The sequence below is a fragment of the Shimazuella kribbensis DSM 45090 genome, assembly GCF_000428065.1.
GTDB classification, from domain to species: domain Bacteria; phylum Bacillota; class Bacilli; order Thermoactinomycetales; family Thermoactinomycetaceae; genus Shimazuella; species Shimazuella kribbensis.
In genome coordinates this window covers 57672-115342 of sequence record NZ_ATZF01000002.1, presented here as the reverse complement: position 1 = coordinate 115342, position 57671 = coordinate 57672, and the positions used below count along the sequence as shown (strand labels likewise).

The 57671-nt window shown below is 36.5% G+C and carries 61 protein-coding genes and 2 riboswitches (2 of these 63 cut by a window edge); of the genes, 34 read left to right on the top strand and 27 right to left on the bottom strand.

Translation table 11 applies throughout. From position 1 onward, the window contains the following. The 3 genes from A3GQ_RS23340 to A3GQ_RS0104000 form a co-directional block, all read right to left on the bottom strand. Nucleotides 1–1547: the 5' portion of an IucA/IucC family protein gene (locus tag A3GQ_RS23340; RefSeq protein ID WP_211227705.1), read on the bottom strand. Its footprint begins 301 nt before the window's first position; the window shows 1547 of its 1848 coding nt (coding positions 1–1547); its start codon is at nt 1545–1547; its stop codon lies off the left edge, out of view. After that, entirely contained in the window at nt 1540–2988 is a 1449-nt protein-coding gene (locus A3GQ_RS0104005) for a pyridoxal phosphate-dependent decarboxylase family protein (protein WP_051271187.1), read from the bottom strand. Before A3GQ_RS0104005 ends, A3GQ_RS23340 begins: the two co-directional genes overlap by 8 nt. A 113-nt stretch (nt 2989–3101) precedes the next feature. Then, a complete protein-coding gene (locus A3GQ_RS0104000; protein ID WP_028775957.1) occupies nt 3102–4454 on the bottom strand; it encodes an aspartate aminotransferase family protein in 1353 nt (450 codons plus the stop codon). Nucleotides 4455–4725: 271 nt separating this feature from the next. Between A3GQ_RS0104000 and A3GQ_RS0103990 the strand changes: the two genes are divergently transcribed. Further along, nucleotides 4726–5385 (top strand): hypothetical protein, encoded by a 660-nt coding sequence (locus A3GQ_RS0103990; RefSeq protein ID WP_028775956.1) that lies wholly within the window; start codon nt 4726–4728, stop codon nt 5383–5385. 892 nt (nt 5386–6277) lie between these two features. Here A3GQ_RS0103990 and A3GQ_RS23335 read toward each other — a convergent pair. Then, nucleotides 6278–6499 (bottom strand): helix-turn-helix domain-containing protein, encoded by a 222-nt coding sequence (locus A3GQ_RS23335; protein WP_037463946.1) that lies wholly within the window; start codon nt 6497–6499, stop codon nt 6278–6280. A gap of 571 nt (nt 6500–7070) precedes the next feature. On the opposite strand from A3GQ_RS23335, the gene A3GQ_RS0103965 reads away from it, so the two are divergent. Both A3GQ_RS0103965 and A3GQ_RS0103960 read left to right on the top strand, forming a co-directional pair. Further along, a complete protein-coding gene (locus A3GQ_RS0103965) occupies nt 7071–7709 on the top strand; it encodes a hypothetical protein (protein ID WP_028775954.1) in 639 nt (212 codons plus the stop codon). Nucleotides 7710–7733: 24 nt separating this feature from the next. After that, nucleotides 7734–8252, top strand: coding sequence for an HAD-IIIA family hydrolase (locus A3GQ_RS0103960; protein WP_028775953.1), 519 nt, complete (start codon nt 7734–7736; stop codon nt 8250–8252). A gap of 3 nt (nt 8253–8255) precedes the next feature. Here the strand turns inward: A3GQ_RS0103960 and A3GQ_RS28345 are convergent, their stop codons facing one another. Beyond that, on the bottom strand, nt 8256–8693 hold the full coding sequence (locus tag A3GQ_RS28345; RefSeq protein ID WP_342664987.1) for a DUF4269 domain-containing protein: 438 nt from the start codon (nt 8691–8693) through the stop codon (nt 8256–8258). A gap of 4 nt (nt 8694–8697) precedes the next feature. Here A3GQ_RS28345 and A3GQ_RS23330 point away from each other — a divergent pair, with 4 nt between their 5' ends. After that, complete coding sequence (locus tag A3GQ_RS23330) at nt 8698–9459, top strand: MBL fold metallo-hydrolase (RefSeq protein WP_051271185.1); 762 nt, start codon at nt 8698–8700, stop codon at nt 9457–9459. On the opposite strand, the gene A3GQ_RS0103945 is transcribed toward A3GQ_RS23330, so the two are convergent. Together A3GQ_RS0103945 and A3GQ_RS0103940 are read right to left on the bottom strand one after the other, a co-directional pair. After that, nucleotides 9449–10012, bottom strand: a complete 564-nt coding sequence (locus A3GQ_RS0103945; RefSeq protein WP_028775951.1) for a class I SAM-dependent methyltransferase — start codon at nt 10010–10012, stop codon at nt 9449–9451. The genes A3GQ_RS23330 and A3GQ_RS0103945 overlap by 11 nt on opposite strands. Before the next feature lie 12 nt (nt 10013–10024). Next, the gene (locus A3GQ_RS0103940) at nt 10025–10564 is read right to left on the bottom strand and encodes a ribonuclease FAU-1 family protein (protein ID WP_037463944.1); all 540 of its coding nucleotides are present in this window, start codon (nt 10562–10564) and stop codon (nt 10025–10027) included. 62 nt (nt 10565–10626) lie between these two features. Here A3GQ_RS0103940 and A3GQ_RS0103935 point away from each other — a divergent pair, with 62 nt between their 5' ends. Continuing rightward, on the top strand, nt 10627–11355 hold the full coding sequence (locus A3GQ_RS0103935; protein ID WP_051271183.1) for a hypothetical protein: 729 nt from the start codon (nt 10627–10629) through the stop codon (nt 11353–11355). 163 nt (nt 11356–11518) lie between these two features. Here the strand turns inward: A3GQ_RS0103935 and A3GQ_RS0103930 are convergent, their stop codons facing one another. From A3GQ_RS0103930 to A3GQ_RS26625, 5 genes are all read right to left on the bottom strand, one after another. Continuing rightward, nucleotides 11519–12064, bottom strand: a complete 546-nt coding sequence (locus A3GQ_RS0103930) for a DUF2812 domain-containing protein (protein WP_028775948.1) — start codon at nt 12062–12064, stop codon at nt 11519–11521. Next, nucleotides 12065–12403: a PadR family transcriptional regulator gene (locus A3GQ_RS0103925; RefSeq protein WP_028775947.1), complete on the bottom strand. Its 339-nt coding sequence runs from the start codon at nt 12401–12403 to the stop codon at nt 12065–12067. Between the two features lie 133 nt (nt 12404–12536). Further along, nucleotides 12537–13064 carry a hypothetical protein gene (locus A3GQ_RS25535; protein ID WP_156877533.1) on the bottom strand — a complete coding sequence of 176 codons (528 nt, stop codon included), beginning with the start codon at nt 13062–13064 and terminating at the stop codon, nt 12537–12539. Nucleotides 13065–13096: 32 nt separating this feature from the next. Then, complete coding sequence (locus A3GQ_RS25530; RefSeq protein WP_169818239.1) at nt 13097–13465, bottom strand: hypothetical protein; 369 nt, start codon at nt 13463–13465, stop codon at nt 13097–13099. Between the two features lie 330 nt (nt 13466–13795). After that, nucleotides 13796–13966: a hypothetical protein gene (locus tag A3GQ_RS26625; RefSeq protein WP_245596731.1), complete on the bottom strand. Its 171-nt coding sequence runs from the start codon at nt 13964–13966 to the stop codon at nt 13796–13798. Between the two features lie 286 nt (nt 13967–14252). On the opposite strand from A3GQ_RS26625, the gene fabV reads away from it, so the two are divergent. After that, nucleotides 14253–15443: an enoyl-ACP reductase FabV gene (gene fabV, locus A3GQ_RS0103910; RefSeq protein ID WP_028775946.1), complete on the top strand. Its 1191-nt coding sequence runs from the start codon at nt 14253–14255 to the stop codon at nt 15441–15443. Nucleotides 15444–15573: 130 nt separating this feature from the next. Here fabV and A3GQ_RS0103905 read toward each other — a convergent pair whose 3' ends face one another. Further along, nucleotides 15574–15960, bottom strand: coding sequence for a VOC family protein (locus tag A3GQ_RS0103905; RefSeq protein WP_028775945.1), 387 nt, complete (start codon nt 15958–15960; stop codon nt 15574–15576). A gap of 145 nt (nt 15961–16105) precedes the next feature. Between A3GQ_RS0103905 and A3GQ_RS0103900 the strand changes: the two genes are divergently transcribed. After that, nucleotides 16106–17176, top strand: a complete 1071-nt coding sequence (locus A3GQ_RS0103900) for a winged helix DNA-binding domain-containing protein (RefSeq protein ID WP_028775944.1) — start codon at nt 16106–16108, stop codon at nt 17174–17176. Nucleotides 17177–17631: 455 nt separating this feature from the next. On the opposite strand, the gene A3GQ_RS0103895 is transcribed toward A3GQ_RS0103900, so the two are convergent. Next, nucleotides 17632–18192, bottom strand: coding sequence for an AAA family ATPase (locus tag A3GQ_RS0103895; protein ID WP_028775943.1), 561 nt, complete (start codon nt 18190–18192; stop codon nt 17632–17634). A 335-nt stretch (nt 18193–18527) separates the two neighbouring features. Between A3GQ_RS0103895 and A3GQ_RS0103890 the strand changes: the two genes are divergently transcribed. The 7 genes from A3GQ_RS0103890 (at nt 18528) to A3GQ_RS0103860 (ending at nt 26033) form a co-directional block, all read left to right on the top strand. Further along, nucleotides 18528–20483: a toprim domain-containing protein gene (locus A3GQ_RS0103890; RefSeq protein WP_028775942.1), complete on the top strand. Its 1956-nt coding sequence runs from the start codon at nt 18528–18530 to the stop codon at nt 20481–20483. A 23-nt stretch (nt 20484–20506) separates the two neighbouring features. Next, nucleotides 20507–22669, top strand: coding sequence for a DNA gyrase subunit A (locus tag A3GQ_RS0103885; protein ID WP_028775941.1), 2163 nt, complete (start codon nt 20507–20509; stop codon nt 22667–22669). 251 nt (nt 22670–22920) lie between these two features. After that, the gene (locus A3GQ_RS0103880; RefSeq protein ID WP_028775940.1) at nt 22921–23322 is read left to right on the top strand and encodes a GNAT family N-acetyltransferase; all 402 of its coding nucleotides are present in this window, start codon (nt 22921–22923) and stop codon (nt 23320–23322) included. Nucleotides 23323–23411: 89 nt separating this feature from the next. Then, a complete protein-coding gene (locus A3GQ_RS0103875) occupies nt 23412–23966 on the top strand; it encodes a GNAT family N-acetyltransferase (protein WP_037463939.1) in 555 nt (184 codons plus the stop codon). Nucleotides 23967–23990: 24 nt separating this feature from the next. Continuing rightward, on the top strand, nt 23991–24212 hold the full coding sequence (locus tag A3GQ_RS0103870; RefSeq protein ID WP_028775938.1) for a YdbC family protein: 222 nt from the start codon (nt 23991–23993) through the stop codon (nt 24210–24212). A gap of 50 nt (nt 24213–24262) precedes the next feature. Continuing rightward, nucleotides 24263–24637 carry an MmcQ/YjbR family DNA-binding protein gene (locus A3GQ_RS0103865; RefSeq protein WP_028775937.1) on the top strand — a complete coding sequence of 125 codons (375 nt, stop codon included), beginning with the start codon at nt 24263–24265 and terminating at the stop codon, nt 24635–24637. A 637-nt stretch (nt 24638–25274) separates the two neighbouring features. After that, nucleotides 25275–26033: a MerR family transcriptional regulator gene (locus A3GQ_RS0103860; protein ID WP_028775936.1), complete on the top strand. Its 759-nt coding sequence runs from the start codon at nt 25275–25277 to the stop codon at nt 26031–26033. A 40-nt stretch (nt 26034–26073) separates the two neighbouring features. Here the strand turns inward: A3GQ_RS0103860 and A3GQ_RS0103855 are convergent, their stop codons facing one another. Beyond that, a complete protein-coding gene (locus A3GQ_RS0103855) occupies nt 26074–26568 on the bottom strand; it encodes a DinB family protein (RefSeq protein ID WP_028775935.1) in 495 nt (164 codons plus the stop codon). Nucleotides 26569–26718: 150 nt separating this feature from the next. Here A3GQ_RS0103855 and A3GQ_RS0103850 point away from each other — a divergent pair, with 150 nt between their 5' ends. After that, on the top strand, nt 26719–27348 hold the full coding sequence (locus tag A3GQ_RS0103850; RefSeq protein ID WP_028775934.1) for a YIP1 family protein: 630 nt from the start codon (nt 26719–26721) through the stop codon (nt 27346–27348). Between the two features lie 74 nt (nt 27349–27422). On the opposite strand, the gene A3GQ_RS0103845 is transcribed toward A3GQ_RS0103850, so the two are convergent. Continuing rightward, nucleotides 27423–28088, bottom strand: coding sequence for an SOS response-associated peptidase (locus tag A3GQ_RS0103845; RefSeq protein ID WP_028775933.1), 666 nt, complete (start codon nt 28086–28088; stop codon nt 27423–27425). Between the two features lie 108 nt (nt 28089–28196). Between A3GQ_RS0103845 and A3GQ_RS26620 the strand changes: the two genes are divergently transcribed. Beyond that, nucleotides 28197–28343, top strand: a complete 147-nt coding sequence (locus A3GQ_RS26620) for a hypothetical protein (protein WP_156877532.1) — start codon at nt 28197–28199, stop codon at nt 28341–28343. Nucleotides 28344–28602: 259 nt separating this feature from the next. Here the strand turns inward: A3GQ_RS26620 and A3GQ_RS0103830 are convergent, their stop codons facing one another. Next, on the bottom strand, nt 28603–29040 hold the full coding sequence (locus A3GQ_RS0103830; protein WP_028775931.1) for a hypothetical protein: 438 nt from the start codon (nt 29038–29040) through the stop codon (nt 28603–28605). 86 nt (nt 29041–29126) lie between these two features. On the opposite strand from A3GQ_RS0103830, the gene A3GQ_RS0103825 reads away from it, so the two are divergent. Together A3GQ_RS0103825 and A3GQ_RS0103820 are read left to right on the top strand one after the other, a co-directional pair. Further along, complete coding sequence (locus A3GQ_RS0103825) at nt 29127–29780, top strand: YdcF family protein (protein WP_028775930.1); 654 nt, start codon at nt 29127–29129, stop codon at nt 29778–29780. Nucleotides 29781–30104: 324 nt separating this feature from the next. Next, nucleotides 30105–30614 (top strand): hypothetical protein, encoded by a 510-nt coding sequence (locus A3GQ_RS0103820; RefSeq protein ID WP_028775929.1) that lies wholly within the window; start codon nt 30105–30107, stop codon nt 30612–30614. A 43-nt stretch (nt 30615–30657) separates the two neighbouring features. Here A3GQ_RS0103820 and A3GQ_RS0103815 read toward each other — a convergent pair whose 3' ends face one another. Further along, nucleotides 30658–32193 carry a DUF4153 domain-containing protein gene (locus A3GQ_RS0103815; RefSeq protein ID WP_028775928.1) on the bottom strand — a complete coding sequence of 512 codons (1536 nt, stop codon included), beginning with the start codon at nt 32191–32193 and terminating at the stop codon, nt 30658–30660. A gap of 94 nt (nt 32194–32287) precedes the next feature. Further along, nucleotides 32288–33178: a LysR family transcriptional regulator gene (locus A3GQ_RS0103810; protein ID WP_028775927.1), complete on the bottom strand. Its 891-nt coding sequence runs from the start codon at nt 33176–33178 to the stop codon at nt 32288–32290. Between the two features lie 155 nt (nt 33179–33333). On the opposite strand from A3GQ_RS0103810, the gene blaOXA reads away from it, so the two are divergent. From blaOXA to A3GQ_RS0103795, 3 genes are all read left to right on the top strand, one after another. Next, nucleotides 33334–34188, top strand: coding sequence for a class D beta-lactamase (blaOXA, locus tag A3GQ_RS23320; protein ID WP_051271178.1), 855 nt, complete (start codon nt 33334–33336; stop codon nt 34186–34188). A gap of 145 nt (nt 34189–34333) precedes the next feature. Then, a complete protein-coding gene (locus tag A3GQ_RS28450; RefSeq protein WP_051271176.1) occupies nt 34334–35209 on the top strand; it encodes a peptidoglycan-binding protein in 876 nt (291 codons plus the stop codon). A 216-nt stretch (nt 35210–35425) separates the two neighbouring features. After that, a complete protein-coding gene (locus tag A3GQ_RS0103795; RefSeq protein WP_028775926.1) occupies nt 35426–35653 on the top strand; it encodes a nuclear transport factor 2-like protein in 228 nt (75 codons plus the stop codon). Between the two features lie 100 nt (nt 35654–35753). Here the strand turns inward: A3GQ_RS0103795 and A3GQ_RS0103790 are convergent, their stop codons facing one another. Beyond that, on the bottom strand, nt 35754–37616 hold the full coding sequence (locus tag A3GQ_RS0103790; protein WP_028775925.1) for a bifunctional homocysteine S-methyltransferase/methylenetetrahydrofolate reductase: 1863 nt from the start codon (nt 37614–37616) through the stop codon (nt 35754–35756). 12 nt (nt 37617–37628) lie between these two features. Further along, nucleotides 37629–41081: a methionine synthase gene (gene metH / locus A3GQ_RS0103785; protein WP_028775924.1), complete on the bottom strand. Its 3453-nt coding sequence runs from the start codon at nt 41079–41081 to the stop codon at nt 37629–37631. Between the two features lie 78 nt (nt 41082–41159). Continuing rightward, nucleotides 41160–41264: riboswitch (SAM riboswitch) on the bottom strand. A gap of 650 nt (nt 41265–41914) precedes the next feature. After that, nucleotides 41915–42026, top strand: a riboswitch (SAM riboswitch). A 115-nt stretch (nt 42027–42141) separates the two neighbouring features. Here metH and A3GQ_RS0103770 point away from each other — a divergent pair. After that, on the top strand, nt 42142–43302 hold the full coding sequence (locus tag A3GQ_RS0103770) for an aminotransferase class I/II-fold pyridoxal phosphate-dependent enzyme (protein WP_028775922.1): 1161 nt from the start codon (nt 42142–42144) through the stop codon (nt 43300–43302). Between the two features lie 69 nt (nt 43303–43371). On the opposite strand, the gene A3GQ_RS0103765 is transcribed toward A3GQ_RS0103770, so the two are convergent. Further along, complete coding sequence (locus tag A3GQ_RS0103765; RefSeq protein ID WP_028775921.1) at nt 43372–44199, bottom strand: squalene/phytoene synthase family protein; 828 nt, start codon at nt 44197–44199, stop codon at nt 43372–43374. Nucleotides 44200–44521: 322 nt separating this feature from the next. Here A3GQ_RS0103765 and A3GQ_RS0103760 point away from each other — a divergent pair, with 322 nt between their 5' ends. Both A3GQ_RS0103760 and A3GQ_RS0103755 read left to right on the top strand, forming a co-directional pair. Then, nucleotides 44522–45733, top strand: a complete 1212-nt coding sequence (locus tag A3GQ_RS0103760; protein ID WP_028775920.1) for an MFS transporter — start codon at nt 44522–44524, stop codon at nt 45731–45733. A gap of 157 nt (nt 45734–45890) precedes the next feature. Beyond that, nucleotides 45891–47342, top strand: coding sequence for a flavin monoamine oxidase family protein (locus A3GQ_RS0103755; RefSeq protein WP_037463935.1), 1452 nt, complete (start codon nt 45891–45893; stop codon nt 47340–47342). A 122-nt stretch (nt 47343–47464) separates the two neighbouring features. On the opposite strand, the gene A3GQ_RS0103750 is transcribed toward A3GQ_RS0103755, so the two are convergent. Next, the gene (locus A3GQ_RS0103750) at nt 47465–47944 is read right to left on the bottom strand and encodes a hypothetical protein (RefSeq protein WP_028775918.1); all 480 of its coding nucleotides are present in this window, start codon (nt 47942–47944) and stop codon (nt 47465–47467) included. Between the two features lie 230 nt (nt 47945–48174). Between A3GQ_RS0103750 and tnpB the strand changes: the two genes are divergently transcribed. The 5 genes from tnpB (at nt 48175) to A3GQ_RS0103725 (ending at nt 51308) form a co-directional block, all read left to right on the top strand. Continuing rightward, nucleotides 48175–49302 (top strand): IS200/IS605 family element RNA-guided endonuclease TnpB, encoded by a 1128-nt coding sequence (gene tnpB / locus A3GQ_RS0103745; protein WP_028775917.1) that lies wholly within the window; start codon nt 48175–48177, stop codon nt 49300–49302. A gap of 71 nt (nt 49303–49373) precedes the next feature. Continuing rightward, complete coding sequence (locus A3GQ_RS0103740; RefSeq protein ID WP_028775916.1) at nt 49374–49754, top strand: DNRLRE domain-containing protein; 381 nt, start codon at nt 49374–49376, stop codon at nt 49752–49754. A 32-nt stretch (nt 49755–49786) separates the two neighbouring features. After that, nucleotides 49787–50152 carry a pentapeptide repeat-containing protein gene (locus A3GQ_RS23310; protein WP_051271174.1) on the top strand — a complete coding sequence of 122 codons (366 nt, stop codon included), beginning with the start codon at nt 49787–49789 and terminating at the stop codon, nt 50150–50152. Between the two features lie 63 nt (nt 50153–50215). Next, a complete protein-coding gene (locus A3GQ_RS0103730) occupies nt 50216–50707 on the top strand; it encodes a contact-dependent growth inhibition system immunity protein (protein ID WP_028775915.1) in 492 nt (163 codons plus the stop codon). 19 nt (nt 50708–50726) lie between these two features. Further along, a complete protein-coding gene (locus A3GQ_RS0103725; protein ID WP_156877529.1) occupies nt 50727–51308 on the top strand; it encodes a hypothetical protein in 582 nt (193 codons plus the stop codon). A 94-nt stretch (nt 51309–51402) separates the two neighbouring features. Here the strand turns inward: A3GQ_RS0103725 and panB are convergent, their stop codons facing one another. Further along, the gene (panB, locus tag A3GQ_RS0103720; protein ID WP_028775913.1) at nt 51403–52236 is read right to left on the bottom strand and encodes a 3-methyl-2-oxobutanoate hydroxymethyltransferase; all 834 of its coding nucleotides are present in this window, start codon (nt 52234–52236) and stop codon (nt 51403–51405) included. Between the two features lie 464 nt (nt 52237–52700). Here panB and A3GQ_RS0103715 point away from each other — a divergent pair, with 464 nt between their 5' ends. From A3GQ_RS0103715 to A3GQ_RS0103700, 4 genes are all read left to right on the top strand, one after another. After that, nucleotides 52701–53480 (top strand): alpha/beta fold hydrolase, encoded by a 780-nt coding sequence (locus tag A3GQ_RS0103715; protein WP_028775912.1) that lies wholly within the window; start codon nt 52701–52703, stop codon nt 53478–53480. A gap of 151 nt (nt 53481–53631) precedes the next feature. Then, nucleotides 53632–53994, top strand: coding sequence for a GntR family transcriptional regulator (locus A3GQ_RS0103710; protein ID WP_028775911.1), 363 nt, complete (start codon nt 53632–53634; stop codon nt 53992–53994). A 4-nt stretch (nt 53995–53998) separates the two neighbouring features. Next, nucleotides 53999–54889 (top strand): ABC transporter ATP-binding protein, encoded by an 891-nt coding sequence (locus tag A3GQ_RS0103705; protein ID WP_028775910.1) that lies wholly within the window; start codon nt 53999–54001, stop codon nt 54887–54889. Continuing rightward, nucleotides 54889–55581, top strand: coding sequence for a hypothetical protein (locus tag A3GQ_RS0103700; protein ID WP_028775909.1), 693 nt, complete (start codon nt 54889–54891; stop codon nt 55579–55581). Before A3GQ_RS0103705 ends, A3GQ_RS0103700 begins: the two co-directional genes overlap by 1 nt. 26 nt (nt 55582–55607) lie before the next feature. Here the strand turns inward: A3GQ_RS0103700 and A3GQ_RS0103695 are convergent, their stop codons facing one another. Further along, nucleotides 55608–55997, bottom strand: a complete 390-nt coding sequence (locus A3GQ_RS0103695) for a VOC family protein (RefSeq protein ID WP_028775908.1) — start codon at nt 55995–55997, stop codon at nt 55608–55610. A gap of 55 nt (nt 55998–56052) precedes the next feature. After that, a complete protein-coding gene (locus A3GQ_RS0103690) occupies nt 56053–56436 on the bottom strand; it encodes a VOC family protein (protein WP_028775907.1) in 384 nt (127 codons plus the stop codon). Nucleotides 56437–56687: 251 nt separating this feature from the next. On the opposite strand from A3GQ_RS0103690, the gene A3GQ_RS0103685 reads away from it, so the two are divergent. After that, complete coding sequence (locus A3GQ_RS0103685) at nt 56688–57305, top strand: FMN-binding negative transcriptional regulator (protein ID WP_028775906.1); 618 nt, start codon at nt 56688–56690, stop codon at nt 57303–57305. 187 nt (nt 57306–57492) lie between these two features. Here A3GQ_RS0103685 and A3GQ_RS0103680 read toward each other — a convergent pair whose 3' ends face one another. Continuing rightward, nucleotides 57493–57671, bottom strand: partial view of a class I SAM-dependent methyltransferase gene (locus tag A3GQ_RS0103680; RefSeq protein ID WP_028775905.1) — the 3' end only. 826 nt of this gene lie beyond the right edge of the window; only the last 179 of its 1005 coding nucleotides appear in the window; its start codon lies off the right edge, out of view — the gene reads right to left on this strand; the stop codon is at nt 57493–57495.

Here is a 57671-nt window from a genome sequence, read left to right as displayed (position 1 = left end):
AAACCAAAAAGATGATTAATAAAGAGGTAGTAGAGCAGTCGTTCATCAGCAACATGATCAGGGCACATGGTTTGGCTTTTTTCATTAATAGAAGGTAATATTTTTTGTAAATGTGAGATGGTAGACTCACAATAGTAATATCCCTGATTGTCACGATAATAAAAGCGGTGTGGATAGCCATTTTCCAATGCTACTAAACTATTTTGTTGATGAGCTTCCAAGGCGATTCCGTGTTGATGGTATAACCACATAATAGGTTCAAAGGAAATAGAAAGGTATTTCTTAAACCACTCCAGACTTATATCAGCCGTGCTACGTTGTTCTCTTTGAGCAATCTCATGGATAATCGTAGACAATCTGTTTTTGCCACCATTTATCGAGTCTTGACCCAATCCAGCAATCAGCGAAATATTAGCATCTTTTGATTCGGGAAATGGATTTTCTCGTAAAATTAATTCGAATCCTGATTCTTCTTTGGTATTTGGTGATTGAATTGTAATAAAAGCAGGGTCTTTGATGATTTGAAATGTTGGATATTTACGGTTTAGTTCTTCGCCTAATTTTGTTTGTAGTAGCTTCGAAATTTCTACTCCTCGTTCGAGTTCTTTTAATTTGTTCACTCTTACAGAGTTAGTAATTTTAATGGGCAACGAACCTTTAAGCATAAAACGAGCTTGAGGATGGTACATGGTTCGGATAGAAGAGGTCGGATAATATGCTCGTCCATGCGTTCCAAGGTTCTCTAGTAACTTTTGATCTATCCACTCATTCACTGTAGGAGAGGAGAGTAATAGATTTGCTTGCAAAGGATGGATGGGCAGGATAGCGTACCCATCATCTTTCAAATATAAATTTTTGAATTCTTCCCCTAACTCCTCATCATGAAGGAATTCTTCTTTTAATAACTGAGTCGTTGTCATCTCCAATGAAGATGTCTCTTTTATGATGGATAAATGAACTCGAAAGAAGTGCAAAGGAAACTTTCCTTTTTCTTCAGGGGAGTAAATATGTTTTTCGATAGCGGATAACCCTTCTCTACTTTTTGGAGTAGGGTGCATAGGGTGGCCAAAAATCAACGATTGTTCTGCTTCAATAAATCGGAACGCAGAACTATATAGTTCGTTAAAATCTGATTTTCGTTTGGAGATATAATAAGCTGTATGTTGAGAACTTTGAATGACTCCTGAAACAATATTTTCTAGGGAGCCATTCCTATTATTTGTGATGGATAATTCTTTTGTAATAACTGTTATCAATGTTACCAAATCCAAAGGGAGTAATTCTGTTGTGGGAGTGAAGTAGTGCCATGGATATTGGAATAAATGCCGTCCAGTTGGAGACCAATAAGAAACTGGTACGATGATATCTATACCTTGATGGAGTTGAGGACAAACTACCAAAATATCCGTCTGGCAAACGGAGAATAGCCAATATAAAGGATGATTTTGAGATTTATCTTTTTCGAGTTTTGCGTAGTTCTTTATTTCTCTTAGGTAACAGTTCATGAAATTTGCCATAGTTGTTTGCTCAGCTATTATTTTAGACATGGTAGTCATCCTTTCTTTTTTGAGATTCTATATCGTTACCCATTTTTTTTATTTGGTCTAAGATCATGTGAACATCTTTCATTGTCATATTGGGATTGAGCATGGTAAATTTTAAATAGGTAGAACTATCCACTTTTGTTTGTGCTAATACCACTTTTCCGCTTTCCCATAAATTTTTTCGTATCAACGTTTGCAAGTGATTTAATTCAACAGAGGATGTTGGAACAGATGACCCAATATACCGGAAAACGATCGCATTTAATGTGGGATTCTTATTTACTAACTCCAACAATGGCTCGTTTGAAATAAGTTGTGCTGTTTTTTGAGCCAATGATAGAGTGTATTCAATTAATTCTGCAAATGCAGTACGTCCAATTGCCTGTAGAGAAACCCATAGTTTTAGCGCGTCAAATCTTCGTGTCGTCTGAATCGATTTGGTGACAAGATCGGGAATGCCCTCTAGCTCATTTTCTTCTGGATTTAGATAAGCAGTGTTGGATTTAATCAATTGAAAATGGTCTTGATTTTTAATTAAGAAAGCCCCGCAACTGATAGGTTGATAAAAAAGCTTATGAAAATCCACTGTAATGGAATCAGCCAACTGAATATGGTCAAGTAAATGTTTATAATGCTCACTTAACATGACAGCTCCTCCGTAAGCAGCATCCACATGAAACCACATGTCATGTTTTATTGCTCGAGTTGCACAACCTAAAATTGGATCTATGGCTCCAAAATCAGTAGAACCAGCAGTAGCTACAAGCGCAAAAGGGAATAGTCCTTGTTTGGTGATTTCAGATATTTTTTTGTCTAGATCAGAAAGACTTAATTGCATATCCTTATCTGTTTCGATGAGCACAACTGCTTCTTCACCCAAACCAAGCAAAGCGGCTGATTGTTTTACCGTAAAATGTGCTTTGCTAGAACATAATATGCGTAACTTATTAGCTTCAGGTGGAAGCCCTTGTTTTTGTACATCCCAACCCCATTTCTCCTTACAATACCGTTCTCTTGCCAAAAGTAGGCCCATAAAGTTGGATTGTGTTCCTCCACTTGTAAAAATACCATCAGCAACTGATTGGTTATAACCAATCAAATCACACAGCCAAGCAACCAGTTTTTTTTCAATGATCGTGGCGGCTGGACTTTGATCCCATGAATCCATGGATTGATTACTCGCATTGATTATTACTTCAGCAGCTAATGCAGGAATCATAGGAGGACAGTGTAGATGTGCAATGCAAGCAGGATGATGTACTGCTACAGAATGCTTTAAAACATTTTGTCCTACTAGTGTTAAAACTTCCGAAAGCGCTGAACCATCATCTGGACAAACGCTATATTGATCTATCTTTTGTTCTAACTCAGAAACCGTAATACCGCTAAACGGTTGCGTGAGTTTGGCGAATTGTTCGAAAAGGATAGCATGAGTTTGAGTCATTGCATCCTGATAATGGGACCATGTTTCGAAAGAAGGATGAAAAAAGAGTTGTTCTTTGAATATTTTGTTTTTTTCTTTTATTTGTATTGTAAAAACCTCCTACTGGCCCTGTGTTAGAGTTTGATTTCTATATCTTGGATAGATTTAGCAAAAATCTCACAGATTGCGTCGACTTGTTCTTCCGTGATAACCAAAGGAGGTAAGAAGCGAACGACACTTCCAAACCTACCACCCAATTCTACTATCAATCCTTTTTTCAAACATTCCTGTTGGATTTGGCGTGCTAGTTCTGAATGTGGCGGATAACTATTTAAGGCATTAGGTTGGAGTTGTTTATTCACGATCTCGATCCCAATCATTAATCCCTTTCCACGAATCTCCCCAATACAGGAACTACTGTGTTGAATCTCTTTCAAATGGGACATGAATCTATCTCCCATGTTTTCTGCGTGTTTTTCCAAATTGTTTGCTCGAATATATTTTATGGTTGCTGTTCCTGTTGCCATAGCCATTTGATTTCCACGAAATGTTCCTGCATGTGCACCTGGATTCCATTGATCCAAATCTTTGTCATATACAACAACAGATAAAGGAAGGGAACCTCCAATTGCTTTGGATAATATCAATACATCAGGGATTATTTCCGCATGTTCAAAGGCAAATAGTTTTCCTGTACGTCCAAATCCAGTCTGTACTTCATCCACGATTAGTGGAATTTTTCGTTTCTTTGTAATGGAACGAATTTTCCGAATCCAATTATCTGGTGCTGGGATTACTCCTCCTTCACCTTGTATGATCTCCATGATGAGTCCGGCTGGTTTAGTTATGCCACTTTCAGGATCGTCCAAAAGATGTTCAATGTAATGTTGGCTAATTTGTTCGCTTAGTTCACTACCTTGACCAAATGGACAACGATAGGGATAAGGATAAGGAAGAAAATGGACGTCAGGCATGAGATTGGACACGGATTGTTTTGGTCCTAAGTTACCAGTCAAGCTCAGCGCACCATGTGTCATCCCGTGATAAGCACCATGAAAGGAAAATATACTGCGACTTCCCGTTGCTGTTTTTACCAGTTTGATCGCCGCTTCCACTGCATCAGCACCAGTTGGTCCGCAAAATTGGATTTTGGCACGAGAAGCAAATTCTGTGGGCAAACTCGAAAACAATTCTTCTATAAACTCATTTTTGATTGGTGTCATAATATCGAGTGCGTGTAATGGAAGATCATTCTCCAATACATTTCGGATAGCTTCTTTGATGATGGGATGATTATGCCCTAGCGCGAGCGTCCCAGCTCCAGATAGGCAGTCATAATAATTTGTCCCCTCTACATCTGTCACAAAAATCCCTTTTGCTTTTTTGATTGCAATGGGGATACGTCTTGGATAGGAGCGTGCATTTGATTCCCTAATTTCTTGTGTAGATATAAAATCAGCATTAAACATCCCATGGGGATAAGTCATTGGGTGGTATCACTCCTATAAATGATATTGATAATCATTATCAATTGATTTTTACTATATCATTCTCAGAAATCGAAGTAAATAGTTTTTTCTATCTTTTCATGAAAAGGAGTAAGAAAGTAAGTTATTTAAAAGATCAAGATTTAGAATGTTAAGTTTGTATAATCTATTTATACACTCGATTGATTTTCTGTAAAGAGGAAAGTATTGTTTTATTAATAATTCATAAACTGAATTTCTTGCTCTTATTTAAAAGGTGGTGAATCAGTAAATGAGTATTCTTTCAAGTGTGATTGGCTTTTTAATAGAGTACCGATTTATTTTATTTTTTGTTTTTTTGTTCGCTGGTTTGGCGTGCTGTTCATTCATAATCAATTTTATAGGTGATAAGTGGGGTATAGGCGTTTCTATCACTATCATCCTAGCTTGCATAGGATTTCTTGTTTTTGGAACCGAAATGAATAACGCTTTTCTTAAGGCGAATGGTACAAAAGCAGATGCTTTGATTACAGAAATCGAATTGACTAATAGCACTTATAATGATGTGCCCATCTCTCGTTATCATGTTCTGATTCGCATAGCAGAAAATAAAACGATCAAAACGACTTTTGAAGATACAAACTTCAATATTTATCCAGATCCCGAAGACGGATATCAGTATCCTAATCAAGGGGAAAAGTTCACTATTCAGTATATTCCTGGTGCAGAGGGTAACTTTCTAATATTAGCAAATGATCACTCTCCATACAGCAAACGTTTATCATGTTCGGCTTATTATAATAAAATGATGACTGCTAAAGAAGAATATGGTTTTTCTCCAACTAATACGTTATTTATAAAAAAATACAAAAATGCTCTTCAGACATATATTTCCCAGGTTTGTGATTCTTCAGATACTTACCAGAAGGAATTAGATAAACTCCAAAAATGAAAAATCAGCTTACTCAAAATAAAAAACAAACTGCATTAGAAAGTTGTGCAGTTTGTTTTTTGCATCATGAACAAATACGTGAGAAAAACGCTGTACCTCTTATTTGATTTTGTAGAATGTATTATAATAAAGAAGAAATATTCTTTTTGATCTTATATATAACATCATTTAGGTGATAAACATGAATAAAAAACAATTTGAAAAACAAGATAAGATGTTGTTCTGGACTTGCGTTGTAATTGCTTTGATTATGGGTTTATCTTTTTTGGGGAAATTTTTTAGATGAATGATGGAAGATCGATTGTTTGCTTCCGAAGAAGAGACACTGTTATAGATGGAAAAAATAGATAGTAAGAAAGGGATAGTAAGGGTATATCAAAAGGATAAATCTAATATTTATATCAAGGACCTATATCTAAAACAAAAGATCATCCAAAGAAATTCGGATGAGATTACAAATGTAGACACCTTGCATATGTTATATTTTCTTTCATATTGTGAGGGTGAACTGAAAAATGAGTAAGCATTTCTTTTCTTCATGATCCATTATTTCTTACTTTCCAATACAATCGGCAGTTACCAAAATCCTATTTTACTGAGTTGGCTAAAATGATGATTTCTGTAGTAGGCTATATGAATCCGCAGGAATACGATGTAAATGAGAAGAAATTTACAATTGGTTCGTACTGCATGTGAAAGAAGGGAAAAAAGCTTTAGATTTGTCACGTTTAAAGTAAACATAAAAGCGGGATAGTGATGAGATGAGAATAAAATTTACTATTATCAAAATATTAGGTATAATAGGGGAGTATGGTTAGAAATGTGGGATTGTAGTTTCCACGTAGTTAGAAACTCAATTTTTGTATACCATTTTGGTTTACATATTCACTTTTTATGTAGAACTTTTTTGTTTTTTATTTGGAATGCGAATAACAACTTTTTCAATCGGTAGGTTGTAACATTCACAAATACGGTCGATGGTTTCCGTAGTTACATTTCCATCTTTCCAGATGCGTTGGTATGTACGAGCATTTAGACCTAAATCTTTGGCTAGGTCTGTTTTTTCTTTTCCTTGACCTGCCATCCAAATACGAAGAGGTTTAAATGAAATCATGTATGCAGTCTCCTTTTGTGTTAGAGAACAAATTTATGATAGGTAAGCGCAAAATTTTGTGCTGTTGCATTGATTATGGCATAACTTATAGTATAATCTGAAATCAGAATCAATGAAAGGATGAGAATGTTTTGAAAGATATTGAGCCGTGGGGAACATAATCAGAACACAGATGAAATTATACTGACGGACCTAGCTACTACGAATTACTTTGTTATTCCACTATATTCAACTTCCTCAAGAAATTTGCTTTCGCCCACGATTGTTTGCATGGATACTGTAGTTTTCTCATTTATACATGCGCATGTTCTCATAAGTCAAATACAACTCCGTTCTCATCAATGATTGTTAATTTGAATTCCCATTTTTTCTAGCATGACATCATATTGGAGGAAGAAAGTGTGTAGCAGTTGTTATGGTTCAGTCTGTAAACTTAATGAAATGATTCATCGATCAATAGAGAACTACTCAAATTCCGGAGTAGTTCTCTATTGAATTAAATCAAATTAACAACTCTGAAATGATATATTGGTTTTTTGTTTTTGCAACAGAGTGATTGAGGTGTCGAAATATGGGTAAGGTCAAAAAAACAGGTAGAAAATCAATAGAAAAGGTAAAAAAGAAGGAAGGGAAATATGTTGGATGTTTTTCAAGTGTTGTTGGTTTTTCCGTTTTTCTAATCTCTCTATGGATACTGACCGATTATATCCCATTAACATCACTACTTGGTCCAGATGAATGGTTTATTTATATTGGTGACACTTATACGTTTCTATCTATGCTCTCTTGTTCCTGTTTCGCATTGGCGATCTATAAACTGATTAAAGAAAAATGGAACACATCTTCTTTCTTTTTCAGTTGCTCCATCGTTTTTTTTGCAGTTTCTGTTATTGGATGGATCAGTCCAGACAAAGTAGGTGAAAAATCTTTGGAACGCGGAGGTCGAGTGTATAAATGGGAAGATGTGCATTATGTAAATGTTCATTGGGATGGTGAAATTTATTATGTTATTCATTTTAGAAATGGAAAAGATATCAATGTATTTATGAATGATAATCAAATTCCTTTATTAGAGAAATTAGATAATAACGTAAAATCCAAACATATACCCGTTGTTATTGGAAATCGCCCAACCATAAATGAACTGCAACAAAAAAACATGGGAGTTCAAAAAATGAGGATCATACGTCAAATTTTTTATCGATATTAGTGCTCAGAAAAAGGGGGGATTGATATGGACAGAATCGTTTTTTTGGATAGAGATGGGACGATTGGCGGAGGTCGAACTGTACAATATCCAAATGAATTTACCTTGTATCCTTTTACTTTAGACTGTATTCGATTGCTTAAAGAAACAGGGTATTATGTATTTGCATTTACAAACCAACCAGGGATATCTAGAGGAGAAGTAAAAGCGGAGTCGTTCAAACAGGAACTAGTATCCTTTGGTTTTGATGCCACTTACTTATGTCCACACACAGCAGAAGAAGGGTGTAGTTGTAGAAAGCCATCAACGGGTTTATTAGAGAGAGCAGCAAAAGAACATCAAATTGATCTGAAAAATAGTGTAGTAATCGGTGATCGTTGGTCTGATATGGTAGCAGCACGTCAGGCTGGATGTCTTTGCATTTTGGTCCAAACAGGTGCAGGCAGAGAAGCGATGAGGAAATATCGCCATAAATGGGTCCATATGCAAGCGGACTATACCGCAAAGAATTTGAAACATGCCGTGAATTGGTTATTAGACAAATAGTTTTTATTTTCCTTTTGCAAATGATAATCCTTTTTTCGCTAGAGCATTGCCCAGTTGTTGAAGTGCTTTTGGTCCTATGCCATGCAACTTACTAAGTTCTGTTTCAGTTGTTTTTGTTAGTTGATCTAAGTGCGTATAACCAGCATGGTGAAGAGCACGTTGTGCTGGCCGTGCTAATTTAACTTCCTCTGAGATCATGATGAACCTTACTTTCATGTATAAATAGATGTAAACATAACAGTAATTTTTCATCTGTTTGTCGATACAGTTTGAATAATTCCTCAAATGGATTTCCAGCCAAATAGAAAATGCCGCTCCTGTTTTCAATCCAGCTAGCTGTTGTTCTAAGGCTCTCTGATTCAGGCAAGGTCTCAATAGTTGTAACAATCGATATTCGATGATCATATGATGATATCCATTTTGAACAGGATAGGAGAAGATTACTTTGGAAACAGGAATTGAGTTTTTGGGGACAAGTGATTCTCAAGGGGTTCCACGTATGTTGTGTGCATGTTCAGTTTGTAAAAGTCTAGAAAATAGAAGGAGCCGTCCAAGCATTTTCATTCATGCTTCCAAACGAATTTTGGTTGATTCTTCACCTGATTTTCGACAACAATTTATGGATAGGAATCTTCCGATTCCAGATTATCTTTGTATTACCCATGCACACAATGATCATATCGCTGGATTAGGCGATCTTGCGGACTTGTGTTTCTGGCATAAGTCAAAGTTAACCATTATTAGCCCGTCTGATGTAATAAAAATTCTCCAAGATCGGTATCCTTATCTTACTCCCAAAAGATATATCTATTTTACTCCTACAGAGAAGATGGTTATAGATGATTTTCATATCTCGTTTCACTATGTGAATCATGGTAACAATGGATATTCGTATGGAATTGTATTTACCAATGAAGCTGGAAAATGGGCTTATGTTCCAGATGCTATCCGAATGACAATGGAACAAACAAAACCATTTCATCATCTTAAGCTACTAATATTAGGTGCTTCTTATCTAAATGCATCAGATTATCCAAATCAAGAGAAACGATCTATTTATGATGTGAGAGAAGCACTTCAACTAAAAGATCGATTGTGTCCTGATAAACTTATTCTTACCCATATGTCTCATGACATTGATATCACAAAAAATAATTTGCCAACAGGCGTTAGGTTTACAGAAGATGGATTGGTAATTAAGATGTAAAAGGTTTTTTTGCATCCAATATTAAAGATACAAAACCTAGTTTTCCATTTTTATTTCGACGATCAAATAAATAGGATCGATATATCATGCCTTCTTCTGGTTTCCAAGGATGATGATAGAATTGACCATTATCATCACAATACTCCAATAAAGAAGTTTTAAAACCAGCTGTATGAAACATAGTTGTAAGAGTTTGATACGTATATACAATTTTGTGGCTATTAGCGGGATGATTTTTGGAGCCTGGTCCACCTATTTGAATCATATTTTGATACTCCAAATCTGGGAAGTTTCCATCGGGTACTGCACATCTTATATATCCACCAGGTATTAAAAACGCATAACAGTTTTTTGCAGCCTGTATTCCTTCCTCATAGGTTAGATGTTCCCATACATGTTCAGCTAAAATAGCAGAAATACTCTCTTTTTTAAATTTCCTTAACCAATCGTCTGTTTTTAGCAGATGGAGTTCATTTTTCTGGGTGTGAGTCCACTCGGGGTTGTTATTGTATTTACCTGCTCCAATAACAATACGTAATTTTGAATGAATCATTTTGTTTACACCTCACAAAAAATGGCTAATTATGGTGGGTTTTATTTTTACGTATAGTGCTTGATAAAATTCAATGGTTTTTTCTATTGATGAAATCAATGCATTCATGGTTTGAATTGCTAAGTGGTAATCTTTATCGCTAATCAAATGGTTCAAGTTGGCTATTTTCAAGTCTTCTAAATCTAAGATCTCTATGTGGCCAGTTGGTAAGATTACAATATCCAAATAAAGATCATCAAACCAAGGTATTCCTGTTTCCCCTATTCCCTGAGTTTTGCAAATATCAATATACCACTGAATGATTTGTTTCTCCTCATTGACCATGAGAGTGATAGTATAATTTTTTTGAGATGGAAAGAACTGAATCCACCAATAATGATTATCTAAAATTTTCAACTTTGTTTGTGTATATTGTTTCCACAGTGGTTTTTCAATACTTTTAAAACCCAAACAAGTAATCTTTCCTACAAAATCAGGATCATCTCGAATGAAAAATATTTTATCTTTTACACGTTTCCAGTTTGGTCGATCTGCATATTTCCGTTTTGTCAATGCGCATTCAACCTCCTTAAGTATTTTTTCGATTCGTGTTATGATAAAGTTAGAATATCTTAATGCAATTGTGTGAATGGTTCGCCATTCATTTCAAATCGAAGGGGAGAAGGAAAATTAGTATTGAATCTGACCCGTTACAAGGATCTGCAATTTACAAAGAACTACAAGAAATCAAATTAGAAAAGAAGGTCGATTCACTAGAAGTAAACATCAAATACATCCCCGACTCATTTCAAGTAATTGGTGTAGGAACAGATGCCGTTGTAGTACAGCATAATACTGAATCGGATGTCGTCTACAAAATTTACGTAAAACAAGCAGAGTGGAAATGCGAAGTAGAATATTCTATCTATCAACAATTAAAAGATTGCAAAACGTATGCTACGTGTCATGCAAAAGGATCTCGTTTTTTAAAGCTTTCTTACGAAAAAGGCCCTACCCTTTATCAATGTCTGGAACAAGGAGTCGTTATTAATCCAGAGGTAATAGTAGAAGTGGAGTCGGCGCGTGAATTTGCGCGAAAACAAGGTTTAAATCCAAGAGATATTCATCTAGGGAATGTCATTTTTCAAGATGGCCATGCAAAGATCATTGATGTATCAGAATATCGTAAATCTGGAAATGATTTTCGATGGGAACATTTAGTAGAAGGTTACTATAAGTTTTATTCTTTTATGGAGGGCCGTAAAATCCCCACTTTCCTTCTAGAAACGGTTAAGAAATTGTACAAACAAGAGGAAGACCTTGCGAGATTCTTTACAAAGTTAAAAGATCTTATACCATTATAAAGTGGAGAAGAATGGTGGGAAAAGTTACCTGAAAAGAAGGTAGCTTTTTTATTTCTCTTTGGAGGATTATGAAGATAGTGTCAGAGTAGAATGAGATATTACCATTTAAGCCTATTATATCTTAAAAATAAAATAGCCCAAAGATATCTTTTGGGCTATTCGATTACTTTTTGTTGATTCGTTTTAATCTTAATACATATCCGATAAAAGGGAGTCCTGTGAAAATGAGAGGAATGAGAGAAATCATACCAAATATAAATAGTGTTTTATCTAACCACAAAGGCAATAGAGTGCCAAAACCTAACATAGGAGCCAGAAAGAAAACCAAAGTCGCAATTAAAAAAGGTAAGGCATAGGTTCCCATTTTTGATTTTTCCTGCTCGTATTTTTCTACTAAGGAGGATGAGTCACTGTATATTGGTTTTGTCCCGACAGGTGCTGCAAAAATATAGATTTGATTTCCAAAAGAGCAGACTAGTTTCCAGCCAGCTTCTTGAAAATAGGAAAAATACTCATCGTCTGCATCCATTCTGTAATCAAGGTTATATACCAAATCCGTGGGATTACCTTTTCGAAGTTTATAGACAAATCCCATGAATGCAGAAGATTCCAATATCCAACCTTCTTTTGCATACTTGCTTAATCGTTGCATATCTTTTTCTTCGGAAAAGGCTAATCCACCATTATAGATATATTTCACTGTGTTCATTTATATCTCCCCTTTAGCTTTAAAAATCTCTTCCGCATGTCTCACCATTTCACGTCTTCGTTGAACCTCTTTTTTCAATAATTGAATCCCATTTTTGGTTGTAACATATGTCTTTTTGTTTTGTATATCTGGTTGTTCTAGTTCTTCGATTAATTTTGCTTTGACCAATTTTTTTATAGTTGTATATAGAGAAGCAGGACCAATGGAAAATGTATTATTTGTCATTTGTTCAATGGTCTTCATAACGAGATAACCATGTTTTGCATCTAGTAGGGAAAGCAAAATATAGTAGGATGTATCGGTTAGTTCACCCATTTCTAAAGAATCTGTACGTGGCATATTTAACCTCCTCCACTTATATCAATTAATGATATATCTTTAAATGTAATATATCATTAATTGATATAAGTAGCAAATGAAAAATAAAAAAAGTTCCTTAGATTTATTCTAAGAAACAATGCTGTTTTTGTTTTCATTTTGTAGAAAATCGACGTACAAAGAGTAAATAGAAAATTAGGTAGTAGATACAAAGATGTGCAAGGAAACCAAAACCGTTAAATATACTAGTAGAGCAGAAGTACCCAAAACCTAATCCCATGACCATGATTGCAATATTTTCTCCTAGAGATTGAAAAGAATCAATCGTAGCTCTCATCGAAGACTCTATATGGTGATGAAGATAACCAGAAACAATTGGCATAGTAATACTAGAAGCAAAGAATAAGAGAAAAAAAACAATCAAGCTAGAAAAATGATGAATCAAGGAAATGTAAGTGAAACCGAATGCAAAAATGAATTGGATGATAATGAATATGGAAGAAGGCTGAAACTTTTTCAAAAGCCAAGGAGTGAGAAGGTTCCCAGGTATTTGCAAAAGCATACAAATAGCAGAGAAGATGCCAAAGTAAAGGATTGGAATGCCGATTTTACTCATATATAGTTGCCAAAATTCTTCGATAAAATTAAAACTTGCTCCCAATACCATTCCAGTTGAAATCATCCATATTAACTTGGGTTGTTTCCCAAAGAAAATCAGTGCGTCTTTGGTAAGACCAATAAAGAAGGTGTTGTAGTATGCGTTTTAGTGATTGATGGTTCCACAAAGTAGAGAGAAAATCCAAAAGCGAATATCGTACTAATAAAAGAAAGCCAATAATTTATCTCCATAGGATAATAGGTTGCCAATAAGCTTCCGCTAAATGCCGCTAAAATTGCAGCAGTCAGTTGCCACACTTCAAGTAATCCTAGTTCCCTTTCAAATTGTTGTGTCTTTTGATTTTCTTCTAATGTTTCATATAGAAGAGCATTTATGGATCCACTTTGAAAGGAGTAACTAACTCCAGCCAACCATACCACGATCGCGAAATGCCAAAATTCAGTGGCATATTTGACACTCCACATGGCTGAAGCCATGTGATTCTTGGGACGGTAGTCTAATGACTACTTCCTTACCAAGCTAGCCCCGTGAGCCCCACGGTTGAAAAAAGTTTTTGTTGCTACGTCATAGAATAGACTTACTGCTTGGTTTTCGCATTTCAGTCTAGCCCATTTTTTGGTACGCATAGCATTTTACGTGCAAAACGATTGGTTTGCACACCCCTATATCCTATCCAGTTTTGAAAGAGCAACTAACTGATAGTTTAACAGGGGAATGTATGTTTGTAAAGGCGTTTTCTGAAAAATTTGTCAGACTTGTGGGAGGAAAAAACCTCCCTCGTCTAACGCTCGCTATCATCCCACGATTAAAACCGTGGGTTTTCCCACTCGCAAGACTATAATTTCTGTATATACCACTTGTATAACAGTCATTCCCCTATGTTCCCAAAATAATCGTTCGATTACATAAGCAGGAATCAACCCTTGAAAAAAACAAAAGAAACGAAGCTTCCATATATTTTGCATGTTTTTATTTCTCCTTCCGTATTTAACCTGCTAAAGATTGTGCAGTACGGAGGAGAACGTGGAAGATGGGCGAAATGTTTTTAGTTGGGAGGTCGGATGATAAGCAATTGAATCTCTCCTTTTCTTTTTTCTCATAGCATGACAGTGCAGCTTGAATCATTATCCAAATAACGATACGATGATTTTGCTGTAAACTTACTGATATTTTAGGTATACTGTAATAGAATTAGTACTAGGTCTTAATTTTTTCTACATATCTTACACAAGCGAGAGAGGATAAATAATGATGATCGTAAAACCAAAAATGCGTGGATTCATCTGCACCACTGCTCATCCTGAAGGTTGTGCGAAAAACGTACAAGAACAAATTAACTATGTCAAAACACAAAATAAAATAGAAGGTCCACAGAAAGTACTAGTCATAGGAGCATCTACAGGGTATGGATTGGCATCACGTATTACATCTGCTTTTGGAGCTGGTGCTAGTACTATCGGGGTGTTTTTTGAGCGTCCTGCATCAGGTAAACGTACAGCGACAGCAGGTTGGTACAATACAGTAGCATTTGAAGAAGCAGCTACCCAAGCAGGTATTTATGCCAAAAGTATCAACGGAGATGCATTTTCAGATGAGATCAAACAGCAAACCATCGATTTGATAAAAAAAGATTTAGGCCAAGTTGATTTGGTAGTATATAGCCTCGCTTCACCTGTTCGTGTACATCCAAAAACGGGTGAGAAGTTTAATTCTGTGATTAAGCCTATTGGCGACTCCTTCTCAAACAAAACGGTCGATTTTCATAATGGAGAAGTTTCACAGGTTACGATTGACCCTGCGACAACCGAAGAAATTCAACATACGATTGCAGTAATGGGTGGAGAAGATTGGTACTTTTGGATGCAAGCATTACAAGAGGCAGGCGTATTAGCAGAAGGTGCTAAAACGGTAGCATATTCATACATCGGACCAAAAGTAACACAAGCCATTTATCGAGAAGGTACGATTGGACAAGCGAAGAATGATTTGGAGCAAACTGCGAAAACAATACAAAAAGAGCTTGACGGCCTTGGTGGAAGTGCGTATGTATCTATCAACAAAGCCCTTGTAACTCAATCTAGCTCGGCAATTCCTATTGTACCTTTATATATATCTCTGCTCTATCGTATCATGAAAGAACAGAACATACATGAAGGTTGTATTGAACAAATGTACCGTCTTTTTGATGATCGTCTTTACGCAGAGCAGACACCGCTAGACGAAGAGGGACGTATTCGCTTAGATGATTGGGAAATGAAGGAAGAAGTACAACAACAAATTTTAGAGCTATGGGGTCAACTCACCACGGAGAACTTGAGTGAACTCTCTGATATTGAGGGTTATCGTAAAGAGTTCTTCCAGTTATTTGGTTTTGATCAGTCCAAGATTGATTATGATGCAGAAGTTGATGTGATGAAAAGCATTCCTAGTATATCTGAGTAAGAGGTAGAATAAAAAACTCCCTGATATGGTATTATCCCCTCCAAGTAGAGTGTAACACCCACGCCTAACGGCGTGGGCTTTTTTACACTGTCTACTTGACAGGGGTAAGTTCAATAAGGGAGTTTTTTATTTATATATGCTTATGGACTTGCGTAAACACTTGAAAGCAAATACCAAATTTATCGATAACAATTCCATACGCGGGACTAAAAGGCATCTCGCACATGGGTAAGATGGTTTTTCCTTCGACTAGTAAATGTTCATAGATTTTTTCTGCTTGCTGACTGTCGGTTGTTGTAATACATATATTTACTTGATTTCCTCTTTGGAAAGGTATTTCCTCGATAAAATCCGAAATCATCACTTGGCTCTCACCTATTCTTAATACAGCATGATCTACTTTATCACCATTCATGTGGATAAAGACCACTTTTGCATCCAGTATCGTTTCATAGAATGTGATCGCTTCTTTCGCCTTTCCATTCATTATAAAGTAAGGAATCATTTCTAAACTCAATTTAAATCAGCTCCCTATGTATTTGTATAAATGGAGTATACAATTTGATAGTGACAGTTTCTGTCATAGTCTTAGGTTTTTTTACCTGACAACGTTTGTCAGGAAGAATGGTGTATGATTTTTTAAAAGATGAGGAGTTAAATATATGAATAAATCGAATGTTTTACGTTATCGGTTGCGTAATCAACGATTGATGAACAATAAATTTTCCACTCCACTAGAAGTCGTGAAGTGGTTTGGAGCAGTACAAGCTCAAGATTATAAACCTTCTCTATGGGGTATTGGCCTTCGATTCAAACAATCAAGTATGAAAAAAATAGAAATGGCAATTGAAGAAAAACATATTTTACGTACTTGGCCAATGCGAAATACGATTCATTTTGTGCCTGCCAAAGATGCCGCATGGATGTTAAAACTATTGACACCACGTGCTAGTGCTAGAGCTGCCAATGTGTATCGAAAAGCAGGATTGGATGAGAGTATTTTTTTAAAAAGTATAGATATTGTTATAAAAGCGTTACAAGGAGGAAAATATCTTACCCGTAAAGAGCTTTATCGTGCATTGGAAGTGGCTGGTATTCAAACGAGTAACGCAAGAGGTGTACATATTATTGGTCAATTAGCATATCGCGGATTGATTTGCTTTGGCCCTCGTTCAGGCAAACAACCTACTTTTGTTTTGTTAGATGAGTGGGTAACCGATTCAGTACAATTAGAAGGCGCACAAGCACTGGCGGAAATCACGAGACGGTATTTCAATAGTCATGGTCCAGCGACAATACAAGATTTTGCATGGTGGTCAGGATTATCTTTGGGGGAAGCAAAAAGAGGATTGCAGTATATTCAAAACGAGTTGAGGAGTGAAACGATAGACGGAATGACACATTGGTTTGCTCCGATAACTACAGATATCGATGGAGAAGATAATGTAGTCCACGTACTTCCGATGTATGATGAATTTACTGTTGCTTACAAACATAGAAGTCTGTTTTTACCAATAAAGAATCAGAAAGATACCAATAACGGCATTTCAAGAGTTATTGTAAGGAACGGTCACATAGTCGGAAAATGGGATCAAGTGCAAAAAAAGGATCAGATCAAGGTATTTTTATCTTTATTCGTAGATTTAGATTCCCGATTAAAAAAGGATATCAACCAAGCTATTGAACAATATGGAGGTTTTCTATCTTTACCAATAGAGATAGTGTATAGATAAGAGAAGATTAATCGGCTCTAGCATTCATAGGACTTCTAATTTCTTGATAAAGGCTTGTTTTTTGACATTCCACATGACTGAAGCCATGGGATTCTTGGGGCGGTAGTCTGATGACTACTTCCTTACCAAGCTAGCTCCGTGAGCCCCACGGTTAAACAGAGTTTTGTTGCTGCGTTATAGCATAGACTCATTGCTTGGTTTTCGCATTTTAGTCTAGTCATTTTTTCGGTACGTATAGCATTTTACGTGCAAAACGATTGGTTTGCACAATCCTATATCCTATCCACTTTTCAAAGAGCAACTGTGGATAGCTTTACAACGGAACTTCGACATGAGTCAGCTTTAGCGGAGAAAACAACCAACTGGATCATTTTTGAGTTAAAGATTCAGTTGGTTGTCCAAACTAAGTTAGTGTTTAGATTTTGCAATAAATACATTTCCGTTTTCTTGGTGAATCAACTACGAATTAGTCCTTCGAACCTAACTTTTGTAACTATATCTTCAACAGTTTCTTGTGGAGATAGTGCCGATGTGTCCAGCCACATACCGATTTTTGGTGTATCTTCAAGTAGCATTCGCTTCAATTCTGCTACTGTCCATAAACCATAACCTGTTTTTTCTCGTGATGCTTCTCTGTTTTTTATTGTTTTCTCGTTAGGAGAGAGTACTACAAGATAGACTGGACTACTTTTGATGGAGTCAATAAATGTCTTTAGCAAGGGTCCGACAATTATATCTTGAATGACGACATGGAATCCTGCTGAAACATACATATCTGCAACAGAAGCGCTGATTTGATACCGGAGTTGTAACTGACGAATTGCTTCTTGGGATGGGTTAGGTAAAAATTCTTCACGCCCCGTAACAATCATTTTGCGAAAAGTATCACCACGTAGATGAACCCCTTTTTTCAATCGCTCAGCTAAAAGTTGTGCAATGGTAGATTTACCAGAGGCCATTACACCTGTGATAATAAAAATGGCTGGCTTTTCATGGCTGTTTATTTTTTCTTCCATTTCATACATCCTCCATACGATAAATTTCTTTCCCAAATATATTTTGTTTTTAGTAAACATTTACTTTATACCAAAAAAAACAGACGATAGTATAGAATGTTTTGATTATTATTCAATATTTTTTGAAATAAAGATTCCATAAGGACAAAAAAGAGTAATTTTGATAAAAGTTACTAATATGTTCACGTAATCAATGAAATAGAAAGAAAAGCGAATAAACGGCCCTTTTCTTTTATAAAAATAGGCGTAAGTTTGTTCGTGTCGACTTGACAAAAAGTCTGATATATAATTATCTATTTTTAGATAATTAATAATCAACTGAAGGAGGTTCACCTTTGAGTATAGATACATATAATTCCGATTCGATTCAATCCTTGGGGATTCTTGGGGGGGTAAGAGCTAAACCCGCTTCGATCGGTCTAGAAAATCATAATCATACCTTTATTGAGATATTAGCGAATGCCATTGATGAACACCGTGAAGGATATGGTAAGGAAATTATCATAACCAAACGATTAGATAAATCCATCACCATTCAAGATTTTGGGCGTTCTGTCCCAATGGACAAAAACAAAGATGGAGAATACGCTTACAAGAAAGTTTTTGACGAACTATGGTCGGGTGGAAAGTATAACAACAATGAAACAACTGGTAACTACCAGTTTTCTTTGGGGACCAATGGAGTTGGTGCGACAGGAACCAACTATACAAGTGATTATTTTGAGTGTACAGCAGTTAGTCCAAATGGCTACAAATATTTTATACGATATGAAAAAGGCGTTCAGGTTGGAGAGTTGCAGAAAGAGAAACACAAATTAGACTATAGAGGTACGATTATTCGCTGGTTACCATCTGCGGAAGTTTTTCGCGGTGAAAATGAAGTGGATAGCGTTTTTATAAGCGAAACACTGAAAAATCAAGCAATTGTAAATAGAGGTTTGAAATTCATTTTTACGAATGAAATAAATGATGAAACAGAAGTGTTTTTCTATGAAAATGGAGTAAAAGACTATATTGATGAATTGAGTGGCGGCAAAAATTTTACTGATATTGTTCAATTTCATACGGAGACACAAGGCAAGGAAAGAAATGATGACTCTGAGTTCAAGTTTAAAGCTGAGATCTCGTTTGCTTTTCATAATGAAGTAAAGCATATGCAATACTTTCATAATTCATCTTTGTTGGAACATGGTGGAACACCTGAAATCTATATTAAAAATGCATTCACGAAAGCAATTGATCATCTATTGAAAGATAAATACACCAAAGGTGAGAAAAAAATTAGTTTTGATGATGTAAGAGATAGTTTAATTGTTATTAGTAACTCTTATTCCACGATCTCCTTATATACTGATCAAACGAAGAAAAAAATGGAATCCAAATTTGTACAAGAATACATGACTTCGTATCTTCGTGAAAAATTAGAAGTCTATTTTATTGAAAATCCATTAGAAGCACAGAAAATAGCGGATCAGATTCTTATTAATAAACGGAGCAGAGAAAAGGCAGAGAAAACTAGGTTAGATGTTAAAAAGAAACTCCAATCTTCTGTAAATAATATCACCAATCGAATCGATGGGTTTATCAACTGTAAATCAAAAGATAATAGTCAAACAGAATTGTATATTGTGGAAGGAAAATCAGCCTTAGGTTCAACTAAACAGGGAAGAGATGCAGAGTTTCAAGCTATTTATGCGCTTAGAGGGAAAATATTAAATTGTTTAAAAGCTGATTATGACAAAATTTTCAAGAATGACATCATAGTAGATTTGGTTAAATTGTTAGGTTGTGGGATTGAAGTCAAATCAAAATATAACAAAGACTTACATACTTTTGATCTAAATAATTTACGGTGGTCCAAGATCATTATTACAACCGATGCGGATATTGATGGCTTTCATATTCGAACGTTGTTGTTGACTGTGTTATATCGATTAATGCCAACACTAATTGAAGCAGGAAAAGTATATATTGCGGAATCTCCTCTTTATGAAATCACCCATAAAGATAAGTCTTATTTTGCTTATAGTGATAAAGAAAAAGATGCTATTGTGAAGAAATGTAAAGGAAAAGTACTCATTCAACGTTCCAAAGGTTTGGGCGAAAATACTGCAGACATGATGTGGGAAACAACAATGAATCCAGTATCTCGAAAGCTAATTCAAATTGTAAGAGAAGATGTGATGACTACTCAGCAATATTTCGAACTATTTTTAGGAGATGACTTACAGGGTCGAAAACAATACATTGAAGAAAATCTACATCAATATATCGAAGAGGCAATGGATTAAAAGGAAAGAGGAGGTTACAAGAAATGATTTTACAAAATATTACACAAAGCTTAAAAGACAACTACATGCCCTACACCGCACATGTTATTATGCACCGTGCTCTACCAGAGATAGATGGCCTTAAACCAAGCCAACGTCGTATTCTTTACACCATGTTTCAAATGGGTTTGGTCAAAAGCGGAAGGAAAAAATCTCAGGGTGTAGTAGGACAAACCATGTTCTTGCATCCACATGGTGATATGGCGATCTACGAAACGTTAGTAAGACTTACGAAAGATAATGAATCGTTACTTCTGCCTTATATTGATTCCAAAGGGAACTTTGGCAAACAGTATTCTCGTGATATGAAATATGCTTCTGCTCGTTATACAGAAGTTAAATTAGGTGCAATTGCTACTGAACTTTTTCAAGATATTGAAAAAAATACAGTGGATATGATTGAAAACTATGATGGTACCTTACAAGAACCACGGCTTTTGCCTGTTACTTTTCCCTCTATTTTGGTAAATACATCAAGTGGCACAGCTGTAGGGATGGCAAGTAGCATTGCCCCTTTTAATTTAAATGAAGTCATTGACTATACGATAGCGAGTATTAAAAAACCAGAAGCAGATGTGAACGAATACATTCAGGCCCCTGATTTTCCTACAGGTGGAAATATCATCTACTCTGAAAAAGAAATGCTTCAAATTTTTCATTCAGGGAAGGGCTCATTTAAGATTCGTTCGACTTACCGGATCGAAGGGAATTCGATTATCTTTGAAGAGATACCTTACACGACTACGTTTGAAGCAATCATTGAGAAAATTAGTGCATTGGTGAAAGAAGGAAAATTAAAAGATATTGTTGATATCGATGATATTTATGGAATCAATACAAAAGGTATTGAAATTACGGTGAAAAATAGTACAAATAAAGCCTTATTAGTCGAGAAATTATTTAAGATGACACCCTTGCAGGATACTTTTTCATGTAATTTCAATTTGATTGTAAATGGCAGACCTCAAACATTAGGCATCAAACAAATTGTACAAGAATGGATTGCTTTTCGTGGAAATGCGATTAAACGAGGAGCTCAATTTGAAAAGGATAAAAAAGAGCAAAAACGACACTTGCTACTAGCACTAAAACAAGTTTTGCTCGATATCGATAAAGCAGTTGCGATTATTCGTGAGACGACCAAAAACAACCAAGTGGTAGCAAATTTGATGGATGCTTTTCAAATTGATGAGGTTCAAGCAGAGTATGTAGCAGAAATTAAATTGAGGCACTTGAATAAAGAATATTTGTTGAATCGCATTGAAGAGATTGAGACACTAGAAAAAGAGATTGAAATCCTTCATGGCATCATTCACAATCCAACCAAACTACATAAGAAAATGATTCAACAACTCAAAAATGTAAAGAAAGTACATGGTCAACCTCGAAAATCAGAAATCATTTTTGCCAATGATCTGCCTGCTGTTACTCCTGAAGAAATAACGATTGATAATTACAATGTTCGGATTATCATCACCAAAGAAGGTTATTTGAAAAAAGTACCTCTTACATCCCTACGGGGAGGAAATGCCATGAAAGTGAAAGATGGCGATGAGATTATTAATCAATACAGTACCACAAATAACTCAGATATTTTAGTTTTTACAAATAAGTACAACTGTTATAAATATAAGACATATGAGATTGAAGATCACAAACTATCTGGGCTTGGTGAATATCTCCCAACGTTGTTAAATTTACAAGATGAATCTATTTTGTTTGTAACAGCTACCAATGACTATAAAGGAAACCTCTTAATTGGATTTGAAGATGGTAAGGTTGCTAAAATAACATTGTCTGCCTATGAAACCAAACAAAATCGTTCTATGTTGAAAAATGCCTATGCCAATAAAAAAGCAATTTATTGGGATCATATTCATGAGGACAAAGAGATTTTAGGTGTATCCTCTATTAAAAAAGCAATTGTTTTTCATACTTCTATGATTAATCCTAAGACAAGTAAATCTACCATAGGTGTGCAAGCGATGAAATCTAAAAAAAATAGTGTGGTAGTTGGCTATTATGATTTGACAGGCTTAGAATTCGAAGAAAAAGAGTATTATGTCACCAAAGGTGCAGGAATAGGCAAATATTTAAGAGGAAATGATTTTGCTTCTATCCTTGACCAAGGCACTTTGTTTGGATAAAAATAACAAAAGAACTCACTTTCATCTGTGAGTTCTTTTGTTTTGATATAAAAAGAAAGGGCTACACTGTACTAGAAACAATTAAACAATGCAGTACTGCACCTTCTATCATTAAAGAGGTTTTGGTTATTTCATGCATGCTTTTATGGTCTCATACCAGCTATGGTTTGTATTGGGAATAAATTGAAAATATCATTTTTTTTGGTATACTGGCAAAGTGCGCATTTTTTGGAAAAAGGGAAGGAAATACGATGAATATTGTTTATAAAGAAAATATTCCATGCGCCAGTGGATTGTATCAATTATATAATACAGAACAATGGAATGATTTTCTCAAACTACCGAAGGAAACATTACATCAAACCATGGTAAATAGTTGGTATGTTTTGAATGCATATGATAAAGACGAGTTGATTGCTACAGGTAGAGTGATTTCTGATGGTTTTACTATTGCATTAATAACTGGCTTGCTTGTTCATCCACAGCATCGTAACAAGGGAATTGGCAGTGAAATCATGCAAAGGTTAATTCAAAAATGTCAGCAATCCCGATTAACCATTCAGTTGTTTGCAACAGATGATCTTGTTTCTTACTACCATCGCATAGGTTTTCAACCATTTGCCAATGGGCTGATGTATACTTTTAGAAGATAAAAGTAAAGGTAATGCAATTTTTTTAGTGTGCTTTTTTGGAGAACAACTTAGGGGATTCTTATGTTTTTATTTGGAAAGGTGAGGATAAAATGAAATTTTTAGAAGGGGAAAAAGTATACTTACGCCCTATTTCTGTAGAGGATACAGAAACATATCTTCAGTTGCTTAATCATTCTAAAACCAGAAAACTAACAGGGACACAAAAAAGCTTTAATAAAGAACAGATTCGTGATTACATAGCATCTAAGAATCAAGATCCATCAAATGTTCTTTTATTAATTAGTTTACAGGCAAATAATAACGTGATAGGCGATATTCAATTACTAGAAATAGATACGATTAATCAAAGTTGTTATATCCGCATTTCCATCGAAAGCGAAAAGAATCAAGGAAAGGGGTTTGGGACAGAAGCAATGAAGCTTATGCTGGAGTATGGATTTGGCATTTTGAATCTGCATCGGATTGAGCTGAATGTATTTTCTTTTAATAAGCGTGCTCTTCATGTTTACGAGAACTTAGGGTTTAAAATAGAAGGTATTCAGCGAGAAGCGTTATTTTATGATCATCAGTATCATGATTCTATCATTATGAGTATGCTAGAGTCTGAATACAGAGAAAAACATAAACCTAATATGAAATCATAAGAAAACAAGATGGGGTTGAATCCGTTGGCTGAAATGAAATATGAAATTAAACATACTTATGGTGTTTTATCTGAATCAACAAAAGGATGGAAGAAAGAATTAAATCTAATCAGTTGGAATGGAAGAAAAGATAAGTTTGACCTTCGTGAATGGTCTGCCGATCATGACAAAATGGGGAAAGGTGTTACGTTTACATCAGAAGAGCTAAAAAAGTTAAGAGATATGTTAAATGAACTTGAACTATGATGACAACATAGGGAGAACATCATTTTCGAAACAAGAGAAGAGGGCTAGAGGTGGACTTACAAGAGATAGAGGAAATTTTACAAAACATACGTAAAATTTGCCTTGAGCTACCAGAGACAGAAGAACAATTAGATGGCTTTGGATATACAACGTTTCAAGTTCATGGTAAATCTTTTGTCAAAATAACCGAGCGATCCGGTGTATGTTTTAAGTCGAATAAAGAAAACCAAGCACTTCTTATAGAGAATGATAAATATTTTATCACACCTTATATCGGCAGACATGGATGGGTATCGATTCGAGATCCCAAAGAGGGAGATTGGATGGAGCTGACAGATCTGATCCAAGAGGCCTATTTGCGCGCTGCACCAAAAAGGCTTGTAGAAGATTGGATGAAATTGCACAGAAAAGAAAGCATATTGTAAAAAATAATAGCTATTGTATTAAATATAGGGAATGATGAAAGGATTGTTAGGTTGACACTCTAAATGGCTTCAGCCATGGGATTCTTGGGACGGTAGTCTAATGCCTACTTCATTACCAAGCTAGCCCCGTGAGCCCCACGGTTGAAAAAAGTTTTTGTTTGCTACGTCATAGAATAGACTTACTGCTTGATTTTCGCATTTCAGTCTAGCCGTTTTTCTGTACGCATAGCATTTTACGTGCAAAACGATTGGTTTGCACAATCCTGTATCCTATCCAGTTTTGAAAGAGCAACTAGTGATAGTTTAACAGGGGAATATATGTTTGTGAAGGTGTTTTCTGAAAAATTTGTCAGACTTATGGGAGGAAAAAACCTCCCTCGTCTGCAAAGTGAGACTTGCCACTTTAGTGGCTTAGCGAAACTTGTGCTCCCGTTGTAGTGACGCTCACTATCAGCCCACGATTAAAACCGTGGGTTTTTTCACTCGCAAGACTATAAAAATGCCTACAATCCTTTTTCAATATGCTTGAAGAAATAGTCCTTATGGTTAGGAAAAAGACTTTAAATTCAAAAAGCAAATAGCTATTGACCTTTCCGTTACGGTAAGGTGTAGCATAGTATTGTCAGGAGGTGGGAGGATGGAGTACACCGTTCAAAAGCTAGCACAACTAGCAGGAGTTAGTGGAAGAACACTCCGGTTTTACGATGAGATTGGACTATTAAAACCAGCACGAACGAATTCTTCTGGATACCGAATTTACGGGCAAGCTGAAGTAGATCAACTCCAGCAGATCCTATTTTATCGAGAGCTTGGATTTCCCTTAGATAAAATACAAGATATCATACACTCTCCATTGTTTGATACAACCAAAGCCTTAAAAGAACATCATCTCTTACTCCTAGACAAAAAAAGTCGATTGGATGTATTGATTCGAAATGTAGAAAAATCAATCGCATCGCAAGAAGGGAGATTGGACATGTCAGATAAAGAAAAATTTGAAGGATTTAAGCAGAAACTAATGGATGATAACGAAGCAAAGTATGGCAAGGAAGTCCGTGAAAAATATGGGGATGAGGTTGTAAATCAGTCCAATCAAAAAGTGAAAAATATGTCTCAAGCTGATTATGAAGAAGTCACTCGTCTGGAAAAAGAAGTTATTTCCACATTGCTGGAAGCCTATAAAATCGGTGATTCATCTAGTACAATCGCCCAGCATTCCGTAGATCTCCATAAAATGTGGCTATCCTATTATTGGCATGAGTATAGCAAAGAAGCACACATGGGTTTAGCACAGATGTATGTGGAAGATGAAAGGTTTAAAGCTTACTATGATAAACACCAACTAGGGTTAGCTGAGTTTTTAAGAGATGCTGTAAAAGTGTATACCCTCAAATAAACATAAACCCAGCTATGGTTTGAAGTCATAGCTGGGTTTACTAATCAACATCAGATATATCTGTGCCAGGAATTTCATCGTATCCCATTTGTCGAGCCATGGTGACGATTTGACCTTTATGATGAAACTCATGTGTGATTGTGTGGAGGAGAAGTTTATTTGGTGTTGTTGTAATGAAATCTTCTGTATTTCTCCATAATATTTCACGTTCCATTGGAATGTTTCTTTGATCAGGTGTCAATGTTTTGAAAAATTGCTCTACATATTTATCAGATAGTGCAAATCGATCACGGACAGCTTGTATATCCATTTGCTTTAAATATTCCTTTGGCGTTAGTGGTTTTTTTGTATGAAGGAGTACAAATGAACCCAACCAAGCAATGTAGCAGTCTGCAATGTGGACAAGTAAATCACGTATGGAAGGAAAACCAAAGCCAGTCACTTTCCTAGTAAAATCATTTGGTTCTATTTCTTCACAAAAATCTAATAGTATCGCTCTTGTTTGTTTCACCCAATCATATTGGTTTGGATCCATTTCTTACACCTCGAATACATATTACGCATATATTTTTATGTTATTATTATTTCATAAAATATAGAAACCGACAAAATGTAAAATATACCTTGGTTAATAGGCATGATTTTGCATTTTTCGCTTCGTGTTTTATGAGAGGAGAGTTAAATTGTGAACAAACCAATTATATTAGGAATGATTTGGAGACCTCGAATGGAATTTGAACGAATACGGATGCAGCCTGTTATTTGGTTGCCTCTCATCATTCTTTCCTTATTTCATATGTTAGGAATGCTTTTTGTTAGTCGTGTGAAAACCGAGGAATGGCCGCTTGATTCTGTGCAAACTCCTCCAACTATTTCGTATACCTATTTACCTGTAAATGCTCTAATAATTGATCTTTTGTCGTTTTGGGTGTCTATTTTTATTATCGGTTTTATCGTTTATGCAATAGCGAAAGTTTTTCGTAAACAGGTTAGTTTGAAACAAATATTTTCTTTGTCGATTTTCTTGCAAGTTATCCCTATCTTAGCTCTTATTATCCAGGCTTTGGCGCATGTTTTGGAATGGGGAGAAGGATTTTTTAGTTATAATTTACAAGACTTGTTGCATTTATCTACTGGTCACTTTTCGTTTGTATTTGGATATATTACTATTTTCACCATTTGGAACTGGATAATTGCCGCAATGGGATTTCAAAAGGTGATTTCTCTACCTACTATCGTAACGTTTGTAATTGCAATCGTACTGTGGTATCTGCCCTTATCTATTAGTTTTTTGTTTGTTACACCAGTGGGATAGATGGAGCATTTAAGTCTGCTGAGTTGGTAGATAAGATTCTCAAAAAAAGCATTCGATTGAATGCTTTTTTGTTTTCAGGAGGACAAAGCGATGATATTGTCAGCATGGTCATTTCTTGGATTATTTACATCGATAGATACTGGATATGCATGCATTTTTTCACTGGCAAAAGGGGTCATCAATGATTGCAAATAATCAGTATCCGTGAGTGACTCATCCAACCAAGCTTTTTCTCCATCTTTATCAAGAATGACAGGCATTCGATGATGTAATTCTTTCATGAGTGTATTTGGAGTAGTAGTAATGATCGTACAAGTGGTTATTTGTTCTCTATCATTGGACCATGTATCCCAAAGGCCAGCAAAAGAAAAAGGTTTCCCATTGTCGACTTGGATGTAATAAGGTTGTTTTTTATTTCCTTCTTTTTTCCATTCGAAAAAACCATTAGAAAGAATAATACATCGATTCCTCTTGATCAAGTGGCGAAAGCTTGGTTTTTCGTGTAATGTTTCGGATCTTGCATTAATCATCTTGCTACCTATTTTTAGGTCTTTTGCCCAGAAAGGAACCAAACCCCAGCGAAATAAATGTGCTTTTCTTTCGTTTTGTCCTTGGGTTAGTGCAAGCACGGATTGGGTAGGAGAGATGTTGTATCTTTTGGCAATAGGAATGTCGAGAGTGAATTGAAATTTATCTTCTAATTCTTTTTCCTCTGTAGAAAGGGTAAATCTACCACACATTTGACAAACCACCCTACTTTTTTACCGTCGTTTTAACATAAGACAAGTGATGCAGATAAGTTTATAATATAACAAAGATCAGTAGATTCATAGATGAGAGGAGATACCTTGTTAGACAAGGGCAACCGACCAGAAATCACGACTGGGATCGAGATTTCTGAGACGGATATGCATCACATCGTCGTGGTCAAATCGATCTTTGAAGTCCATATTTCGGAGACTCGTCACACGTTCGCAAAGGTAGGAGATGGGTAGGGTATGTGTTGATTCCCCTCCAGCCGCGAGCTTCGATGACTTCACAGTTCATCAAGATTCGTAATGTCAAGTTCTACGAAGCGGATGGCAAAGTGATGATGAAGTCCACTAATCCCACCAAGAAAAACCTATACTCGGAACTCGAGGAGTTCATGCGGTATAGGTACTGGGCTGCGGGCGAAGAAGGGATTCTCCTGTAGGATGGATGATGCTTGCTTCCAACGTACAGCAAGGGCATACAATATCTTTTATCATATAATTAAGAATAGAAGGTATCGAGGATAATCACATTTGTATCTCTCAATTTTATTTCCAAATATTCTAGTAATGATTCTTTCCGATCTACTGCTTTTCTTTGTACATTTTCCAGATGGAGGAGAATGTTATTAATGTCGGTTTTGCATTCTATCAAAATTTCTTTATCACTTTGTATCATTTGTCCGATATCTGAATACACTTTGGATTCTTCCAATACTGATACAGGGATAGTTGCGATCAATTTATCTAAAACGGGTATAACATCATTTAAGCAAGTATCATCAAGTAAATTTTTCACCATCCGTAATTCCGCTTGAAGATCATCATTTGGAACGACGATGTCCTCTTTTTTCTCTTCCATATCATATAAGATTGATCCAAGTATACTGTTTAAATCATCTAATTGGTCATAGAATGAATTGTTGTAATGTTCAGGCATATAGGTAGACATCCTTTCTATTCTGATGTTTTTATTTTGCGTTACTTTCTGGGTTCTGTCTTTTATTTGAAAGAGGAGTTGATAAAATGATTCCAAAATGTCCAGATGTTCCTCGGCTCACACCAGATCAAATTAAAGCTTTGACTGAAGTCGTCTTTTTAAAGACTGATCAACTAGGAAAAGAACACGAAACATGTGATCTGTTGTTTGTTTTTGGAGGAACACATCCTGGTAGTTGGGAAACCACTTTTCAACTATACCAGAATGGATTAGCTAGTCATATCCTATTAACAGGAGGAATAAAGCCGGGAGCAATTCTTCATCCTACATGGAAAGATAAAAACAGAAGAGAGTCTCATGTGATGAAAGAGAAACTTTTAGATTTAGGAGTTCCAGAAAAAGCGATAACGTTAGAAGATCGTTCTACTGATTCATTGGAAAATATATTGTTTGCCAAAGATGTCTATGATTTTTCGAAGGTAAATAAATTAGCATTTATTTGCAAAAGTTACGCGGCAGGCAGACAACTACGAACGTTGCAAAAGCAGTTACCTTCCTCGATTTCTTTTCTTTCATACCCATTCGATACGTCAATTTGGGAAAATCAAGTCATTTCTCGGTCCAATTGGATGAATGAACAAGATAGTCGTTCTTATGTTTATGGCGAATATTTACGTATTCTTCACTATGGAACAAAAGGTGATATCGTGCCCCTTGACAAAAATATTTCGGGACTATGATAAATAAAAAAGGGAAAAATCTATCTGTGTTGGTTGAGATAGATTTTTTGCTGCTAGATCACTGTCACACAAAGAGAATATAGCATTTCTAACAACGTAAATCACATAATTCAAATGGGATATTGGGTTTGGATATTTGGAAATCTCCTGAAAGTGTGGTTGGAGAATAAGCAGAAGAATCAACATTTGTTTTGGTCGTTATCATAGCATTGATATCAGCCCTATGATTTATAGACATATGGGCTTTTTATATTGATGATCATAGGGAGTAAATGGTAAGATGTTAAAATGCGAGAAATAAAGAAATAGTAGGAGTTTTAACTCATGGAAATTTATCAAAATAGAGAGAAAAGAAAGAGGTTATTGATTGCAAATATTATTTTGATGCTTCTTTTTTATGGAATAGGACTTTTTATCTTTTTTATACTAATTGGTACACTTATTACCCAATATGCTCATAATCAGTCAATAGAGATAAGAAATTTTATTTTGATCATTCCATTTCTCTTTTTTGGATTAACAGGTCAAATTTCGTTTTTTAGCTTCAATGCAAATCGGAAATTTCTAAAGATACAGGAACCCATATTATCTTTTGATAAAAATGGTTTATCTGTATATCATTCTCCAAAGGAAAAATTAAGCAGAACGTGGGATCAGTTAGGTGAAATAGAGTTTCGCAATAATCGATTCCAAGGACGTCGAATGAATCAGTTAGTGATAACAGATGTAGAAGGCTCTACAATCGCGATTGTACTTGTGGGTTTTTTAGAGGTAAATCTTGATGAGGTAATCGATGAATTAAAAAAATACAAAAGCGTTACATGTTCTCCGTAGTCGAAACAAAACCCACAGCCATATGAAAAGGCTGCGGGTTTTGTTATTTCGCATTCTTGATTAATTGTTCTGCTTGGTATTTGGAGAAGTTAAAGGACTGCCAGTCGGATTCTTGGTTTAACCTCTTTTCTATGATTTGTAGTTCTTTATCGATGATTGATTTTAATTTTGGATCTTTTCTTAGCTTTATTAGTTGCGGAACTGCATCATAGGAAAGTGAGTTTAAGTAAAATAAATCAATATATTCGTTATAACCATCGCGATCATAACTCGCGCCGATAGTCAGTGGTTTTTTTTCTATTTGTTCGGTGGCAAAATATCGTTCTACATTTTGTTTCGCGATAATATGGTCGATGTTGATGTAATTTAATCCTACATACCACACTAAAAAGACAATAACGTAAACTTGCATCAAAGAGATTGTATTTTTCCAAGTTTTGATCATGGCAACCACAAATAACAACAAAAGTAAGATCATAAAAGCATGTACAAGTATTCGTGTATACGTGTAACCGTAAACTTCTTCATAAAGTGATAACTTTTGAAAAGCCGATACCAAAATAAAAGCAGTACATGTCGTAAGCAGGCTTAATAAGATTTGGACTATTCGATAAATAGCCGGTTGCGTTTTTTGGACTAAATAAATGACAAGTATCACAATGAAAATATTAAGTGTAGTGACGGTTACTAGCTCATAGAAACCTTTTGTGGCGTATTCTGCATAAGTTACGCCTTTTGGTAGCAAACGTTTTGCTGCACCAAATAGATAAGATACTTGGATAGCAGTGAACAAAATGTAAACTACATTGATGAGAAATAAGATCGTTAAAGTAATGATCCCATCAATGTGAAATGGCTTTTTTTCTGTTTTCAATGAAAGAAGCTCTGGTTCTTCAAATGGATGTTTTAAAGACCAAAAATAGGAAAATATAGCAAAAGAGATGACCGAAATAAGAAAAATCTGAAAAGGAATATCTCCTAAATCTATCTCCCCTAAAACATTTGGGATTTCATTCATCCAATGACTAAAAATGCTATCCGCAGATGTAAGCAACATGAGGATAATACCGATTAGCGGAAGAGAGAAAAGGACACCAATAATAACCTTTCCCACCACTCCGTATGCTGTTTTATTGCTTTTTGTTCTTACCCATTCTCCTATAATCTTAAATGGAACGAGGATATTACTCATCGATTCCATTGATTTTCTGAAGGATTCCCATAAGAATGATAGTTTGTACCATGGGTTTTTGTTATTTTTGGTAAGGAGTATGCTTTGAACAATAAAAAGAATGATAACCAGCATAGCATTAAGTATCCAGAAATCTTCACTTGAGAAGATCAAGAAAGTAAAGATAAGTAGTAAGTTGGGTATGGTTAAAAACCATCCAAATGTCTTTTCAAATTTCAATTTATCTTGAAAAATGAAATAGAAAAATACATAAAGGACAATCCAAAATATTGGGAAAGAGATACCGACGGTTTTATCATAAAACAAATAGTTAAAAAGGATCCCTATTAACAAGCTTCCGAGTAACAGGGCAAAATTGAGTTTGGTAAGCTTTGAAGGTTCTGTCATGCAGCTTCTCCTTATTTGTATGTAGACGAAATATTATTCATTATATTACAAAAAGAAATTAGTTGAAAGATAAGTGGCATCGTAGAAACAAGTGTTAGAAGTGCATAAATTGCTTCATTGGTATCGTATCAAACATATTTGGTTCCGAAAATATTTCGTAGATCATATGTTTTTTATCTGTTTTCGCTATGACTTGAATTTTACGATTAAAGGAGCGTGGTTTGATCGTTTTGATCGCCAGATCGGATATATTCATATGTCTACTTACGGTTTCTGGTATAAAAGATACTCCTTGGTATTCTAAGACATGAGTCAATAACGATTCATTCCAAGGGACATCTATAAATTTTGCTTCGATACCATAGTAATTACAAAGGTTTCGAAGCGATTGTCTCATGTCGCTTGGATCATGCCACATATGGATTGGATAATTCGTAAAATCAGTTAAAGTAATCGAATCTAATTGTGCAAGAGGATGATCGATAGGAAAGACCCCGACATATGGTTCTGTAAAAAGATGAAAAACATGTAAAGGAAGATGTACATTAGCATCCTGTACAATGGCCAGATCTAATTTTCCTTCCTCTACCGAATGGATGAGCATCTGAGTGATATCAAAAGTGGATATCTGTGGTGTATAACCAATTTTTTTTTGTTCGAAAAAAGATGGAAGAAAGAAGTTGGCGATACTCGGTAAAGCCCCAATACGAACGATATTTTTTGGTCGGAAATATTGTAAGTGATTTTCGGTTTCTTCTAATTTGTCCAATATAAAATTTGCCTTGTCATATAAATATCTTCCTGCATCTGTAACGATTATTCCTCTATGAGTACGATCCAATAGTTTACACTTGACCTGTTCTTCCAAGCGAGTGAGTTGTTTGGTTAAGGCTGGTTGTGATATATATAGTATTTTTGCTGCTTTGTTGATACTTCCATGTCGAACAGTAGTGATAAAGTACTGTAGTTGCTGGAAAGTAAGCATGTATCGATTCCTCCTATGCAAGTACGTATAAGATATAACCTATAGTTATAAGCCCCATAAATATCTGATATTACTTATAGAAAACAACTTTCTGTTATTATAAATCTTGCCAATAGAAAAAGAAAAGTTTGGCCATGTATGGGAGGAGAACCACCATGTTTTTTAGAAAAGTAGTAAGTGCCTTTGTTGTAGGAAGTGTAGCAATGACTAGTTGGCTCGGAGTAGTAGATCAAACAGATGCAAAAGAAGTAGAAAAGAAGGATAGGATCAAATCTAATTTTCAATATGAAAACTTAGAAAACTACTTTACTGGATTTGATGGTTCATTTGTTTTGTACGATACCAAACAAAGTCAATACACGATCTATAATAAAGAGAAAAGTGTGAAGCGGGTTTCACCAAATTCTACTTTTAAAGTACCTCATGCTTTAATCGGTTTGCAGACAGGGGTATTAAAAGATGAAAATACTACTTTTAAATGGGATGGAACCGTATATCCTTTTGCAGGCTGGAATCAAGATCAAACATTGAAAATGGCAATCCAAAACTCTACCATCTGGTATTTTCAAAGTGTAGCAGAACGTATTGGTGCAGCAAGAGAACAATTTTATTTAAATGCTATGTCATACGGGAATAGGGACATTTCAGGAGGATTGACGAATTTTTGGTTACAATCTTCGCTTAAAATTTCTCCATTGGAACAAGTTGAATTTTTGAAAAGATTTGTTAATTACCAATTGCCTTTTTCGAAACAAAACATCGATATTGTCAAACAAATCCTTGTGATGGAACAAAAAAATGGTGCTGTTTTATCTGGAAAAACCGGAACGGGATGGAAAGATGCAGTGATTAATGGAGTTCCTATTAATGGTTGGTTTGTTGGTTATGTAGAAAAAGAAGGAAATACGTATATATTTGCGACGAACATCGAGGCAGAAAATAATGCTACTAGCGGAAAAGCAAAGGAAATCACATTTAATATTTTAAGAGATAAACATATTTATGAATAATGGCACAAAATCCTGATCATCTATCAGGATTTTCTTTTATTATAGAGTGTGAATTAGTATAAATGTCACTAAATTATTTCTTTTCTGTAGGTTCGTTTTTCGTTATGCTAAATATGTTTATAGTAACTGTAAAAGAGGAGAAAAAATGAAACAATTAAAGGGATATTTTTGTTTTTCCATCGCTTTCGTAATGGCAATGTTAGTTGGGTTAATGCTACCAGCCCAAACCAATGCTGCACCAGTCTCTTATAAAATAGAGATTAACAAAACAGTCAATAAACTTTATTTGTATCAGAATGGAAAGGTGATAAAAGTATATCCAGTTGCAACGGGTGCAAATAAAGAAAAGATACCAGCTGGTTCCAAAAAAATCCCGTCCTCCGCAACACCTGAAGGAACTTTTCCTATTGTGATGAAAACCGTTAATCCACAATGGAAAAATGTGCCGGGAACTGTAGATGGTAAACCAAATCCTGCAAATCCACTTGGTGTACGTTGGCATGGATTGAATGTTAATGGAGACGGTGGGAAATATTATGGAATTCACGGAACCAATAATCCTAGCTCCATTGGCAAGCACATCTCTAAAGGTTGCATTCGTATGCAAAACAAAGATGTCGTTGCATTGTTCAATACTATTCCCTTAGGAACTCCTGTATGGATTCATGCTGGTAAGAGCAACAATGTGTGGAAAGGAGATCCAAAAGTTGGATTTAACTCTATCGCTAACTATGGAGCATCTTACCCAGGCAAACAGTACTTTACCAAAGGTGCAAACAACAAATATGTTTATCAGTTAGGGGTTATGTTGCAAAAAGTCGGATTTGGTAAACATTATCGTGTAGGGCCATCCAATCAGTTTACAGAAGCAGATCGCTTAAATGTACAAGAGTTTCAATTAGCACAGGGTTGGAAAGGTACCAAATATGGTCAAGATGCAGATGGATATCCTGGACCTGAAACATGGAATCGTCTTGTAAAACAGAGTGGAATATTAAAAGTGAATACCTCTAACAATTAGTTCGCAAAAAACAATTACCATGACGGTAATTGTTTTTTGTTCTTAAATAAGATAGCAAATTATCGCAGTATTCAATAAGTATCATAAACTCTAATTCGATAAATGGAGGAATTACAATAGGATAGGGTCTGCCTTTCATACTGATATTGGTGGTACATGAGCCTAAATCCCTTCCCTACGCAGGTGATTGGAGTGGTATGAAGAGTTAATAAAACTTTGGGTATGATGAATGAATGTTTGGAAACGATGAAAGTGGAGGGTATGCAAGCGACGATCGATGGGGATACACTTTTTTTAACATGTATCGTAATTGCGAAATCGAGAAAATCTGGTATGGTAATCAGACAATCTTTTTCAGAATACTTGGAGTTAAAGGATGATTTGGTTATGAAAGCTGTTCTTTTTTATTTCGATACAGATAAGGACTTTCATGTTTCACTTTGATTCAAATTAGGAATAGAGATAAGAAATGTGTTATCAGTTCAGATGATCGATAAAATAAAAAAGCCTATCTTTCAAAAGATCGGCTTTTTTATTCGGCTAGTTAAATAGAGCCTGCTTTCTTTTCTTGTAGTTGGTCCTTTTGGCGAATGTAATGAGTCAGTTCCACACTCATTTGCCAAAAAGAGAAAGGTGTTATCAAGTAGATCCCAGGGAATCTATCCATTGCATTATCTAGCAAATCTTTGGTGATATCGATACCTAGTTGTCTAGCGACATTCGGTTCTGTTGTTTTTTCCATGAGAGAGAGAACACGCTCTGTGATTTTGATTCCAGGAATTTCATTGTGTAGAAATAAGGCATTTCGATAGCTAGTGATTGGCATGATGCCAATAAAAATAGGAATGGGAATATGTTTGGTTGCTTCGTACAGGAGCTCGATGCTGTCATAGTCGTAAAGAGGTTGTGTCATAACAAAATCTGCCCCGGCATCTACTTTCTTTTCCAATCTTTCTACTGCTTTTTCAATTTTACGGACATGAGGATTAAATGCTGTTCCTACTACAAAATTTGCAGATTGATTCAATCTTTTTCCTGAAAAAGAGATACCTTCATTGAGTTGTTTAACCATACGAATTAACTCAAAAGAAGTTAGATCATAGATAGAGCTTGCTCCTGGTAAGTCACCAATGCGTGACGGATCTCCCGTTATCACCAAAATTTGATCGATTCCAAGTGCGTGAAGTCCCATCAAATGAGATTGTTGTCCGATTAGGTTTCGATCGCGGCATGCTACATGTAGCAACGGGTTTAAACCTAGTTGAGATTTTAAAATAGCACCTAATGCGAGATTGCTCATACGCGTGGTGGCCAAGGCATTGTCAGCCATGGTGATGGAGTCCACTCCTGCTTCGTGTAACTTCCTTGACCCCAATAAGAACTCACTTGTATCTAAATCTTTTGGTGTATCAAACTCACAAATAATGGTGCGTTTTCGTTTGACTTTTGACACAATGGAATCATTGTTCTGAGGTCGAATGGAAATTTTTTTTAATCGTTCGTTCGATAGTTCATCTAAGGCAGGGTTTTTCCTTTTAATCGGTCTCACATTTTCTACTACATTTCTCATTTGTGCAATATGTTCTGGAGTGGTACCACAACAGCCGCCGATCATCGAGATACCTTGGCCGAGTAGAAGTTTTGCCATCTCTGCAAAATAGGCTGGATGTGATTTATATTTGACTTCTCCATCGAGGATCCCTAATCGTCCGGCATTTGGAAAGGCAGAGAGTAATAGGGAATCAGGAATGATGGATTTTTCTAAACTTCGCAGTGTTTCCACGGGCCCAAGTCGACAGTTCAAACCTACTCCATCGACTTTTCCCTCCAGTTCGGCAAATGCTTCTGTCAAAGAATATGCGTCTCGCGTTCTACCTACTTCAATCAAGGAGAATTGAGCGAAAAGGGGCAAATCAGTAAGATTTCGTATTGCTTGAACAGCTAATTTTAGTTCATGTACATCCAGAAAGGTTTCGAGTAAAATCCCATCCACTCCCCCATATAGGAGAGCTGTAGCTTGTTCTTCAAACAAGTCCTGATATTCTTCTGGGTCATATTCCATTACACGACCTGCTAAAATCGATCCAATAGAACCAATGACATAGGAATCATCTCCAGCAGCTTGTTGTGCTATTGTTACAGCTTCTCGATTAATTTTTGCTACTTTGTTCTCTAACCCAAATCGAGTTAATCGCTCTCGATTTGCGCCATAAGTATTGGTCTCAATCATTTTCGAACCTGCTTTTACATACGCTTTGTGTACACTTTCGATTAGCGCGGGTTCACTTATATTTAGTTCCTCTTGGCAGGTGTGAACGGATATGCCTTGTTGAAATAAAAAAGTTGCCATTGCACCATCACCAAGTAAAACATGATCTTGCATATATTTACGAATGGGGATTTTCATTTTATAAACCTCCTAAAGGGCATTAAAATATCGAGCTTGAGGATGCGCAAATACCATCGCAGACACAGATGCTTCTGGTTCCATCATGCAACCTTCCGTTAACTCTATCCCGATATCTTCTGGTAGTAGGAGGCGAAATAATTTTTTTTGATCTTCTAAGTCTGGACATGCAGGATAGCCAAAAGAAACACGAATTCCTTGATAACGAGCACCAAAGCGTTCTTTCATCGTCATTTCTACAGGATCAGGGAAATTCCAAATGTCACGCATGATTTGGTGGATACGTTCAGCAAATCCTTCTGCTAACTCTAATGCTAATGCTTGAATCATATGGGAATACAAATAAGCACCGTCATTTTTCCATTTTTCGGCGAAATAACGTACTCCTTTACCAGCTGTGACGGCAAAAAAACCAACAGAATCCATTTCTCCTGAACTTATGGGTCGTATAAAATCAGCTAAACATAAGTAAGGTTCTACCAGCTGTCTTGGAAAGTGGAAACGTTCCAGTATTTTTGTATGATTATCCGGATCATAGATCAATATGGTGTTTCCATCTGCCTGTGCTGGAAAAAATTGATACAGTCCTTGTGGTGATAAATAGGAATTGGCAATACTTTCATTCCATAGTTGATCCAGTTGTTCTTTTATTTCTAACGTTTTTGCATCCTCACTTGCCAGCAGGTTTTCGATATTTCCTTTGATTCCTAGGTGCCGCCCGAGTAACATTTGTTGATTAATGTAAGGATGCAGGTGGGGAAGGGGATAATCACGTAAAATATGACGTGTATAATCAGGCGGTTGAAAGATTTTTGCATTTCGATCAATGGGAGAACGAGCAACAGGAGTACGAGTAGTTGTAGCAGTAGTGTCTACTTTTTCTAATGTTGCAATCGCACTCTCTTTTTTTCGTTTCGAATCTTGGATAATCAATTGCCGTTTGTCAGGAGAGCTGAGTTGATTTGCTAAATCCAATCCATGCATGGCATCTTTTGCATATAAGACAGGCCCATCATATGCCTTTGCGATTCGATTGTCTGTAAATTTTCGCGATAGAGCAGCTCCTCCTACCAACAAAGGAACCTCGATGCCAACTGCTTGCAGATCTTGTGCAGTGACCACCATTTGTTGTGCGGATTTTACTAACAATCCAGATAATCCGATTGCATCCGGTTGTTTTTCCCGGCATGCGGAGATTAATTGTTCTGGTGTTACTTTAATGCCTAAGTTGACAATGTCATATCCATTATTAGAGAGGATAATTTCTACAAGGTTTTTTCCGATATCATGGACATCCCCTTTTACAGTCGCCAATATAATTCTTCCTTTGGTGGTCGTATCGGCTTTATCCATATGTGGTTCTAAGTGAGCTACAGAAGCTTTCATTACTTCTGCACTTTGAAGCACTTCCGCAACAATCAGTTGGTTATCATTAAAAAGGCGACCTACTTCATCCATACCAGCCATTAAAGGACCATTAATGATTGCAAGAGGAGAAGTAGATTGAAGAGCGATATCCAAATCTGCTATTAAACCGTCTTTGGAACCTTCCACGACATAATTAGCTAATCGCTCCTCCAAAGTCAAGGTTTGAGTAGATTGTTTCTTTTCTACTTTCTTCTCCCGATAAAAAGAGGTAAAAGAAGCTAAAACTTCATCATAGTTTTTTCGATCTGTTTGAAAGAGTAAGGTTCTAGCTAGTTGTCTTTCTTCTTCAGGAATAGAAGCGTATCTTTCAAGGCGTTCCGAATTGACAATGGCATAGTCAAGCCCAGCTTTCGTACATTCATAGAGATAGACAGCATTGAGAACTTCGCGACCAGCATTTGGAAGGCCGAAAGAGACATTGGAAACACCAAGAATGGTGGTACAGGCAGGTAAGTATTCTTTAATAAGGCGTATTCCTTCTACGGTCTCCAATGCAGATCCGATATATTGTTCATCACCAGTACCAACGGGGAAGACTAAGGGATCAAAGATGATATCTTGCGGGTTTACTCCATATTTTTCAGTTAACAAATTAAAAGAACGCTTGGCGACTTCTAATTTTCGTTCTCTTGTTACTGCCATACCATCTTCATCAATGGTACCCACCACAACAGAAGCTCCAAAGCGATGCAATAAAGGGATCACTTCGGCAAAACGCTCTTCCCCATCTTCTAGATTGATGGAATTAATGATAGCTTTCCCTTGAGAATAGGTCAGTGCTGTCTCGATGACTTTCGAGTCTGTAGAGTCTATCATGAGTGGTACTTTTACTTTTTTGGTTACAAACTGTAGGAAGTGATCCATATCTTTTAATTCATCACGATCTGGATCAGCAAGGCAAATATCAATGATTTGTGCTCCGTTTTTTACTTGTTTTCGGGCAATTTCTGATGCATCTTCGTACTTTTCTTCAGCAATCCATGATTTAAATAGACGGGAACCAATTACATTGGTGCGCTCACCAACTAGTAAGGGTCGGTTGTCTTCTTCTACAAAGACAGATTCAATTCCAGAAACAGCAGGAGGGTGTGGTGGTGCTAGCTTGCGTGGCTGATAAGGAGCGACTGCTTCACAGATTGCTTGTATATGTTCAGGTGTCGTGCCACAACAACCTCCAACTAAGTTAAGCCAACCTGCGGCAGCAAATTCACTCAATTTTTTGGCTAAAGAAGGTGGTGTTTCTAGGTAATTTCCATCTTCATCAGGAAGTCCTGCATTGGGATAACAAGATACCCCGCAAGTTGCTAAGCCAGATAACGTACGAATATGGTCTTTCATAAATTCTGGTCCTGTAGCGCAATTTAACCCAACAGCAAGAGGTTTCAAATGTTCGATCGACAAATAAAATGCTTCTATATTTTGACCAGCAAGCATGGTGCCCATTGGCTCAATCGTGCCAGATATGATCAGAGGGATGCGTTTTTGACTTTCTTGAAAAGCACGTTCGATTCCAACACAAGCAGCCTTCACATTTAGCGTATCTTGTGAAGTTTCCAATAATAATAAATCAATATCTTCCATTAGGAGTGCTGTGACTTGTTCATAATAGGAAAAAACTAAGTCCTGAAAAGTTATACCACCTGTTACTGTCAATGTTTTTGTTGTGGGACCAATAGAACCAGCCACAAAACGGGGATGATCTGCTGTGCTGTATTGATCACGTGCTGTACAAGCTATCCGTGCTGCAGCTCGATTGATGTCTGTTGTACGATGTTCTACTGCATATTCAGCTAGTACAACAGAGGTAGCTCCAAATGTATTGGTTTCCACGATATCTGCACCAGCATCGAAATATGCTTTATGGATATCAAGGATCACATCTGGACGTGTTAAATTTAGTAATTCATTACATCCTTCATATTCTTCTCCGCCAAAGTCTTCTGCTGTTAATTCGACACGTTGAAGCATGGTACCCATTGCTCCGTCGATCACTAATATTTTTTCTTCTAATTGTTTTTCAATTGATTTTTTTAGCATTGCAACCATCCTTTGTTAATTGGACATAAAAAAACCTTTCATCTACGCGAGATGAAAGGGATCGATTTTGTTCATCGACTCTCATCTCGCGGTATATCCGCAGGATTTGGCACCATATTGATCCGTAGATCAATTGGTTGCCGGGTTTCATCGGGCCAGTCCCTCCACCACTCTTGATAAGAGAATATATTCAATTGGTATTGGTTAAAAATGTATTCCTAACTATTAATTATACTATAGCGAAGTTTGAAGAAGAAGTAAATATTCCTAAAATCGAAATAGAATGGTTACTTTGTGCCATTCTTTGCTAATTAACTAGTAATGATAGAAAACAGTAGTCCCCATTGCAAGAGGTAATTATTTCATTTTTGGATAAAAGATAGATCAAGAGAAATTTCTAATAGTTGCATTTTTCGTCAATCCAAGATATATTTGTTTTAAATGATCATCCAGTGAACTCAGGAGTTGAGCATGGCACAGCGTCGTGTCGGTCGTGCATGTCACCTTTCCACTCTCGGTCCGGGTGCGCCTGGCAACCTCGTTACCAGGCAGCCTCTCATCCGTGGTCGAAGGACGAGGGTTACTCCCGTCTCTCCCAGCGAGATGACGACCAGCGTGGGAGCTGCCTTCGCTCGAGCTGTTCTGGCTCAGCAGGGCAGTAAGTAGGGCTCATGCTTCACTGAGTTCCAGCTGGCTGTGTGAGTCGCAAACTCCACAGCCAGCACCAATTAAATTTGGAGAGTAAGGTTAATGCTTTGTTTGACTTATACTACCAGGTAAGATAATCTAATAGAGACTAGTGCAAATAGTGAATTGAATAAAAAATGATATTTCTCTTATCGAGAGCGGCGGAGGGACTGGCCCGATGAAGCCCGGCAACCAATTGATCTTAGGATCAGTATGGTGCCAATTCCTGCAGGAAAAATATTTCCTGATAGATAAGAGAGGAAGCTTAGGATAAATCCGGCCTCTTCTCTTAGGAGAAGGGGTTTTTTGGTGTCAAAATAGGACAAACAAATGAGGTTACATGCCTAGTACAACGCTAAGGGAGTGGTTTGGGATGAGAATAGAGACTTTGTTATTGCATAATGGGTGTGAATTTGATCAACAGACGGGAGCATCCAGTGTACCTATTTATCAAGCATCTACCTTTCATCAGTTTGACGTAGATAACCCAGGACAGTATGACTATACACGTAGCGGTAATCCGACACGTCAAGCATTAGAAGATACCATTGCTAAGCTAGAAGGTGGCTGTAGAGGATTTGCCTTTGCTTCGGGTATGGCTGCTATTTCCACCGTTTTTCTACTCTTATCCAAAGGAGATCATCTCATTGTCTCACAAGATGTGTATGGTGGTACTTATCGTGTGCTCACACAAGTGTTAAATCGTTTTGGGATTGATAGTACTTTTGTCGACACGACGGATTCCGAAGCAATAATCAAAGCACTTCAACCCAATACAAGAGCTCTGTATGTGGAAACTCCATCCAATCCCACCCTTAAAGTTACAGATCTAGGATTAGTAGCGAAAATAGCCAAAGAACATAAACTTCTCTCGATTGTAGATAATACGTTTTTAACACCATATTATCAGCAGCCGCTTGCACATGGTATTGATATTGTTGTGCATAGTGCAACCAAGTTTTTAGGAGGACATAGTGATGTTGTTGCAGGACTTGTTGCAGTAAAAGAGACATCATTAGCTGATCAAATAAAAACTCTCCAAAACGCATTTGGTGCAGTATTAGGTGTACAAGATTCATGGCTTATTCTTCGTGGTATAAAGACTTTACAAGCTAGATTAGATGTTTCTACGAAAAATGCTGGCATATTGGCAGAATGGTTGCAAGATCATAAAGGGATAGATCACGTATATTACACTGGTTTACCAGACCACGATGGACATCATCTTCAAAACAAGCAAGCAAGTGGCCATGGTGCTGTTTTATCGTTTGATGTTGGTAGTGGAGTACAAGCAAAGCAATTGTTGCAAAAAATCCGCTTGCCGTTAGTTGCAGTGAGCTTAGGTGCGGTAGAGAGTATTTTGTCCTATCCCGTGTTGATGTCACATGCTGCAATGCCACAAGAAGTAAGAAGGAAACACGGGATTACTGACGGTTTACTGCGTTTTTCGGTAGGGCTAGAGAATGTGGAAGATTTAATAGATGATTTATCGCAGGCACTGGATTCCAAAGTTTCCTTTGCGGTTGCCAGATAGAAAATATATCCTTATAAATAACAAATAGAGCTACTTCCATAAAGGATGTAGCTCTGTGTTTACGTAATGTTACTCTCCGACTACTTGGTTCACAATTTCTTTCACTTCGGCTCTGCTAATTTTTTCTTTTCCTTGCATCAGACCATCTAGTGTACCATGTGCGAGGGCAAGCGGGATTTGACAAAAGTGCATGACTGAACCGGGGTTTAAGCTTTCAATATAAGTATCGCCCAATGCAAGGTTTCGTCTAGCATATGCAAACATATCTTCTTCCTCCCAATCATTAGGGAAAAAGCTTACTCCACGATCTTTGTCTTCCGCACGATTGCGTAAAATATTAACGGATTGCAATCCTCGTCCAAATGCAATCGCTAGTTTTCTATCCGTTTTTGTTTCATCATGCCATTCCCAAATGTCAGAAAGCATCACACCTACAAGACCGGCAACATAATACGTGTAGTCATCTAAATCTTCTTCTGTTTGAATTTGCCAATCTTTATTTACCCATTCTGCCATTCCTAGGGCCATGACGGATGTAGCATCAGTGATTCTTTTTTTGAGTCCAGATGGACACATTTTAAGCCAGTCTGCTAAGCGTAGTGTTACTTCAGGAAGATGAGCATGGTAGGCTTGATAAGCGCTCATCAGTTTTTCTTCATCTAACTTTTCTTCTTTTAATAATGTACTAGTCGTGGTTAAAAGCTTATATTTTACGTCTGCTGGAAGCTCAGGGTGGTCTTCGATTTCATCTATTGCTCGCATACATAAATAAGCAGAAGCTACTGCTTCTTTAAGACCATCTGTTAAATAGCTAATGGGAATAAAAAATGTACGACTGGTTTTTTCTAGAATATGAAATGCTTCCTTATGTAAAGCGATTGCGCTTGGTTCATTCATTGTGCTGAGGTCACCCTTTGTATCTGTAATTTCTCCCAATCCCTTTCGTCACGATTCGTATGTGGAGCAAAAGGTAAGCAATGAAAAAATTTCACTCCTTTCTATTATACTTGATTCGTTGGGGTACGAAAGAAGATTCAAGGAAATAATATGCAGTTTGTCAGTGGCAATATCTTCTTATTAGTATCAGCAATGATCGATTGATTCAAACAACGAAGCTAACAAAGTACCTATTATATTTTGATTGTAAATGTTATTATACAAGATGGATCGTGTGAATTTGGAAAGGAATGTTACAAAAGTGTCTTTTCCTGTTACAACAATAACAACCGAAAATAAAAAAGATCTGTCACTCACTACATATAAAATATTATTTATTATTAGTATTTGTCACTTATTGAATGATACACTCCAAGCAGTAGTACCTGCTATGTTTCCAATATTAGAGAAGGATATGGGCCTCACATTTACGCAATTAGGAGTGATTGCTGCTGTTTTGAATATTGTTTCATCCTTATTCCAACCTGTCATCGGATGGGTTTCTGATAAAAAGCCGATGCCATATGCGCTTCCCATTGGGTTAGCTTGTTCCTTAGTAGGAATGTTGTTATTGGCACTTATCCCGCAATACAATTGGATCATTTTTAGTGTAGCGCTGGTCGGGATTGGCTCGGCAGTTTTTCATCCAGAAGGGTCTCGGGTGTCTCATCTTGCAGCAGGATCAAAAAAAGGATTGGCTCAATCCATATATCAAGTAGGGGGGAACTCAGGGCAAGCACTTGCACCACTTATTACAGCTCTTATCTTAGTTCCATTTGGACAATTCGGAGCAATTTGGTTTACTTTTGCAGCTGCTATTGCCGTTGTATTGCTCATTTATATCGCAAAATGGTATAGCAATGAGTTGAAAGTGAGTGTAATTACAAAGAAAAAGTCTTCAGCTCGTTCTGCGAGACTTAGCAAAACTGTTTGGATTGCGCTGATTCTTACCATGTTTATTTTATTGGCACGCTCTTTGTATATTGTTTGTATGACCAACTACTATAGTTTTTATATTATACAAACCTATCATTTAACGATCACTACCTCACAAGCGTATTTATTTGCTTTTCTCATAAGTGGTGCGGTAGGAACACTTTTTGGTGGTCCATTGGGTGATCGTTTTGGTAAAAAGAATGTCATTTTGTACTCTGTATTGGGAAGTGCACCACTGACTATCTTGTTGCCTTATGTAGGACCAATACTTAGTTTTGTACTCCTCTTACTAATCGGATTTATTATGATGACCAGTTTTTCTGTTTCGGTTGTGTATGCGCAAGAACTCGTTCCTAGTAAAATTGGTACGATGTCTGGATTAACTGTTGGTTTTATTTTTGGATTAGGTGCCATTGGTTCTGTATTATTTGGTAATCTTGCTGATGTGATTGGAATAGCAAAAACGATTTCGTTTGTTGGGTTTTTACCTGTACTTGGGGTATTAGGATTCTTTTTACCTTCGGAAGAAGATTTACGAAGACTGCATCAAAATGAATAGCCATGAAAACGGGAGGATGTAGAGATGCATTCTCTTTTTTGTTTGTTTTGTTTAGGTAGATAAGATGGAGTGTTTTACAAATATCGAATGAAGGATCTTCATAGCACTTCATTTCTACGAATATAATGCAATGAACCTTTCTTAGGGGGATTTGCGAATGTCTAAATTTAGGATTTCCGCTTTAAACGATAAACAAATGATAAGTTTAATAAGAAATGGTCTCAAAACATTCCCAAATAAGAAGCGCATAACCGTGATAGGTGCTGGATTAGCTGGGCTAGTTGCGTCCTCCTTGTTGAAAGAAGCTGGACACAAAGTCACCATTCTAGAAGCAAATGATAGAGTGGGAGGTCGAGTGTATACCATACGTAAACCGTTTAGTAATGATCAACTATATTTTAATGCTGGGCCAATGCGTATACCTAATATTCATTTATTGACATTAGAATACATAAAAAAATTTAATCTTCCCACAAATCTATTCATCAATCGGACCCCGCAAGATATTATATTTGCAAATGGAATCCAGACACGTCTTCAGGCTTATGAGAGAAATCCGAGTATTCTAAATTATCCAGTTGCTCCAAATGAAAAAGGCAAAACGGCAGAGGAATTGATGTATTCTGCGATTCAGCCTATCTTGGAATTTATTAAAAAGAATCCAGATAGACATTGGCCGATCGTAGAAAGACGATACAGAATGTACTCTCTTGGTGCCTTTTTAAATTCGTATTTTTCCGCTGGAGCCGTTGATATGATTGGGGTACTTCTGGATATGGAAGCTTATATGGGAATGTCTCTAGTGGAAGTTTTAAGAGAAGCTATCTTGTTTATTTCACATACTCATTATTATGAGATCACAGGTGGGATGGATCAATTACCAAAAGCGTTTTTAGCCCAGTTGCAAGAAGATATAGTATATAACCAAAGAATGATTAAAATCACACAATATGAGAACGAAGTACACATCGGTTGTATTCATCAGCAAACATCAGAGTACTTCACTGTAACTGGGGATTATGCGATCGTGACCATTCCTTTTTCGGCTATGCGTTTTGTAAAAGTGGAACCATTTCATTCTTTTTCTTATTATAAATATCGAGCGATTCGCGAACTCAACTACATGTCTTCTACCAAAATAGCAATCGAGTTTCGAAGTAGGTTTTGGGAAAAAGCCGGTCAACGAGGGGGGAGATCGATAACCGATCTGCCCATTCGATTTACGCATTATCCCAGTTATGGAATTGGTGACAATGGACATGCCGTTATGTTGGCGAGTTATACATGGGCTGATGAGGCTTTAACATGGGATAGTTTGCCTGAGAGAGACCGTATTCGCTTTACCCTTATGAATTTAGCCCAACTATATGGAAACCAAGTGTATACAGAATTTGTTGCTGGTAAATCTTTTAGTTGGAGTCAGAATCCCTACTCTGTAGGTGCATTTACAGCATTTGAGCCAGGTCAGGAAATCGAATTATATCCTTATATCCCCACTCCGGAAGGTCATGTTCATTTTGCTGGTGAACATACTACCCGTCTTCATGGATGGATGCAAGGGGCGATTGAATCAGGTGTACGTGTATCCAATGAAGTGAATAATTTATGAGATTAACTGGTTAAAATTACGATAATTTAACATAACGGAGAAACAGAAAGAGCGGTGTGATAGCACATTCCCGCTTTTTTGATTGTTTTTAGATGTATGTTTTTTATTTATAGAGAGATCACCTATTTTAACTTGTCATTCAATTTTCCCAAAATATGCTTATAATATGAAATTTTAGAGATGAGATTCATTCCATACATACCTGAAGAAGCATCTAGTGATTGGTCATGTTTGTGTAGTTGATTCAATAAATCGATTAGTTTTTTTCCGACCAAGTAGATTTCGTGCCAGTCAAGCAAATATTGAAATGTATGGATACGATTTTTCTTATTCCAGACATCGTATGGTTTGTAGCTGTTTTGTAATCGATACCCTTGCTCATCATGAGTGACATGTACATAATAGCCACCACAACCAAAGAAACCACAATCACAGGTGAACAATGGGTATATACCAGGATCTTGGATGGATTGGAAAAATTCATCTATATCTAATATATCTGTCTGTTTTTTGTTATTGATATATACAGTTACAAAGAGGGAGATTGCCTGATTACTTATAGCTGAATCATCTTGATCTATATCTATTTGTATCTGATCCATTATGTTATCCCTTCTTTACTATAAGTATATTTTTAATCATGAAAAGAATAACACAAAAAGTTATAGATTCGTGAGCGAGAAAACCCGCGGTTTCAATGTAGGATGAGTGCGAGTGTCAGACGAGAGATGGCAGAGATCATCTCTCGTCTGACTAATTTTTTGAAATCCTTGACATATAAAAACGTACGTTCTATAATATCCGCAAAATCCCATTTAGGGAGGTGAAATCGATGCACAAAGCCTTTCAATTTCGGCTTCGTCCCACAACAAAACAACGTATTCTCATGCATAAATCGATCGGATGCAGTCGTTTTGTTTTCAATCATTTCCTTAGAAAATGGAACGAAAGCTATCAAGAAACAGGCAAAGGACTAAGCTATCCCAAATGTTCACAACTACTAACCGCAAAAAAACGCGAGCTAACTTGGTTAAAAGAAGTCGACTCCACTTCTTTGCAAAACACTTTAAAACACCTTGCGGATGGGTTTTCACGTTTTTTCCAAAAGCAAAACGATGCTCCTCGTTTGAAAAGCAAGCGAAATCGCGTTCAAACCTATACGAGTCAGTGTAACTATCCCAAACAAGGAAGACCAACGATCGAAATCGTGAAAAACAAAATCAAGTTACCGAAATTAGGATGGGTAAAGCTTGTCAAAACCCGTGAAATCAGTGGTCGCATCTTGTCTGCTACGATTCGTCGTACTCCATCAGGAAAGTACCAAGTATCAATCCTCTGCGAAGGCTGCTATCTCCGATCTGTTCCTGCACAAAAGGAAGCTGTTGGTATTGATCTGGGATTAAAGGCTTTCGCGATCTTCGATGATGGAACGAAAATCAATCCAAGTCGTTTCTTTCGTCGGTACGAAGAAAAATTGGCGAAAGCACAGCGAATTCTATCCCAACGCACGAAAGGCGGCTCCAATTGGCATAAAGCTCGGATAAAAGTAGCTCGTATTCACGAAAAGATTGTGAATAAACGTCATGATTTCCTCCATAAACTCTCCACCCAACTGGTACACGAAAACCAAGTGATCAGTACCGAGAGTCTGCAAACAGGAAACATGGTAAAAAATCACAAACTAGCAAAATCAATCACCGATGCATCTTGGTCGGAATTTGTTTCCCTCCTCACCTACAAAGTAAAAGAATATGGGAGGACCCTTGTAAAAGTAGGGAAAACATTTCCCTCTAGTCAGCTTTGTTCGTGCTGTGGATATCGGAATAAAGAAGTCAAAAAACTCCAACTGCGGGAATGGACATGCCCCGAATGTAAAGCACACCATGACCGAGACATCAACGCAGCAAAAAATATATTGCGAGAAGGAATGCGACTCGCCGCCGTGGGGCTCACGGTCTGAGCTTGGTAAATTTCTTTGGAGTACCGAAGATTACCCAAGAATCCCACGGCTTTAGCCGTGTGGAGTGTCAAATGGTTGTGGTGAAAAACAAAAATGGAAATCTCATCCAAGGTCGATCACAATATGTACAACTTCCTAAATCAGGATATACCAAACAAATTTTACAAAATGCATTGGATACTACGATATCGAGTTCCTATCCAGCGAATAACTTTAATCTCTTGGATGGAGAAACATGGGGAGGAGTTGGTAACAATAGCCCTACCTATGGCGATACACGATCGCTTTACAAATTTGATATTTCTTCCATACCAGCAAAGTCGTATATCTCTAATGCTCAGTTTGGATTATGGACTTGGTATGCAGATAATACGGGAACCGCTTCTGCTACTTACAATGTTCATACGTTAAACAAAGCGTTTGCGGAAACAACGGCAACTTTGATGATCTAAATCTACATCGCGCATTTTTAAATCGTCAAAAAATGGCTGGAGCAAGTTTTATAGGAACAGAGTTAAGAAACGCAGAGATGGATGAATCGGATTGTAGAAATGCTAATTTTCAAGGTGCATCATTAATTCTTGCTTTTATACGAGGTTCGAACCTTCAAAATACGGATTTAACTTCAGCTAAATTGATTGGGGCATATTTATCTGGTACGGATTTGTCATATGCAGATTTGACGAATGCAGATGTATCGAATGCTGTATTTAGAGGGGCTAAATTGTTCGGTGCCAATATGACATGTATTAGATTAGAAGAGTCGTATTTGGATGGTGCGCTTTACGATGCAACAACAGTATGGCCGCAAGATTTTAACCCGCTTGAGTATGGTGCAATTAAAATGTAAGTGTGTCGAAAAAAATGGAATTATTCATCCGAAATTAGATTTCATGATGAGTAGGAGATTCAGATGAAATTTGACATTACGATTGCCGAAATAGAACGAATAAAAGGATACAAAGAAGTTAAAACCGACCAAGAAACAAGTAAATATCCTCTTCCTCTCTGGTATGAGTCCATTCGAAGAAAGACACTAGCTCAATTATCTATATTAGATCTTACAAGGTGTATGAGGCAGTCTATATTTTTGGATTATATCGGCTGGGAAGTACTTCGTCGGCTACAAGATGATTTATTTCTTGGTTACATGATAGAAGGAGAGCTTCTGATACAGTTAATACATTTAAAAGATTACTGGGAGAAAAACGGTTTGGTGAGAGAAGAAATCGTTCGGCTCATCGACAAAATATGGAAGCGAGATCTTTTACAAGAGGGATTATACGCACACCAGATTAGCGAGTTTGATTATGAAGATATCAAACATGCTCTATATGTTTTAGTAAAGGAATTGGGTCTTTCCCAACAATACTTAAAAGCATTTGAGTACACGACTGGAGAATGAGAGGTTTTTTCTGATTAAAATGAATATGGAAAAGGGAGTGGAAAATATCGATTTACCCTGCCTTTATAAACAGATTCGTAATACCCCTAAATATAAAGAATTTTTTTCTTGGCCATTGGATTTTGAAATAGAAAATGTCTACCTTTATCAAAATGATTCCGATTTTATTACGATGGAGAAAACGATCATTATTGCAAAAGATGGAACAGGTGGGTTGTTTGCTTTGTATGGGGATGGCCCCGTTGATGATTTGCCAATCTTATATATCAGTTCGGAAGGTCAAGCAGGCTTTATAGCTTCCAACTTTCAAGAATGCATCATTTTGCTTGTGATGTGTCCTTTTTGGCAAGATTTATTAAAGTTTTCGGGTAGGGCTCAATTAGAAGAGATGAAAAGATCATATCCAATTTGTGAACGTTATTTCTTAGAAGATTATGTGGAATACAATAGTGTGCTTTGTGATAGGATCATTTCTGATTTGGCTTTAGATATTCCTGTTGATATTGTGCAAAAACTATATGAATCTGCGAAACGAGAAGTAAAGATTTTATCATTGGATGATGAACCTTTTGATTCACTCTTTCTTGATTATGTTTTGTGAAATTTAACATTTAGTTGGTAATTAGATGGGAAAAACAGAAATGACCCCATTCTCCTTTTGGGAGATAACGAGGTCATTTCTGTTTTATTACTTTTTAATTCGTCACTTTTTCTTTATTCTTCATCCACTCATCAAATAACGACAGATCTTCTTCCTTCATATGAGTAAAATTGGATTCAGTGGGAAAGATTCCTTCCTTTACCTCTTTGATATAGTTCTCAAATGCAGATTTTATATCTGAGTTTAATTCCGCATACTTTTTCGCATGTCTAAACTGATAGGAGGTAATACCTAGCAAATCTTGTATTACCAAGACTTGCCCATCTGTATATCGTCCAGCACCAATTCCAATCGTAGGGATGGTTAATTTGTTTGTAATTGCTCTCGCCACTTCTTCAGGGACTAGCTCTAAAATGACCATTTGTGCGCCTGCTTCTTGTAAATGAAGGGTTTCAGTTAACAATTGCTTGGCTTGAGAAAACGATTTTCCTTGAATAGCAGCTTTTTCATGGAATTGTGCATTATATCCGATGTGCGCCCAAACTTCTATATGATTTTTATGCAGATGGTGTATGATCGATGGGTGATATCCTTCTAATTTTATACCGTTTGCTCCAGAAGCAAGCAGTTTCTTTGCATTCGTTAATGCCATGTCAGGATTTGTGTAGGTTTGGTAGGATAAATCCGCTACGATATAGGCATTTTTGATTCCTCTGTTAACTGCTTTTGTATGATGAATGATGTCGTCTAAGGTCACTTCTTTTTCACTTTGATATCCCAACACGTTTGTACCGACACTATCTCCTATTAATACAACATCCATATTTGTTTGATCGAGTAAAACAGCTGTTGGATAATCATAGCCAGTTGCCATAGCAATTTTTCTTTTTCCTTTTTGAGCTTGCAGAAACTGTAAATTTTTCACCATTACTCATCTCCATCCCGGTCCTAAAAGGATCCAAGTGTTGTGTTAAAAGAAGAATGCCTTTTGATTCAAAAGTAAGATTCCAATAGGATATCCTCTTATTGTTGATTATAATATTATTCTTAGTTTTATTAAATGAGAAACAATTTTGCAAACCTTATACAAATAAATATCTCGTTCATGTTGCTCTGTTATCTCATTGAACATGTGAGAGATTTCGTTCCAGTTTCCGCCAGCGAGATCTGTACCTTTACCATAGGAAAGTCCTATTTTCAAGGCAAGAGGACAGGTGTCGAGATAGAGAAACATATTTTGAAGTGATTGTCGTAATGCTTCTATTTTTGTACATGTACCTTTCCTCCTAAATAAGACTGTCAAAATAGAATGAAAGAATGTAGTATACTAATGTTATCCATGAGGAAACATGGATAAAAAGGAGGGAACCCGTTGTTTTACGGGACGTACATATGACATTAAAAACATTGCAAACCAATAAAGGAACAACCATCGCATTCGAAGATTTAGGTCAAGGAAAACCGATCATATTGGTACATGGTTTTGTAGGGGACCATCATTATTGGGATCATGTAATGGAACCATTGGCAAAAAAATATCGAGTTATTGCGATAGATCTACCAGGTCATGGAAATTCTGCTTTGTCCAGTGATACCAATACAACTGAAGATTATGCAGATGAGATTGCTAATCTTGTAGAGCAGTTACGTTTAGATAAAATTACACTTGTTGGACATTCCTTGGGTGGATATATAACAATGGCTTTTTCAAAAAAATATGCATCTATGCTGGATCGTTTTGCCCTCATTCATTCAACTGCTCTTCCAGACACAGAAGAAGCGAAGGCTGGTAGGTTAGCAGGCATAGAAAAAATCAAAACGGAAGGATTACAACCTTTTGTCGATGGATTGATTCCAAAGTTATTTGCTCCTGCCTATTTGGCAGACTTTGAACAAACAACAAAAGAAATTGGGTATGGCGCAAGCCCTCAAGGTGCAATTGCGGCTCTAGGCGCAATGCGAAACAGACCGAATCTTACGGATGTATTAGCAACAACATCTGTCCCTGTTTTGATCGTTGCTGGAAGTGAAGATGTCGTTGTTCCTACAAAACGAGCATTTTCAACAGAAGGGCAGAACATAGAACAAGTTGTAATTCCATCTGTTGGGCATATGAGTATGTATGAAGCTCCGGATCAATTGGTTGAGAAACTAACGCATTTTTTCCACTAAGTCAAAAAGAATAGATTTCACTTCAAAAATACACTAGTCAGCGTACTGGTGTATTTTTTTATTTGAATATTTTTCTGAGAATAGTTGACAAAAATACGATCATCTTATATGGTTAGTTACATAAGTAGTTAACCGAATTGGTGGTGAAGATATGGCCAAATTGCCAGAGGATGGCCGTCCCATTTTTGTACAAATCGCCGAAATGATAGAAGATGACATATTAGAAGGAAGGTTAGCAGAAGAAACGCAAGTTCCTTCTACCAATCAATTTGCATCTTTCTATCGGATCAATCCTGCAACAGCTGCAAAAGGAGTAAATCAGCTAGTAGACCAAAGTATTTTATACAAAAAGCGAGGTATTGGCATGTTTGTATCGACTGGTGCACAAGAAAAGTTGCGTGAGAAAAGAAGAGAACTTTTTTACGAACAATATATTGTTGCGATGATCCAAGAGGCAAAAAAATTGGGGATTACAAAGGATCAATTAACAGAAATGATACAAAAGAGGGGGTAGGGCAATGTCCAATATTTTAGAAGTGAAAAATGTAACCAAAGCATACAAAGATGTAACTGCAGTAAATGAAATCAGTTTTTCTATAGAAGAAAATAAAATATATGGATTTTTAGGGAGAAATGGTGCAGGAAAAACAACGATTATGAATATGATCACGGCTCAATTGTTTCCAACAGAGGGAGAAATAAAAGTTTTTGGAGAAGAACCTTACGAGAATCGTGGGATTTTGCAGAAGGTCTGTTTTATTAAAGAAAGTCAAGCGTATCCAGAATATTTTCGAGTCATGGATGTACTTGCAACAGCTGCATCCATCTATCCAAACTGGGATGAAGATTATGCTCAGCAGTTAGTTACTTCCTTTCAATTACCTCAAAAACGTAATATGAAAAAACTATCAAGAGGAATGCTTTCCTCTGTTGGTATTGTAGTCGGACTAGCAAGTAGAGCACCTTTAACGATATTTGATGAACCATATTTGGGACTGGATGCCGTGGCAAGAAGTATTTTTTACGATCAATTATTGAAAGATTACTCCAATAATCCAAGAACCGTTATTTTATCTACGCACTTGATTGATGAAGTAAGTCAATTGTTGGAACATATCTTAGTGATGGACAATGGGAGATTAGTGATGAAGGGAGATTTAGAAACGCTACGTGGTCAAGTATATACCATTGTTGGTGATTCGCAAAAAGTAGAAAAATATATAAAAGAAAAAGAAGTTCTGCATCAAGAAAAATTAGGATCTATCTTATCCGCTACGATTTATGATACGGGTGTATCCAAAGATCATTTAAAATTGGACGGTTTAGGATTGGAATACGTCCCAGTTTCCTTACAACAAGCTGTAATCTATCTTACGAATAGATCAAGAAAACAGGGAGGAGTAATGTAATGTCGCTAACTAACATTTTGACAGCTGCTAAAATTCATTTTCGAGGCAAAATGATTTGGTTTTTTACTCCTTGGATCATTGTGGTTGGTAGCTTTCTCATTAATCTTATTATCGCTGGGGCAATCGGTGATAAACCTATTTACACTGGGGGAGTAGCTGCGATCTATATATATATGTTGATTCTAGGTATCGTAACGATAAAACAAACATTTGTATTTTCTATCGGGTTTAGTATACGAAGAAAAGATTATTTCTATGGAACTGCAACAATGGTTTTCATTACATGTTTGAGTGCCGCCGTATTCTTGTCTTTGCTTTCTTTTATAGAGGGGGATCTCTTTGATGGGTGGGGAGTTGAATTATATTTTTTTCACTTACCATATTTAAATGAGGGGAATATTTTCGTTCAAGCATGGATCATCTTTATTTTACTCGTTTACTTTTTCTATTTAGGGTTCTCCATTTCAAGTGTCTATCGCAGATTTGGAAAATGGGGATTGACCATTCTTTCCATTATTACTTTGTTCCTAGGTAGTGCTTTTACAGCCTTATGTATGTACTTTGGCTGGTGGACGATCTTATTTACCAAGATAAGCATTTATACTGCATTGCAACTGACTTGGTGGCTTGTTCCCTTCGTAGTGATTCATCTTCTGTTTTCTTACTGGATGTTACGAAAAGCAACAGTATAACAAAAGAGCCTATCATAGGCTCTTTTTCATTTAGCAGATTCAAAGAGTTCAATGGATTCCTGATCTGGTCCATGGAAAAAAATATATCTCGATCCATTGGGTAAAGTAGTGATTTCTTTATCTATAAAAACAACATTCGATTGCTTTAATCGTTCTATTTCCTCTTCTATGTTATCTACTGCAAAGGCTAGATGATGTACTACCCCTTCCTTTGGTAAATCGCTTCTATAACCATGGATAAGCTCTACTTCTGTTTCTTTCGAATCAGGAAAAGAGAGAAAAGCTAGTGTAATAGTGGGATCTGTATGAATGAGTGTATCACGTAAGGTCATACCAAGCACATCACTGTAAAAGGCAATGGAACGTTCCAAATTTTCCACCATGATTCCTACATGTTCTAGTTTTCGAATTGCCATTTGTGTTTACAACTCCTTTGGGTAATGATTTAGATCTGTTTACGATTGGTGAAGATTATGTCCAATTTTCCATTCGTCTTGTTAGAGTTCCTGTGAAAAATTCTAGTACAATGCCATCTGGATCTTTACATTGAAACGATAAACCGCCACCTCGCCAAACTGGTTGTCTAACGATCGGTATGTCTTGATCTCTAATTTTTGCTACCAACTCATTAAATTCTACTTCGCCCACCGAAAAAGCAATATGATCCATTCCCAAAATACCTTGTTGATAAGTATGTTCTTTCTTTTCAAGAAGACAAATCCATGCAGATCCCCATTCCAGATAGGCATCTGTACGTCCACGATGTACAAGTTTCATCCCTAGTAGATTACAATAAAAAGAAAGACTTATTTGTAGATCATGGATACATAAGGTAAGGTGGTTAAAACCTTTCATTTAAATCTTCCTTTCCTGAAAATAAGTACTAATACTATCTTACAAAAGTCTAATCCTTTCATCTAATATTTTTTTAACTAGTTTACAAAACAAACTTAAATTCATTTAATCTACCCCCAACTGAAAAAGAGTTAGTAAAAGTGATTTAATGTGTAAAACAATATTTTTTTTATTTACGAATGTTATCTTTCAGGAGATGATAAAAGAATAAATACAAACTATACATCTCAACAACGATAGGAGGAAGGAAGTTGTATATTCCTAAACTTTTTAAAGTAACCGATATCAATGAAATCAAGGGATTTATAAAAGCGAATTCATTTGGGACACTTATCACAACCAAAAAAGGAAGACCCATTGCTACCCACTTACCTTTGGAACTACAAGAAAAAGGGGAAGAGGTTTATATTACAGGTCACTTGGCTTATGGAAATCCACAATGGAGAACACTAGAAACATGTGAAGAATGCTTGATTATTTACCAAGGTCCGCATGCATATGTTTCCTCGTCCTGGTATGAAAAGGAAAATGTTCCTACTTGGAATTATCAAGCTGTGCATGTCTATGGAACAGGAATGCTTTTATCAGAAGAAGAGCTAAAACAAGAACTTTCCCATATGTTGCAAAAATATGAAAAACATAGAGAGAATCCAGTCTTGTGGGATAGACTTTCTCCTGAATTACTGAACAAAGAATTAAAAGGGATTGTCGGTTTCAAAATAAAGGCGAGTGAGTTTCAAGCAGCTTATAAGCTAAGTCAGAATCGGAATGATAGAGATTATGATCATATTATTAATAAATTAACGATGGAAGATGACCCACTTGCGAAACAAATGGCAGAAGTGATGAAAAGGAAGAAAGAAAGTTAAAAGGATGATAGTGATTCGATTTTCATATCTTTCTAATTGTATTTGAATAGCACCGTTCACATAACAACCAACATATCTTTCTGAAAAGGTAGTCGGTTGTTATGTCCATATGTCAAATTTCATTATCTTTTAAAAAGTAGAAATAGAGGAAAATCCAATTTTCGTAAGTATTCGAAACAAAAGTACATTATTTTAGCATACCTAATACCCATAAGTAATGATTAGGAAAATCTATCTCTATTTCTTTTACAATTGTATAACCAGTGTCTTGGATAATCTTGTCCAGACGTTCTTTATTCCGTGTTTCAATCCGCTGAAGACGATGGATATAGTCAAAAGCAGGGGAGAAGATTAGGGGAGATAAGG

What these genes read in the sequence shown, in the direction of transcription:
- A3GQ_RS0104005 (WP_051271187.1), bottom strand. Translation starts at nt 2,988, where the DNA reads ATGACTCAAACTCATGCTATCCTTTTCGAACAATTCGCCAAACTCACG.
- A3GQ_RS0104000 (WP_028775957.1), bottom strand. Translation starts at nt 4,454, where the DNA reads ATGACTTATCCCCATGGGATGTTTAATGCTGATTTTATATCTACACAA.
- A3GQ_RS0103990 (WP_028775956.1), top strand. Translation starts at nt 4,726, where the DNA reads ATGAGTATTCTTTCAAGTGTGATTGGCTTTTTAATAGAGTACCGATTT.
- A3GQ_RS23335 (WP_037463946.1), bottom strand. Translation starts at nt 6,499, where the DNA reads ATGATTTCATTTAAACCTCTTCGTATTTGGATGGCAGGTCAAGGAAAA.
- A3GQ_RS0103965 (WP_028775954.1), top strand. Translation starts at nt 7,071, where the DNA reads ATGGGTAAGGTCAAAAAAACAGGTAGAAAATCAATAGAAAAGGTAAAA.
- A3GQ_RS0103960 (WP_028775953.1), top strand. Translation starts at nt 7,734, where the DNA reads ATGGACAGAATCGTTTTTTTGGATAGAGATGGGACGATTGGCGGAGGT.
- A3GQ_RS0103945 (WP_028775951.1), bottom strand. Translation starts at nt 10,012, where the DNA reads ATGATTCATTCAAAATTACGTATTGTTATTGGAGCAGGTAAATACAAT.
- A3GQ_RS0103935 (WP_051271183.1), top strand. Translation starts at nt 10,627, where the DNA reads ATGCAATTGTGTGAATGGTTCGCCATTCATTTCAAATCGAAGGGGAGA.
- A3GQ_RS0103930 (WP_028775948.1), bottom strand. Translation starts at nt 12,064, where the DNA reads ATGAACACAGTGAAATATATCTATAATGGTGGATTAGCCTTTTCCGAA.
- A3GQ_RS0103925 (WP_028775947.1), bottom strand. Translation starts at nt 12,403, where the DNA reads ATGCCACGTACAGATTCTTTAGAAATGGGTGAACTAACCGATACATCC.
- A3GQ_RS25535 (WP_156877533.1), bottom strand. Translation starts at nt 13,064, where the DNA reads ATGATTTCAACTGGAATGGTATTGGGAGCAAGTTTTAATTTTATCGAA.
- A3GQ_RS25530 (WP_169818239.1), bottom strand. Translation starts at nt 13,465, where the DNA reads ATGTGGAGTGTCAAATATGCCACTGAATTTTGGCATTTCGCGATCGTG.
- A3GQ_RS26625 (WP_245596731.1), bottom strand. Translation starts at nt 13,966, where the DNA reads ATGCAAAATATATGGAAGCTTCGTTTCTTTTGTTTTTTTCAAGGGTTG.
- fabV (WP_028775946.1), top strand. Translation starts at nt 14,253, where the DNA reads ATGATCGTAAAACCAAAAATGCGTGGATTCATCTGCACCACTGCTCAT.
- A3GQ_RS0103900 (WP_028775944.1), top strand. Translation starts at nt 16,106, where the DNA reads ATGAATAAATCGAATGTTTTACGTTATCGGTTGCGTAATCAACGATTG.
- A3GQ_RS0103895 (WP_028775943.1), bottom strand. Translation starts at nt 18,192, where the DNA reads ATGGAAGAAAAAATAAACAGCCATGAAAAGCCAGCCATTTTTATTATC.
- A3GQ_RS0103885 (WP_028775941.1), top strand. Translation starts at nt 20,507, where the DNA reads ATGATTTTACAAAATATTACACAAAGCTTAAAAGACAACTACATGCCC.
- A3GQ_RS0103880 (WP_028775940.1), top strand. Translation starts at nt 22,921, where the DNA reads ATGAATATTGTTTATAAAGAAAATATTCCATGCGCCAGTGGATTGTAT.
- A3GQ_RS0103875 (WP_037463939.1), top strand. Translation starts at nt 23,412, where the DNA reads ATGAAATTTTTAGAAGGGGAAAAAGTATACTTACGCCCTATTTCTGTA.
- A3GQ_RS0103860 (WP_028775936.1), top strand. Translation starts at nt 25,275, where the DNA reads ATGGAGTACACCGTTCAAAAGCTAGCACAACTAGCAGGAGTTAGTGGA.
- A3GQ_RS0103855 (WP_028775935.1), bottom strand. Translation starts at nt 26,568, where the DNA reads ATGGATCCAAACCAATATGATTGGGTGAAACAAACAAGAGCGATACTA.
- A3GQ_RS0103845 (WP_028775933.1), bottom strand. Translation starts at nt 28,088, where the DNA reads ATGTGTGGTAGATTTACCCTTTCTACAGAGGAAAAAGAATTAGAAGAT.
- A3GQ_RS0103830 (WP_028775931.1), bottom strand. Translation starts at nt 29,040, where the DNA reads ATGCCTGAACATTACAACAATTCATTCTATGACCAATTAGATGATTTA.
- A3GQ_RS0103825 (WP_028775930.1), top strand. Translation starts at nt 29,127, where the DNA reads ATGATTCCAAAATGTCCAGATGTTCCTCGGCTCACACCAGATCAAATT.
- A3GQ_RS0103820 (WP_028775929.1), top strand. Translation starts at nt 30,105, where the DNA reads ATGGAAATTTATCAAAATAGAGAGAAAAGAAAGAGGTTATTGATTGCA.
- A3GQ_RS0103815 (WP_028775928.1), bottom strand. Translation starts at nt 32,193, where the DNA reads ATGACAGAACCTTCAAAGCTTACCAAACTCAATTTTGCCCTGTTACTC.
- A3GQ_RS0103810 (WP_028775927.1), bottom strand. Translation starts at nt 33,178, where the DNA reads ATGCTTACTTTCCAGCAACTACAGTACTTTATCACTACTGTTCGACAT.
- blaOXA (WP_051271178.1), top strand. Translation starts at nt 33,334, where the DNA reads ATGTTTTTTAGAAAAGTAGTAAGTGCCTTTGTTGTAGGAAGTGTAGCA.
- A3GQ_RS28450 (WP_051271176.1), top strand. Translation starts at nt 34,334, where the DNA reads ATGAAACAATTAAAGGGATATTTTTGTTTTTCCATCGCTTTCGTAATG.
- A3GQ_RS0103790 (WP_028775925.1), bottom strand. Translation starts at nt 37,616, where the DNA reads ATGAAAATCCCCATTCGTAAATATATGCAAGATCATGTTTTACTTGGT.
- metH (WP_028775924.1), bottom strand. Translation starts at nt 41,081, where the DNA reads ATGCTAAAAAAATCAATTGAAAAACAATTAGAAGAAAAAATATTAGTG.
- A3GQ_RS0103770 (WP_028775922.1), top strand. Translation starts at nt 42,142, where the DNA reads ATGAGAATAGAGACTTTGTTATTGCATAATGGGTGTGAATTTGATCAA.
- A3GQ_RS0103765 (WP_028775921.1), bottom strand. Translation starts at nt 44,199, where the DNA reads ATGAATGAACCAAGCGCAATCGCTTTACATAAGGAAGCATTTCATATT.
- A3GQ_RS0103755 (WP_037463935.1), top strand. Translation starts at nt 45,891, where the DNA reads ATGTCTAAATTTAGGATTTCCGCTTTAAACGATAAACAAATGATAAGT.
- A3GQ_RS0103750 (WP_028775918.1), bottom strand. Translation starts at nt 47,944, where the DNA reads ATGGATCAGATACAAATAGATATAGATCAAGATGATTCAGCTATAAGT.
- tnpB (WP_028775917.1), top strand. Translation starts at nt 48,175, where the DNA reads ATGCACAAAGCCTTTCAATTTCGGCTTCGTCCCACAACAAAACAACGT.
- A3GQ_RS0103740 (WP_028775916.1), top strand. Translation starts at nt 49,374, where the DNA reads ATGGTTGTGGTGAAAAACAAAAATGGAAATCTCATCCAAGGTCGATCA.
- A3GQ_RS23310 (WP_051271174.1), top strand. Translation starts at nt 49,787, where the DNA reads ATGGCTGGAGCAAGTTTTATAGGAACAGAGTTAAGAAACGCAGAGATG.
- A3GQ_RS0103730 (WP_028775915.1), top strand. Translation starts at nt 50,216, where the DNA reads ATGAAATTTGACATTACGATTGCCGAAATAGAACGAATAAAAGGATAC.
- A3GQ_RS0103725 (WP_156877529.1), top strand. Translation starts at nt 50,727, where the DNA reads ATGAATATGGAAAAGGGAGTGGAAAATATCGATTTACCCTGCCTTTAT.
- panB (WP_028775913.1), bottom strand. Translation starts at nt 52,236, where the DNA reads ATGGTGAAAAATTTACAGTTTCTGCAAGCTCAAAAAGGAAAAAGAAAA.
- A3GQ_RS0103715 (WP_028775912.1), top strand. Translation starts at nt 52,701, where the DNA reads ATGACATTAAAAACATTGCAAACCAATAAAGGAACAACCATCGCATTC.
- A3GQ_RS0103710 (WP_028775911.1), top strand. Translation starts at nt 53,632, where the DNA reads ATGGCCAAATTGCCAGAGGATGGCCGTCCCATTTTTGTACAAATCGCC.
- A3GQ_RS0103705 (WP_028775910.1), top strand. Translation starts at nt 53,999, where the DNA reads ATGTCCAATATTTTAGAAGTGAAAAATGTAACCAAAGCATACAAAGAT.
- A3GQ_RS0103700 (WP_028775909.1), top strand. Translation starts at nt 54,889, where the DNA reads ATGTCGCTAACTAACATTTTGACAGCTGCTAAAATTCATTTTCGAGGC.
- A3GQ_RS0103695 (WP_028775908.1), bottom strand. Translation starts at nt 55,997, where the DNA reads ATGGCAATTCGAAAACTAGAACATGTAGGAATCATGGTGGAAAATTTG.
- A3GQ_RS0103690 (WP_028775907.1), bottom strand. Translation starts at nt 56,436, where the DNA reads ATGAAAGGTTTTAACCACCTTACCTTATGTATCCATGATCTACAAATA.